The organism is Pseudomonas sp. Pdm06 (genome assembly GCF_014851795.1).
In the GTDB taxonomy this organism is placed as follows: Bacteria; Pseudomonadota; Gammaproteobacteria; order Pseudomonadales; family Pseudomonadaceae; genus Aquipseudomonas; species Aquipseudomonas fluorescens_AA.
Window position 1 is genome coordinate 170,527 of the sequence record NZ_JACVAH010000014.1, and the last position, 54,874, is coordinate 225,400.

A 54,874-nucleotide genomic window follows, 5' to 3' on the forward strand; every position below is an offset into this window, starting at 1 on the left:
GATCCAGGCCACGAAAGGCAGCATCAGTTTCAGGGCGAAGCCACCGGCCAATGCGATGATCGCGATGAAATACACGCCGATTCCGGGGGCGATCTCGATCAGGGTGAACAGCACGTCACGCACGGCCAGCGCAGTCTGCATCACCTTGGTGGTGACCCGGCCAGAGAACTCGTCGGAGAAAAACGACAGGCTTTGCCGCAGCATCAGGCGGTGAAAGTCCCAACGCAGCCGCAACGGCAGATTGATCGCCAATACCTGGTGCTGCACCATGGTACGCAACGCTACCAGCCCGATGCTGGCCAGCATGACGAGGCCCATGCCCCACAGCACGCGACTTTCCTGCGCCGCCGCCTCACCGCCGGCCTGCCAGGTCGAGAGCAGATCCACGACTTGGCCGAGGAAGGAAAACAGCCAGGCTTCATAGATCGACACACCGGCGCTGAGCAGCGCAAACGCGAGGATGTAACCGCGGGCGCCCCGTGTGCAGGCCCAGAGAAACCGAGCCAGGCCTTCGGGCGGTGGCGGTACCTCGTCGGGCGGGAAGGGGTCGAGCCTTTGTTCAAATACGCGAAGCATGGGGGTCTCCGAAACGATCGATTGGGGATTCTGTCACTAAAGCCTGCTTTGAGGGTTATGTGGCACCACGACCACCGGTGGTACTGGCACTTTCAGGTAGTCTCTTTGGCGACGGCAAAGTTCGAAGCATTTGGGGGGCATCACTGCGCGCTCAACTCCCACAACACATCCAGTACATGTTGCGTAGGCCGCTCGATGTCCAGACTGCGGTGGGCGATACCCAGTTGACGCCACAACAAGGGCTTTAATGGCCGCATGACGATCCGGGTATCGGGCAATGGCGTGGAGGCCTCATGGGGCAACAACGTCGCACCATATCCCGCCGCCACCAGGCTTTTGATCGCATCGTTGTAGTTCAGTTGAATGCGCGGCACCGGCTGTCGGCCGTCACTGGCGAACCACTCCGACGTCAAGCGCGAAAGGCGAGTGGTGGTGTCATTCAAAATCAACGGCTGAGCGGACAGCCAACCGGGTGTCACGGTGTCCGGGCATTCCCAGCGAGCCGGCAAGAAGGCCATGACCGGGTCCCGTCGCCACGGCTCGATCCGCAAGCCCTTCACCGGCGACTGCGGCAGCGCGACCAGACCGATCTCCAAGGAGCCCTCGGCAAGCTTCTTCAAGGTCTCCTGGGAGGTGAGCACCGCGACCTGCACGTCGATAGCGGGGTGGCGTTGGCTCAACGTTTCCAAAGCGTTTGGCAGCAACTGTGCGATGGCCCCGGTAGAGGCGCCTAACCGCACACGTCCGGCCAATCCTTGTACCTGACGCTCCACGTCCTCAAGCGCCTGCTCCGCATCTGCCAGCAGGCGCCGCGCGCGCTCCACCAGGGTGTTTCCTATTGCTGAAGGCTGAACGCGCCCACGTGTGCGGGACAAGAGCTTGCCACCCACCCGCGACTCCAGGTCCGCGATATGCAGGCTGACAGTGGGTGGCGCAAGGTGCAGCACACGCGCGGCTTCGGCAAACGATCCCAGGTCGGCAATCGCCACCAACGTACGCAGCCGGTCCAGACTGATTTCCCGCATAGTGAGCCCTTGTTCAGAAAAACTGAATTCCAGCGTTAATAAATTCAACTTTTCCTATCTTAGCGCCTCGCTGAACATTGGAACTCCTGATTTTCAATGTTCGAGAGCATGCCATGGCAAGTCCCCTTGTATTCATCGATGGCGACCAAGGCACCACCGGGTTGCAAATCCATCAACGTCTGCGCGACCGGAGCGATCTGCGGCTGCTCACCCTCAGCGCCGAATATCGCAAGGATCCGCAACGCCGCGCTGAAGCCATCAACGACTGCGACATCGCAATGCTTTGCCTGCCCGACCCGGCCGCGCGCGACGCGGTAGCGAGCATCAAAAACCCAGCTGTCCGCGTGATCGATGCAAGTTCCGCGCACCGTACCCATCCAGACTGGGTCTACGGTTTCGCGCAGATGAACTCGCAGCAGGCCAGACGAATCGCCACGGCGCGGCGGGTCAGCAACCCCGGTTGCTATCCCACGGGAGCGATAGGGCTGCTACGCCCACTGCTGGAGGCTGGGCTACTGCCCACGGACTACCTGATGAATATTTACGCCGTGTCGGGCTATTCCGGAAAAGGGCGTGCCGGCGTACAAGAATATGAGGGGGAGGGCGCATCGCCGGCGCCGGCGTTTCAGGTCTATGGGCTGGGGCTGGCACACAAGCATGTTCCGGAGATTCAGCAGCAAAGCGGGCTGACGGAACGGCCGATGTTTGTGCCGGCCTATGGCGCTTTTCGGCAGGGAATCGCGCTGACCATTCCTTTGCAAACCCGCTTGTTGGCGCCTGGCGTGAGCGCGGTGCAGTTGCATGCGTGTCTGACCCGGCACTACGCCGATGCGGGCCATGTACACGTGATGTCGATGCAGGAAGCTAAAGAGTTGACCTCCCTTGATCCCCAGGCGCTTAACGGGACAGATGATTTGCGCTTGTCGGTGTTTGAGAACGATGAGACCGGGCAGGTTTTGCTGGCTGCGGTGTTTGACAATCTTGGGAAGGGCGCCGCTGGCGCGGCGGTGCAGAATCTGGACTTGATGCTTGCAGGCGCCTGATCACGCGAATTAGCGTGATGCCCGAACTTCAATGGGTAGCGGGAATATTCTGTTTTGGCATGAAAAATCGAGCAAACAGTTCAGATTGTGACTTGATGTTTAACTTTGCGTAGATGTTGCGGCGGTGAACTTTTATGGTCTCCGCCGAGAGGGACAGCTTTCCGGCTATTTCTTTGTTGGAGAAGCCGCTGAGTAATAAACGGAGTACGTCACTTTCGCGTGCGGTAATTTGAGTGCCAAGTTGATTGACCGTTTCTGGCCACAGCGGCGGCTCGCTCAGCGTTTTCTCTACATCAATTTCAAAACCCATGCGCTGATGCATCAAGGCAGTCACCCAGGGTTTGATAATGTCAAGGATGGTTATTTGTTCTTGGCTAAAGCGGAGTTTGCTGCCGATGGAAATGCATAACGTTCGGTCGGGGTCGAGTTGGACATTGTACTGGGCCTCATCCATGGAGATGTATTGGGCAAAATACTGATGGTAATACTCGGTTTCAAGAAAGTATTCCGGGGCAATGTCCAATAGGTGGAAGAAGCCACTCTGTGGGTTTTCCCGATTGGCTATATAAAACGGATCCAGCAAGTAAAGACCTTTCACATAGCGATGAGTGAATGCGTCGACTTCTTCCGCATCGGCGACCTCAGGAAGGCTGACGACCTGCACGTGTTGATTGCTGAAAATCAATACAACCCAATTATCGATCTGTACATATTCATTTAATGTGCGAACCAGTGAACTCCAGAAATCTGGGCGATTCAGCTGCATGATCAGCTTGCCAATCGATCGATGCCAAGCCAGGCTATGGAGGTCAAACGGCATTTTCTACCCCTTTAGGGTTAGGGATTAGCAGGTCAAAGGTAAGTATTCGTAGGTATTTACTATTCGGTTACACCCGGTATATTCGCTGCCAGGGTTTACGATGGCCATGAGGGCATATCGTCTTGACAAGGATGTTGCATGAGAAAGTCACATTTGCGAACCATTTTTTCGGCCTCGCTTCTCTGTGCAGGGATAAGCACTTCAGTGGCGGCTGTAGAGCCCGGGATCTACCTGTATAACTGGTTCGGGTTGCTTGCGCCGGAGACGCCAAAGGAGTTTGAGCAGGAAACTGGCACGAGCGTGCATATGGATGCGTTCGACAGCGCCGAAATCATGCAGAGCAAGGTCATGGCCGGGCGCACCGGGTATGACGTGGTCGTGGCGACTTCCAATGTGTTGCCAAGCCTGATCCAGGCGGGAGTTCTTCAGCCATTGGATCGTCATCAACTGAGTAACTTTTCACATATCGATCCTGACATCCTGGCCCAACTCGCGGTCAATGATCCTGGTAACCGCTACGCGGTACCCTATTTGTGGGGCACTACTGGCATTGGTTATGACGTTGACAAAGTCAGAGCGGCATTGGGTGATAATGCTCCGGTAAATAGCTGGGATCTGATCTTCAAAGAAGAAAACATCAGTAAGCTACAGTCGTGTGGTGTGGCAATGCTTGACTCGCCAAGCGAGATCATTTCGATTGCCTTGAATTACCTTGGGCTCCCGAGCAACAGCAAGAACCCGGATGATTACCAGAAAGCTCAAGCCCTGCTGTTGAAGATCCGGCCTTATGTCCTTTATTTCGACTCGTCCAGAATCGACGCCGATCTGGCTGACGGTAATATTTGTGCAGTGGTGGGATGGGCCAATGGTGCCCTGGCGGCACAGGCCATCAACGAGAAGGCCAATACGGGACGCAAGATTACCTACAGTCTTCCCCGCGAAGGCGCGTTGTCCTGGTCGGAGAATCTGGTTTTGCTAAAAGATGCGCCTCATCCCAAGGAAGGCATGGCGTTCATCAATTATATGTTGCGACCAGAAATTATCGCCAAGACCTCAAACCACACGCTATACCCTAACGCAAATAAGGATGCCGCCGAGTTTGTAGAGCAGAAACTGCGAGACAATCCATGGATTTATCCAGACAAAAAGACGATCGCTACACTTATTCCACTTGAACCACTGCCATTGAAATTGGAGCGCATCCGCACGCGGATCTGGACCAAAGTGAAGAGTGGCGTGTGATCCGGCTTTGATTTGGATACCTGGAAAGTAAGACGTAAACGCTGATATACAGGGGCGCAGGGCTGGTTGGTTGGTATCTGTCAACTCATCAGGCCGGTGTCTTCCGGTCCATTGCGCCGCCTTATGTAAAAAGAGAACAGCGGATGTTCAGCTCAGCCAATCAAACGCAGTTCAGTTTGACCATCAACGGTTTCGAGCACGATGTTCAAGTGCTCGCATTCACTGGAGAAGAGGGAATCAGCAGGCCTTACCTCTTCAACGTGGAGTGTGTTAGCGAACGGTCTGACCTGGATCTTGCAAGCCTTTTCGACAAAGAGGCTTTTCTGACGTTGGGCACTACGGGCAACGGCATTCATGGACGGGTCTACCATATCGCACAAAGCGGTCATGGCCCGGGTTTGACACATTACAGCCTGGCCCTCGTACCGCACCTCTCCTACTTGCGGCACCGCATCAACCAGAGGATCTATCAACAGTTCTCGGTGCCGAGAATCGTCGCCTTGATCCTGGAAGAGCACGGCATTCTGGGCGATGCCTATCGGTTTCGCCTGGGGGCGACCTACCCAGAGCGTGATTACTGTACCCAGTACGGCGAAACGGATTTGCACTTTGTTCAGCGCTTGTGCGAAGAAGAGGGTATCCACTTTCACTTCCAGCACAGTGTCCAAGGCCACGTGCTGGTGTTTGGCGATGACCAGGCGATTTTCCCCGGGATCGGACAGCCCACCGCTTATGGGCAAGCGCGCGATAGGGTGACCAACGAGCCGCTGATCAAGCGCATCAACCTGCGTCTGGGGCAGCTCCCCCGTCGTGACTCGCACCGCAACGATGATGTCGAGCGACACCTGGACATTGAAGACGATGACAGGCCGGAGTGTTTCACCGGTCATGAGCACGGCGAGCAGAGACGCCTTCGCACTATGGAGCGTCGCCATGCGGCTTATCGTCAAGCCGAAGGGCAAAGTGACCAGACTCGCTTAGTCAGCGGCCATGTGCTGGAAATCGCAGGCCATCCGCGCCAGGAGTGGAACGCCCTATGGCTACTGACCCAGGTCATCCACGAAGGTCGGCAACCACAGGTATTGAATGAGGATGTCGCCAGTGGCAACGCTGCGCACGAAGGTGACTTCCATCAGGGTTACCGCAACCGCTTTATCGTTCTTCCATGGAATGTGTCCTATCGTCCGTCGTTGGCCCACAAGAAGCCTCGGGTGCCAAGCGACCAGACGGCTGTTGTCATCGCCTTGCAAGACGAAGAGATCCAGAGTGATGGGTGCTTGGTAAGGATCAAGGTCAAGTTCCCTTGGGACCGCGACGACAGATTTGATGACAAGAGTCGGTGTTGGCTGATGGGACCCTCCGATTGGGGGTGTGAAGTCGGGCCCCTGCGGACGGGCATGGAAGTCATGGTTACATTTCTTGAAAACGACCCCGATCAGCCGCTGGTCAGTGGTTGCCTGTGTTGTCGCTAAGGCGGGCTTGCCGCTTTTAGCCAGGTACTGGCCTTGCCGACGGTTATTGCAGGCAGAATTCGGATTGAGCAAGTTTGTAGATCGGATCTTCGAACCGCTGGAACTTGCAGTAGTAAAGGTGCTCGCGTTTGCCGCGATTCATGCTCGTGTACTGCTCAGATTGCAAATAGGTGAATTCGGATTTCGGGAATTGCGACTGTAGTTCGGTAAGAAAGGCATTGCAGAACTCCGGGTTGCTGGATTTCTTTGTCTGCCACTTGCCCAGCTTCTCGACTGTCACATTCAGTTCATAACCCTCGATGCCGTGGATCTTCTTCCTGCATGCAGGAAAGGTCGCGCAACTGCCATAGGTGACGGATTGAGTACCAGCTAGGTCAAGGAACGGTTTGGCGTAGTAGATCGGGATGACGTACGAAACCAACTGGCTAGATCTTTTGTAGGCAACAGAGATACCGATGACCGTGCCATTGCTGCCAAACACGGGGCCACCGCTGTTGCCCTCGTTCAGTGCCAGATTGGTTTGCCACCAAGGCTTGTAGACGCCATCCACCTCGGCCAATTCCGCTGTTTTCATGCCGTTGGGTATCATCGCCAACTCCCACCCGGCATACCCTAGAGCCATCAAGGGGGCAGCTATCGGCGTCGGCACGGCTGTGCCGATCGCAACGCTCTGCCAGCTCTCGCCATTGTCGCGTGGGGGTAATTGCAGTAAGGCGATATCGTTGGCCCTGTCACGCGCGACCACTGTGGCCCCTACGCTGCTGGCCCTCCGGCTGCCGACCTTGACATCGATTGTTTCGGATTCGACCGTGACATTCCCCACCGGGCGGATGACGTGGTCGTTGGTGATGACCAGCCCCGATTCGGAGATGATGAAGCCCGATCCGCTGCTTTCACAATTACCATCGCCATTGGCCAGGACGCAGGTGTAGTGGATGCGTGTCGTGGCGTCCCTATTATTCTCGAACAGGCAGCTGTCTTCCATGGCGTGCGCGGTATCCAGGGAAAAGGCCACCAACAGCAGTGTGGTTGCGAATTGATTCATGCCGCCCATGCGTCGCTTCCTTCAGGGAGTCAGGTCTAGTCGCGAGAGAGGCTTGTAGCCTGCCCGCATCAACTCAGCTTCGCTGTACGAGCGACGGCAAACGCCGCCGCAGGACGCATTAGCTGCTGATTCGATCACGGTGTGGACGCGTCCTTTTGGGCCGTTTGTGGTGCTTTCGAGAAGCCGAACATGGGACCCGGACTTGTTGACGATGTCGCCGGGGCGCAAGTCCTCCCAGAGCACCGTGGTGCTTATTTTGGCGTCTGGCAGGCTACGTGTTGTGTAGTAGGCCCCGGTTTGCCAGGCGTAGGAGACAAAGCCTGAACAGTCTAGGCCCGTCGCTCCGGGATAGACGCAATTGGAGTTGCGGCATGTGCAGTCCGAGCCCGCCAGCCTGCCGCTATTGAGGTGCTGCTTGAAGGTATCGAGTGAACTGGCGTAACCGCCCCAGCGGTAGGGAATGGCGGTGACTTCCTTCTCCAGCAGTGCATCCAGTCGGCTAGGGCGGTGCCAGATATTGGCCGTGGGATTACAGAGGTTGGGAACCCCGGCGCGGCTGTAATTACTGGCATTCATGACCCACTTCAGCTCCAGCGCCTCGCGCGCTTTTCTTAATATGCTCTGGCGACTGACTTGTTGCAGTGCGACCAGGCCGACAGCGCTGGTTCCGTTCAGTTGTTCCAACTGCTTGAGTGTGTCCTGTTCGGAGGCAATCAGCGCTACATCGGTGGGCCGGGCAATGGCCATTGGCTTGGCGGTGCCGAATTTGGAAAACACCACGGGCTCAACGGTGACTTTCCCATCCATGGCGAATGAAAGGTTGACGACCACACCATTGGTCAATCGTGCGAAGGGGCGGCGGATGTTGCACGTGTAGGCATCTGGGGGCATGTATGCCTCGGTGGTGGGTGTGCCTTGCGCATCGGTTGTGATCAGGCGCACGAAGCTTAGTTCTTCGGGCGCTTTCACTGATTCCTGCGTCGCAATCAGGGCGCCGTCATTGGCGCTTGCCCAGAACATGCGGACATCGACCAAGCGTCGCTGCGAGGGAACGCTGGTTTGCTTGAACCCTGTGGTGGGCAGTGTGTTGCTACCCACTGCAAGCGTGGGCTTGTCCAGTTTGAAATCAAAGGACGCCGCACTCACCTGGCCTGGGTCGGTAAGCGGGCCCAACAACTTGCTGTCTATATCGATGGGTACCTGTTTTCCGGCGAGGTTCTCGAGCATGAGCTGGCTGTCCGACAGCACCACGAAGCGGGGCGCGCCCGACTCGGGGTCGTAGTCGGTGGACACGCGCGAACTCACCTTGGCCTGCGCTGAAACCAGGGCCACGTCGCCCAGCGCGCCGGCCACCACGTAGCCGGATGTTGTTGCGATCAAATCAACGGGGTCGAGCAAGTCGGAAGGCAGCTTGATTTCTGTGACGGCCTTTGTATCGACGATCAGGATCTTCTGATTGACGCTGTCCAGAATGGCCAACTGACCATCGGGAGCAGAGGCGATGGTGGCCGGGCCCCTGCATTCTTCGTTGGGAACACGCTCAACACCGAGCTCGCCGACGCCATTGCCTATTGGCAAGTTAAGTGGACCGGTGATTTGAGCGTGAGCGCTGGTGGATGGAAGTATGGTAGTTAGCAATACAATCCCGCAGCAAAACCTGGCGAGCATAGAACCTCCCACTGGCTATAGCGTAAATGCCTTTCACTGCTGGCGTGTACTGTCAGTAGGCTAGCACTGCTTCCATTTTCCTCAAGGTGAGATAGCGAAAAAGGTCATGTGCTTCCGAGTGAGATTCGATTGCAGGGTAATGATAAATGCACAGATCAATGACAAGCTGCGACGGTTTCGCTCTCCAGATGGGAGGACGTAGGCTCGGGGCGGCCATTGTTTGGCGGGCTTGAGCGGGATGTGGAGTTGAAACTCGTATCCAGCCGCAGCTTTCCTTCGGGGCTGGTGCAATCCACCTACCGACTGGCCCCATGACCCACCGGTTCAGCGCACCCGGTCACGGCTTTGCGCGGCCAGGTCCAGGGCCTTTTGCATGTCCAGCCGCGCCGAGCGGCCGACGTCTTTGTCATTGAGTTGGTAGCGACGCTCCGACGGCAGGATGGGCGCGGTGAGGTCTTCGGCGTCCATCTGTTCGAAGTCGTGGTTGTCGCCGATGGTCATGGCGCTGCGGCGTAGCAGCATGCGCAACTGCTCGGGTTGCAGTTGCGGGTTGATGGACAGCATCGCCGCCAGCAGGCCCGCGACCATGGGCGTGGCGTAGGACGTGCCGCAATGCACCGCGTTGTCCTGGCCGGCGTTGGTCGTCGAGGCGTGGGCGCAAGCGGCGGCGGTGATGTCGACGCGCATGTCGATGTTCGAGGAGCTGCGCTTGACGGCATAGGCCGGGTCGTCGACGGCGACGCCGGTGCGTTCGCTGCGCTGGTGTCCACCGACCACCAGCAATTGCTCGGTAATGAAGGAGGAGGGCAAGCGGTATTCATCACTGCCCGAGAACGAGGAGCCATTGCCGGCGGAGTTCACCACGATCACGTCGGGATGTGCCTTGCGCAGCCAGAGGAAAAACTCTTCCAGCAGTTCTTCGTAGCCGCCCATGGCCAGGCCCGAGCGCAGCAGCGAGTCGACGTCATCGCCTTTGATATCTTTGGCGCCGACGCGATGGATGCCCCAACTCCAATTGAGCACGCGCACGCCATCTTCCACGAGGTTGACCGAGGCGGCGATGTTGGCGGTGATCCCGGCATCGGAATTACGTTCGACGATGACCTCGAAGCCACCGCTGGCCTTGTCCAGGCCTCGGAGCAAACCGGTGTTGCCACTGTCGTCCCAGCGTGCGGCGAGGATGCCGGCGACGGTTGTGCCGTGGTTGTCCGGTTTGTCCGCATCACGGGCGTAGACGCAGGTGCGCGGTGGCGAGCAAGCACCGAGGTAGTCCGCGAAATCCGTCGTGTCGAAATCCACATCGCGCTCGATCAGGCCGATGCGCACCGGTCGCGGCTGGATGGGCGGCTGTCGCCCGGGAATGCGTCGTTGGTAATAATTCACCGCGTCGAGAAAGCGATTCGCGGCCCATTCGTCAGAGTCCAGGGCCGGTTTCTTCGGCTCTTCAGGCTGGGCAGGGGCCTGCTCGGTTTCTTCTGCCGAGGACTCCTCGGTGACCACGGCATCCACGCTGGTCTCGCTGCCCAGACGCAGGACCAAGGCGTCACGCTGCAGCAGATCCTTGGCCGGCAGGCGAAGTTGGTACAGGTTCAGCGGCGCGATGCTACCGACCACTTTCGCGCCGTACTTCTGGGCCAGCCGCTCGGCTTCCTGACGACCATCACGGTCTTCCTCGATCAGCACGCTGACCAGGTCGACGTAGGTGGTCAGGCCGTCCATGTTCTTCGCCACTTCGTCCGGTCCGGCGGCCAGCACATGACTGTTGCGCAAGGTCAGCCAGGCGGCGTTGCTGGTGCGGGGGCCGTCTTCCAGCCAGAGCGGGCCACTCTGGTAATCGGCGCTGTCCAGGCGCAAGCGCAGGTTTGCCCCTTCACGCTGGACCGTGTCTGCGGGTAGCGTCTTTGCGCCCAACTTGAGTTGTGGCATTGCGTCGCCCAGCCCGCGCGCTGTCAGGCACCAGTCCTGGTGTTGGCCTTCGAGCAGGTCGCCACAGCGTTGCAGGCTTTCCAGGCGCAGAGGTTCCGGCGCAGCGGTTGCCGTGCCGGCAGCCAGGGCGAACAAGGTCGCGAGGGCAGTGGGTCGTAGGAGCATGGGCCAGGTTTCTTTGTCGAGGGGCCTGTTGCTCCGACTGTTATGGTGTTCGCTTCGTTCAGCGGGATAACGATGCTCGGCGAATACATCTTCTTCAGAAACTCTCGAGGCGCACTTCAAGACCTGCCTGTCGCGCGAGTTCGATCATGGCTTCGACCTGGTCTGCCTCGGCGATGAACCCGATATATTCGTCGCCCCCGGAGTCCAGGTGCAGGTAGCGTTTATCGAACGCCGCCAGCCATTGGTCGAAATTGGCCAGCGTCTGCGACATCGACAGCGTGCCCTCATGGCGGTAGGGGTAAGTCTCTTTCACCCCGCTGGCGCTGACCAGATAGGGCACCAGATATTCGAAACCATCGAAGCCTTTCCAGTCGACGCCTAGCAAGGCCAAGTGTTCAAGCTTCTGGCCCTTGTCTGCATCCACCAGGCCTTCCACCAGGGCCGTGGCCGGCTCCTGGCCCGAATCGTAAATGCGCAGCACACGCCTGACCAGCCTGGCGCGTTCGCCTTCTGGCATGCGGACCAACAGGGCTTGGGCAAACGCCTTGAGCCCGGAGCGATAAGGATGCAGCTCCCGCATGATCGCCGCGTCGCTGACAGTCGTTTCCTCTGGTGGCGGCAGGGTAAAGCGGCCGCCGAACAAGCGATCAAGAATGCCCATTTCCTTTCCTCGGATTGTCCATTTTTCCAACCAGCCGTTACACGTTTCCCACATGAACGCGATACCTGATATCCCGATCAAAATGGTCTTCCGGATTTTCGTAGGCTTCCAGTGTTTCCAAGAACCCTGTCCGCTCAAGACTCGTCAAATCCTCAAGGGTCCAATCGAAGGGGAAGTCGCTGGAAAAGCTCTCGCCTTGATATTCAACCCATTGAAAAACCGGGAACGGCAGGTAACCGAGCCACTCTGATCGATAGGTGATCTCGTCGGATTCGCTACTCGTCACCACGGCGCGGATCTTGTTCTTGATGGCTGCTTGGCGTTCATCCATGGTGTTTCGATCCTGATTGTTGATTGACCACTGGCGTCAGGTACTGCCGAACCCACCCTAGTACTGGCCTACATGATTTTTCCAAGGCAGGTAATCCACCCGGACCACACGTTTGGCAGTGCCGTCAGCTTTCACTTGAAAGCCAGGCATCTTCCCTACGTTCAACTGGAGGCATTGCCGGGTGAGTGCCTGCTGTAACTCGGGGTTGGGCTGGAAGGATTCAGGGCGCAGGCTGTTTTTTTGAAGTGCTACATCACACCGAAGAACTTCGCCCTTCGCGTTCGCCGTGAAGTCGAAGCGTGCGCTACCGAAAGCGTTCAAGGACTGTTTTCCAACGATATTGTCCCAAAAGAAACGGCTTGCCACGGCTGCCTGTTGGCGTACACGTTCGTGATCAGGAATTGACGGCGTCTCTCCGGAGGCGATCAACGGTATGTTGATTTCGAGGCTGCCATCGTTTGGACTCTGGAGGCTTTCCGGGACGGGCTCCCAGACACTGCTCCAGCAAACATCCGCCATGAGGTTCACCAAACCGGAGGGCGCGCCGGCCTCAGCCGGTTTAGCCTCGCAGCGCACCACATCGCCCTGGCGATCCAGCTTCATCGTCAACTTGACACTGCCTCGCAACCCTTCGGGATTCGCGTTGAACGCATCACGAGCCAAAGTGGCACGCAGAACCCTGACGTAACGCCTTTGCTCCAGACGTTTGATTTCTTCCGAGGTGAGGAATGTCGGGACAGACTTCCCGCCGCTGTCGATCCAGGCGTCTATTTTCTGTTCATAGGTCGCCTTGTGGCAGCCAGGAAGCACGGCCAAGGCTGTCACGCCTATCAAGATGGAGATTATGCGGCAGGCATTCCAGGGTTTGGATGTAATAGCGCTCACTCATGCGTTCCTTGCGGTTCAAGGGCGTATTTTGCCTCGAAAAGCCAAACGCAGCACATCCTGATTCTGAAGCGGCGCAAGCTCTCCACCCCTCTCTGCCACTGTGCCTAGATAGACCTCTGGTTAACGCGTTTGGAAAGTGCTTCGGCGCTTTCCTTGCGCTCGGAGTAGCGGTCGACCAAATAGGCTTCTCTGCCACGCACCAGCAAGGTGAACTTCATCAGTTCCTCCATGACATCGACAACCCGGTCGTAATAGGACGATGGCTTCATGTGTCCGGCTTCGTCGAACTCAAGGAAGGCTTTGGGGACGGAGGATTGATTGGGGATCGTGACCATGCGCATCCAACGACCCAACACGCGAAGTTGGTTCACCGTGTTGAAGGATTGCGAGCCGCCGCACACTTGCATCACCGCCAACGTCTTGCCCTGTGAGGGACGAACCGCGCCCAGGGCGAGCGGGATCCAGTCGATCTGGGCCTTGAACACCGCCGACATCGAACCATGGCGTTCTGGCGAGCACCAAACCTGGCCTTCCGACCACATCACCAAGTCGCGCAGTTCCTGTACCTTGGGGTGATCGACGGGCGCATCGTCCGGCAGCGGTAGTCCGGAAGGATCGAAGATTGCGGTTTCGGCGCCCATGAGCTCCAACAGGCGTGCCGCTTCGCGGGTCAGCAACTGACTGAAGGAGCGCTCGCGGGTTGATCCGTACAGTAGAAGTATGCGCGGCTTGTGCTGTGGTTCTGCGCTCTGCGCGAGCTTTTCCGGTGTTGGTACATCGAAAAGCGACAGGTCCAGATTTGGAAAGTCATTTGGGGGTTCGCTGGAAAACTCAGTCATTGCACCTCTCCCGTCTGGTCGAAGACCTAACATATGGAAAAATGCATATTCGTATTTCCATATATTTAGCGCAAGACGCAATTTCGCTGACTGTCCGAAATTTCGCCGAGGGCAGATGATTTCAAGAGGAGGGGCGGCAGCCTGGAGCCTGCCCGGCAGGACTGAAGCGCAAGCTTGAGATCAGCAGCCAGGCGCGACGATTTTGGCGCAGCGCTTCAAGGGGGCGGTGACGTGGATCAGCTTTGCGTAGGTGTGATGGGTGTTTCACTGGCTTCAGCCGCCAGTTTCAGTCGGTCGGCTTTGCTGATGTATTGATTCTTGCTTTTGGGTGCCAGCTTGGCACTGGCTTTTTTGGCGTTAGCCTTCAATAACTGGTTTATTTTCTTGCGGCGATTCATGTCGTTCTGCTCAGCGTGTCAATGTTCGGATGGTATCAGCTTTCCGTTTTCTCAGGATTTTTCCTGACTTTGGCAACGGGCTTCACGCGGCGCTCGACAATGATCGAATCATTTGGGATCTCCAATCGGATCGTCGTTTCCTCGGTGTGCATTTCAATGAGCGTCGAATTGCCAACGCCTCGGAAAATCACCGTCGCATTTTCAAATCTTTTGTAATTTTCCAGCGGGGAATCCTTGGGGGCTGGCAACAGGTTGGCGTAAGGCGGTTTCACCAGAATCGTTGCCCTTTCTATACGTATTTGCGCGAAGCTCATGGCCGCTTGCAGCAAGTCGGAAGTCACGCCACCCATCAGAAGGGGCGTCAGGAGCATGACCCCCGCGATCATTGCCCTGGTTCTTTTCAAGGGTTTCATTTCGGCGGGGGGATTCTGTTCAGGATGTTCGGAATCGACGATTGCCGGTGCCGATGGCTGCGCTGCTTTTATTTTATTGTTCTGTTCCAGATAGGCTGAATAAACGATGTACTGAAAAATCGGCAGGAGGATGAGTTGAATGTGTTCCAAGGGGCTTTTATGGGTCAGGAAATAAATGGTCAGCGCGCCACATATTCCAAAAAATACTGAGAAGAAGGTTATTTTGGGGCGTTTGAATTCCAATATGGTTTTTTTATCGGAAAACTTTCCATGTAGCTGGACGAAGCCCCTAAGCACGGGGATGAAGATCGGGGAAAGCAATATCCCAGTCGCTGTAACCGACGCAGAAAAATAAATGCAGACCAGGCCAAAGCAAAACGCCGTGACCAAGAATAACAAACTGTCTCCAACGGATACGCCTTGCGGGTAATGACCGTTGCTCAATAGATAACTGACGATGCACGTACCGCCAATCAGTAATCCGATTTTTGCTGACAGGGAGAGTAGTTTTGTAGCGATCTCAATCTGTTTTTCGAGTCCAGTGGCTGCTTCCCGCATCATCAAATCCTCCTTGATACTACGCATCCGATGGTCGTACCTGACTCATCTCTCTATGGGGAGCATAGCGATGATTTGTAGTCTTGTGATGAGACCGCGGTGGTCGCTTACAGATAAATCGACTGGGTCAGGTATTACTTCAGGTTGCTTTGGAAGAAGCTCGTCAATTTATCGAAAGGAATGAGGTTGACCCTGTCGTAAAGATCGACATGCCCGGCGCCGGGGATAATGACAAGTTCCTTCGGCTGACCGGCGAGTTCATACGCTTGCTCGCTGAACTCCCTGGAGTGTGCATCGGCTCCGGCAATGAACAACATCGGATGAGGCGAAATGGTCTCGATGTCATTGAGCGGGTAGAAATTCATGAACTTGACGTTGCTGGTCAGCGTCGGGTGCGTGGTCAGGTCTCTGGACGAGCCGGAGGGCGTGAACTCACCGCGCGGGGTGCGGTAGAAGTCATAGAACTCACGTTGGATAGGGTGAGTATTATCGTCCAACTGGTGCACGGTACCGCTGGTGTAAAGCGTTTCACCGCCCGCGAACTCCACATTACGCTGCTGTGTGGCTTGGGCGATGATCGCTCGGCGTTGTTCGAGCGTTTGGGCGTGCTTCAATCCGTTGCGATTGACGCCACCCATGTCATACATACTCACCGTTGCGATGGCTTTCATGCGCGGGTCGATCTTGGCTGCGCTGATCACGAAGCTGCCACTGCCACAGATGCCGATGGCGCCAATGCGCTCCTTGTCGACGAAAGGCTGGGCGCTGAGAAAGTCCACCGCGGCGCTGAAGTCCTCGGCATAGATATCCGGCGAGACTGCATTGCGCGGTCGCCCTTCGCTTTCGCCCCAGAATGACAAGTCCAGGGAGAGGGTCACGAAGCCTCTTTCCGCCATTTTCGTGGCGTAGAGGTTGGCGCTCTGTTCCTTGACCGCGCCCATCGGGTGGCCTACGACAATCGCCGGATTTCTGCTCTTGCCATTGAGTTTTTTCGGGATGAACAGGTTGCCTGCCACGTTCATTTGATATTGGTTCTTGAAGTTGACCTTCTGTACGGTCACGTCGTCGCTGGTATAAAAGTTATCTGCGCCGTTGGACATATCGGCTCCTGTTGCTGAGAGTGAACAGACCAGAAGGGTGAGTAAAACGATGATTTTTTTCATTGGGAATCCTGTCGGTGCGGAGTAATCAATGTTGGGAAAACGTCACTTGCACGTCCCGCCGGCCCAGCGCTTGAGCCAGTTTCGCGGTGTCGTCCACTTGTCCCAGGCGTGTGTAGGCGTAGGTCGAGTTGAAGTTCGTATAAAAGATGACCAGGGTGTCTGTGCCGTACAGCATCAGGTCGCCATTGCGGATCGTTCCCGGCTTGTTTGCTTCGGCAGGCAGCGCTTGGGGGAGGGGGGCGTATTTCTCGTTACGGTTGAGATCGCTCATCTCCAACGTCAGCGGCAACAACGTGACAAACACGCGGGCGGCAGCGTTGTCGGCCAAGGCGATGGCGAAGCGGTGTTCGCCGACGGTCATCCACATAGCCGTGTTCTCCCCTTTTGAAGATGCCGACGCGACACCATTGAGCGTTGCGTAGCTGCCAAGCACGAGCATTACGGTCAGCAAACCAAGCCAGGCCCATCTCATCGCAACGGTGCATGTATTTCTGTTCATAGGGTTCATGGTGACCTGGGAGCAGTTATGCGACTAGCTAATGAGTGCTTAACAAGGCTATAAGCAAGGCTAATCAATCTGCTTGAAGTGCTCTTGCCATGGTCAAAAGAAATCTCAACGATCTGCTGTCTTTCGTCACCGTGGCGCGCGAAGGCAGCTTCACGCGAGCTGCCGGGGCGCTGGGTGTCACACAATCCGCGCTGAGCCAGGCGATCAGTGGCCTGGAAGCACGCTTGCAGATCCGGTTGCTGACGCGGACCACCCGCAGCGTTTCGCCGACCATTGCCGGTGAACGGCTGTTGCAGGCCATCGGTAATCGCTTCGATGAGATAGAAGCCGAGCTGGATATGCTCACGGACATGCGCGACAAGCCCGCAGGTACTGTGCGCATCACCTGCGGTGACTATGTCCTGCGCACGACCTTGCTACCCAAACTGATCGGGCTGCTACATGACTACCCGGATATCAATGTCGAGTTCGACGTCAGCTACGGATTTCGAGACATCGTGGCGGATCGTTTCGATGCGGGCGTGCGCCTGGGCGATACCATCGACAAGGACATGATTGCGGTCCCGATAGGCCCGCCGTTGCGGATGGCGGCCGTGGCTTCGCCAGCGTACTTCGCTACTCGCGCGGTTCCCGGGCAGCCGCGCGACCTGATGAACCATCGTTGCATCAACCAGCGTATGCCGACGTCGGGTGGGCTCTATGTCTGGGATTTCGAACGGCGAGGCAAGCAGGTCAACGTGCGAGTAGACGGCCAGCTCATTTTCAACACGTCGACTCATATCGTGCAGGCGGCGGTGGCCGGGCTGGGCGTTGCCTACCTGCCTGAAGAGGAGTTTGAACCCCATCTTCAAGAGGGGCGGCTGGTGCGCGTGCTGGAAGATTGGTGCCCGCCGTTTTCAGGCTACTATTTGTACTATCCCAGCCGGCGGCAACCTTCGCCCGCATTCACGCTGGTTGCCAATGCATTGCGCCAAACCCATTAAGGGGAAGTGACGGTTCAAATAAGCGGATCCGGCGTATGTCTATACTTGCTCAGGCACGCTGATTCACGGGGACGGCTTTCAAGGAGTCGCTTTCAGAACACGTTTCGTCGTCCATGTGCAATCGCCAACCCCCGGGAGTGGCAAGCTGTGAAGATGCCCCGGACCAGGTGCGCCAAAGATACCTGGCCGGAGAGCGAGAATGGCGATCGGATGTGCCACGCTACCGTGACGTGGGCCGGACGCCGCAGCCAAGACTCCGGACGGCTGCCGCTATGCGGCGGTGTCGTTCGAGATGCCGAGGTACGTTTATGCCCGATGAGACGCTTCACCTGCCTTTGATCCATAGCGTGCTTGCGCGCGAAAAGGACACCCCCGGTGCCTTGCTGCCTATCCTCCATGCCATCCAGGCAGGCTGCGGGTATGTCCCCGACAGCGCCGTCCCGGAGATCGCCCACGCCCTGAACCTCAGCCTGGCTGAAGTGCGCGGGGTCATCAGTTTCTACCATGATTTCCGCACCACGCCGCCAGCGCGCCATACGCTTCGCCTGTGCCGGGCCGAGTCCTGCAAGAGCATGGGCGCCGAAGCCTTGGCTGCGCAGTTGCGCGAGCAATTGGCGTTGGACGATCACGGCACCAGCGCCGACGGCAGTATCAGCCTGCGGCCGGTCTATTGCCTGGGTGCCTGCGTCTGCTCGCCGGCCCTGGAGCTGGACGGGGAACTGCATGCCCGGATCACGCCCGAGCGTCTGCGTCAGTTGGTGAATGATTGCATGGAGGAGGGCGCATGCTGACGCTCTGTATCCCCCGTGATTCGGTAGCCCGTGCCGTGGGCGCGGACAAGGTGGCCGATGCGTTGGCTCGTGAGGCTGAACGTCGCCAGCTGCCGCTGACGGTGTTGCGCACCAGTTCCCGTGGCCTCTACTGGCTGGAGCCGTTGGTGGAGCTGGACAGCGCCGGCGTCCGGCTGGGCTTCGGCCCTGTCACGCCGGCCGATGTGCCGGGCCTGCTGGATGCCTTGGCAGGCGATCCTGGTAGCCATCCGCTGGCCCTGGGGCCGGTGGAGGAGATTCCCTATCTCAAGAGCCAGCAGCGCCTGCTGTTCGCGCGCGCCGGCATCACGCAACCGCTGTCTTTGGACGACTACCGTGCCCGGGGCGGCTTCCTGGGCCTGGCCCGGTCCATCCAGATGGACGGCGCGGATGTCGTCGCCAGCGTGCTGGACTCCGGTCTGCGTGGCCGGGGGGGCGCGGCGTTCCCGGCGGGTATCAAGTGGCGCACTGTGCGTGATGCCCAGGGGCCGCAGAAGTACGTGGTCTGCAACGCCGACGAAGGCGACTCCGGCACGTTCGCCGACCGTATGCTGATGGAAGGCGACCCCTTCCTGCTGATCGAAGGCATGATCATCGCCGGCATCGCCGTAGGCGCAACGATGGGCTATATCTACGTGCGCTCGGAGTACCCGGACGCCGTCAGTATCCTGAACGACGCGCTGCACATCGCCCGTGAGGCCGGTTACCTGGGCGCGAACGTCGACGGCAGTGGCCGCACGTTCGAGCTGGAAGTGCGGGTCGGTGCCGGCGCTTATATCTGCGGCGAGGAAACGGCGCTGCTGGAATCCCTCGAGGGCAAGCGTGGCACGGTGCGCGCCAAGCCGCCGCTGCCGGCACTGCAAGGCCTGTTCGGGTTGCCGACACTGGTGCATAACGTGCTGACCTTGACCTCGGTGCCGATCATCCTGGAGAAGGGCGCACAGTTCTATCGCGACTTCGGCATGGGCCGCTCCCTGGGCACGATGCCGTTCCAACTGGCCGGCAATGTCCGTCGCGGCGGCTTGGTGGAGCGCGCCTTCGGCCTGAGCCTGCGAGAGTTGGTGGAAGGTTACGGCGGCGGTACCGCCAGCGGACGCCCGCTGAAGGCCGCGCAAGTGGGCGGGCCGTTGGGTGCCTGGGTGCCGCCTTCGCAGTTCGATACGCCGCTGGACTACGAAGCGTTCGCCGCCATGGGTGCGATGCTCGGCCATGGTGGTGTGGTGGTCGCCGACGACAGCCTGGACATGGCCCAGATGGCCCGGTTCGCCTTGCAGTTCTGCGCCGAGGAATCCTGCGGCAAGTGCACGCCATGCCGGATCGGCTCCACCCGTGGGGTGGAAGTGGTGGATCGCTTGATCGCCAGCACTGAAGCCGGTGCCCGTCAGGAACAAGCCCTGTTGCTGCAGGACCTGTGCGACACCCTGCAATACGGTTCGCTCTGTGCCCTCGGTGGGATGACGTCCTACCCTGTCGCCAGCGCCCTCAAGCATTTCCCCGCCGACTTCGGTCTGGCGACCACGGAGGCCGACCAATGATTACCATCTTCGATCCCAGCACCGACATCGACCTGGGCACCCCGGCGCGTGAAAGCGCCGTGCAGGTCAGCCTGACCATCGACGGGCGCGAAATCAGCGTCGCCTCCGGCACGTCGGTCATGCGTGCCGCGGCCTTGCTCGGCACCACCATTCCCAAGCTCTGCGCCACCGACAGCCTTGAAGCCTTCGGCTCCTGCCGCATGTGCCTGGTGGAAATCGACGGCATGCGCGGCTATCCCGCGTCCTGTACCACGCCGGTGACCGAGGGCATGGTGGTGCGCACGCAAACCTCCAAGCTCGCGACGCTGCGACGCAACGTGATGGAGCTGTACATTTCCGACCACCCGCTGGACTGCCTGACCTGCTCGGCCAATGGCAACTGCGAATTGCAGACCGTGGCGGGGCAGGTGGGCCTGCGCGAAGTGCGCTATGGCTACGAAGGTGCCAACCACCTGGACGAGGCCAAGGACGTTTCCAACCCGTATTTCGACTACGACCCGAGCAAGTGCATCGTCTGCAGCCGATGCGTGCGTGCCTGCGAGGAAATCCAGGGCACCTTCGCCCTGACCATCAGCGGGCGCGGCTTCGATTCCCGAGTGGAAGCGGCCGGGGGGGACAACTTCCTCGATTCCGAATGTGTGTCTTGCGGCGCCTGCGTACAGGCGTGCCCGACGGCGACCCTGATCGACAAGAGCGTCGTGGAAATCGGCCAGCCGGAGCGCAGCGTCATCACCACATGCGCCTACTGCGGCGTGGGTTGCTCGTTCCGCGCCGAGATGAAAGGCGAACAACTGGTGCGCATGGTCCCGGACAAGAACGGCCAGGCCAACCACGGCCATTCCTGCGTCAAGGGCCGCTTTGCCTGGGGCTACGCCACGCACCCGGATCGCATCACCAAGCCGATGATCCGCAAGCACATCAACGACCCGTGGCAGGAAGTCAGCTGGGACGAGGCGGTCACCTACGCCGCCAGCGAACTGCGCCGGATCCAGCTCAAGTACGGGCGCGACTCCATCGGCGGGATCACGTCCAGCCGCTGCACCAACGAAGAAACCTACCTGGTGCAGAAACTGGTGCGCACCGCGTTCGGCAACAACAACGTCGACACCTGTGCCCGTGTCTGCCATTCGCCCACCGGTTACGGCCTCAAGCAGACCCTGGGCGAATCCGCCGGGACCCAGAATTTCGACTCGGTGATGAAGGCCGACGTGATCCTGGTGATGGGCGCCAACCCCACCGACGCGCACCCGGTGTTCGGCTCCCAGCTCAAGCGCCGCCTGCGCCAGGGCGCGCGACTGATTGTCATCGACCCTCGGCGCATCGATCTGGTGGATTCGCCCCATGCCCGCGCCGAGCTGCATTTGCAACTGCGTCCCGGCACCAACGTGGCGATGCTCAACGCGCTGGCCCATGTCATTGCCACCGAGGGCTTGATTGACCAGCCCTTTGTCGAAGCCCGCTGCGAGGCGACGGACTTCGCCCGCTGGCGCGACTTCGTCAGCCTGCCGGAAAACTCACCCGAGGTCCTGGGCCCGGTTTGCGGCGTACCTGCCGAACAGATCCGCGCCGCGGCACGGCTCTACGCCACCGGCGGTAACGCAGCCATCTACTACGGCCTCGGCGTCACCGAGCACAGTCAAGGCAGCACCTCGGTCATGGGCATCGCCAACCTGGCCATGGCGACCGGCAACATCGGTCGCGAAGGTGTCGGGGTGAACCCGCTGCGTGGGCAGAACAACGTCCAAGGCTCCTGCGACATGGGCTCGTTCCCCCACGAGTTGCCAGGCTACCGGCATATCTCCAACGAAGCAGTCCGCGCCGAATTCGAGCAGGCCTGGAACGTCACCCTGCAACCCGATCCCGGCCTGCGTATCCCGAACATGTTCGAAGCGGCCCTGGACGGCACCTTCAAGGCGCTTTATTGCCAAGGTGAGGACATCGCCCAGAGCGACCCCAATACCCAGCATGTGACGGCCGCGCTGTCCGCGCTGGAATGCGTGATCGTCCAGGACATCTTCCTCAACGAGACGGCCAAGTTCGCCCACGTGTTCCTGCCGGGCAGCTCGTTCCTGGAGAAGGACGGCACCTTTACCAACGCCGAACGCCGCATCTCCCGTGTTCGCAAGGTGATGGACCCATTGGCCGGCAAGGCCGATTGGGAAGCCACCATCGCCCTGGCCGATGCCCTGGGCTACAAGATGCACTACAACCACCCTTCGGAAATCATGGATGAAATCGCCCGCCTGACGCCGACCTTCACCCGCGTCAGCTACGCCGAACTGGAGCGCCACGGCAGCCTGCAATGGCCTTGCAACGATGCCGCGCCGGACGGCACGCCGACCATGCACATCGAGCAGTTCGTGCGTGGCAAGGGCCGCTTCATGCTCACCGGCTACGTGCCCACCGAAGAGAAGGTCAACAACCGCTACCCGCTGCTGCTGACCACCGGCCGCATCCTCAGCCAGTACAACGTCGGTGCCCAGACCCGGCGCACCGAAAACGTCGCCTGGCACGAAGAGGACCGTCTGGAAATCCATCCGACCGATGCCGAGAACCGCGGGATCGTCGACGAAGACTGGGTTGGTATCGGCAGCCGTGCCGGGCAGACGGTACTGCGCGCGAGGGTGACCGAGCGGGTAGCGCCGGGCGTGGTCTACACCACGTTCCACTTCCCGGAATCGGGCGCCAATGTGATCACTACCGACAACTCCGACTGGGCCACCAACTGCCCGGAATACAAGGTGACAGCGGTGGAGATCGTGCGGGTCAGCCAGCCTTCGGAATGGCAGAAGCGTTACCAGGCCTTCAGTGATGAACAAGGCCGCCTGCTGAGGGAACGTCGCCATGCCGAAAAAGCCGAGGTGCGTCGATGAGCTCTGACAGCTTGATCAAGATGGCCAACCAGATCGGTCAGTACTTCGCCAGTGAGCCGGACCATGCGGTGGCGGTGCGTGGTGTGTACCAGCACATCAAGAGCTTCTGGACGCCAACCATGTGTCGCGACTTGATGGCCTGGCAAACGAAGCATCCCGACGCTGTCCTGCACCCGTTGGTGTTGGCGGCATTGATGGAGTTTGAAAAAGCAGCCTAGGAAAGTAATGCCAGTCAGCTAAGCCTCAAACCTGTGGGAGCAAGCTCTGCTCCCACAGGGCTGTGTAGCTTTCAGTTATTGGTTATTGACGGTGATGTAGGGGTCCCACGTGTTGGTCGGGCCAATCTGGTTCAGGTTACGGTCCAGCAGAACGAAATAGATTTGGTACCAGAGCTTGCCTGGGCTCAGCGCAGTGGACTGCCAGAAGGTATAGGTCACATCGGTTTTGGCGATACCGCCGGGGGCGCCGTTGTCCAGATAAGGCACGGGGATGCCGGGGATGTTGAACGGTGTCGGCTTCGAAATGGTGCCCTTGTAATCACCGCCCTGGTGGGGGTCGCCGATCTCGACGTCCTTGATCAATGCGATGCGGTCGAAGTTGCGCGACAGCGTGGTGGCGCGCCAGCGAATGATGTCACCGGGTTTTACGTCGAACCACAATTCGTTGCCGCCTTCGCCTTCGCCGCTGGTGATGTTGGCGTGGCTGTCGATGGCACTGCGGGTCACCAGCATGGCAATCGCGCCGCCTACGTCGTTGGGGTGGGCGAGCAGGTAATCGGCGTCAACGTTGACCAGCACATCAATGGTTTGGGTCGTTCCAGACATTTTATTGCTCCTTGAGGGGAATGACATTGACGACCGCGCCTGCAAAGGCGTCCGGGCCACCCGGTCCCTGGGTGCGGTCTCGAGAGGAACGATAGGTGATAGCGTTGTAGTGTCAAATTTCGAATGCTTGACGCTGGCCAAGCAGAGCGAAGCGCAACACAACCAAGGCTTTGATTTACTTTTGGCGTGGACGATCACCTAATGGGTTCTGGGTGGTTTGCGGGTAGCGTCAGTGGCCAAAGGCGTACGAGTTTTGTCGGCGATTGCTCCCGATCTCGCCGGAGGACAGGACGGCGCATGTATGACCGTCCATCAGGTTTGGCAAGCGGGGGCGCTTGCTTGTGACAGCGCTGGTGGCTGTGCTGCCGCCATCGCGAGCAAGCTCGCTCCCACAGGAGGCTTGGACAGGCCGCGAAATCGAGGCGCACCATCGATCAAACTGTGGGAGCGAGCTTGCTCGCGAAAGCGGTGGTTCAGCTTGCAGAGAGGTCCTGCCGCCATCGCGAGCAGGCTCGCTCCCACAGGTGGCTTGGACAGGCCGAAAAATCGAGGCGCGCCATCGATCAAACTGTGGGAGCGAGCTTGCTCGCGATGGCACTTGATCAGGCAACCAAAATTTCAGAACCGCAGGCCTAGTCGCCCGTATCTTCCGGCTCCAGCGCTCGCAGCCAGCGGCTCTCCGAACGGCTCAGGTGTTGGCGCATCGAGGTTTGGGCACCAAGTACATCCTTGTGGGCTACGGCGCGCAGGATCGCTTCATGTTCGACGACCGCGGCTTCCCACGTCAGGGCATTCTCCGAGTGTTTGCTCAGGTGAGCCGAAATCGGGTTGTGTCGTTCATCGAACAGGGCGGTGATGATCCGCACCAGGGCGGAGTTGCCGCTCATCTTGGCCAGGCGCTGATGGAATTTACGGTCATCCTCCAGCGGAGGCAGGCCGTTGGCGATGCTCGCGCGCATGGCATCGATGCAGTCCTGCAGATAGCGGTAGTCGCTTTTCTTGCCATGCAGGCACGCCAGGATCACCGACTCACCCTCGATCAACGCACGCGCCTGCATCAGTTCCGAAGGGCTCTCGCCCAAGGTCATGCTCGGGTTTTTTCCGTCCTTGGACCGGGCTCGCACATACACGCCGGAGCCCATCTTGATCTCGATGTCGCCGTCTATTTCCAAGGCGATCAGCGCCTCGCGAAGCGATGGCCTGGAAACCCCCAACAGTTGGGTCAAGTCGCGCTCGGGGGGAAGCCTGGAGCCTGCCTTGAAATCCCCCTGGGCGATGTAGTTGCGCAGTTGATCGGCGATTTTCTGGTAGGGCTTGCGTTCGGCGGCGTTGATCGGTGAGACCATGGGTGGACGTCCATCGGAGAGTCCGCAAAGGCTACCATAGGTGTTTTATTGTGGGAGCGGGCTTGCTCGCGAAGGCGGCGGTACATTCAGCATTGATGCAAACTGACCCACCGCTTTCGCGAGCAAGCTCGCTCCCACAGGGAGAGGGGGGCAATGACTCCCCCATTCACATCACCGCACCGATCTGCCAAGGCAGGAACTCGTTATCGCCCAAGCCGTTTTCCTCGCTGCAGGTGCGGTGCCCGGACGCGGTCGCCAGCATCAGTCGGAACAACCGCTCACCGGCCTGGGCCACTGACTCCTCGCCATCGACAATGCCGCCAGCGTTGAAGTCCATGTCCAGCTCCATGCGTTGGAACAGCCGGGTGTTGGTGGCGATTTTCAACGAGGGCGTGGGCTTGCAGCCATAGGTCGAGCCACGGCCCGTGGTGAAGCAGATCAGGTTGGCGCCACCCGCCACCTGGCCGGTCGCTGACACCGGGTCGTAACCGGGGGTGTCCATGAACACCAGGCCCCGGGCATCGACCGTTTCCGCGTATTGGTACACGCCCATCAGCCCGGTCGCACCGGCTTTCGCCACGGCGCCCAAGGATTTTTCCAAGATGGTGGTGATGCCCCCGGCCTTGTTGCCCGGCGAAGGGTTGTTGTTCATGTCACCGTCGTTGTGGCGGACGTAGGTTTCCCACCAATGGATGCGCGCCATCAATTTTGCCGCGATGTCGGCAGACGCGGCGCGGGCCGTCAGCAAGTGTTCGGCCCCATAGATTTCCGGGGTTTCCGAAAGGATCGCCGTGCCGCCCTGTTGCACCAGCAGGTCCACGGCTGCGCCGAGTGCCGGATTGGCCGTGATGCCGGAGTAGCCATCCGAGCCGCCGCATTGCAAACCGACGCACAAGTGGCTGGCGGCAACGGTCGTCCGCTGGCATTGATTGATAAGGGGCAGCATCGCTTCGATGTGGGCGATACCCCGTCGCACGGCTTCGCGAGTGCCGCCTTCGTCCTGGATGATCAGGCTGGCCTTGAGCGCCGCGGGGCGATCCCCCAGCTCATTCATCAACGGGGTGAGTTGATTGACCTCGCAACCCAGGCCGATCAACAGCACACCAGCGAAATTGGCGTGATCGGCATAGCCGCTCAGGGTTCGCTTGAGAATGTCGATCCCTTCGCCCTGGGCACCCATGCCACAGCCGCTGCCATGGGTGATCGCAACGACGCCATCGACGTTAGGAAAGTCTTTCAAGCGCTCGGCAGAAAAGGCGTTGGCGATCTGCTTGCAGACGGTTGCCGAGCAGTTGACGCTGGAAATGACCCCGATGTAATTGCGTGTACCGACGCGTCCATTCTCGCGGACGTAACCTTCGAAGGTCGCGGGGTTCTCGCTCAACGACGTGGGGACATACACGTTACGTACGCTGTGTTCGGTCGTGTTGGCGGGCATGTCCAGGTTGTGTACGTGGATGTGATCGCCAGGCTCGATGGCCTGGGTGGCCTGGCCGATGGTCTGCCCGTACTTGAGCACCCGCTGGCCGGCCGACACCGGGCGCAGGGCGATCTTGTGGCCGGACGGAATCGCCTGCCGGGCGACCAGGCGGATGCCGTCGGCATTCACCGGCTGACCTTCGGCGATATCGCCTCGGGCCACCGCGACATCATCGCCGGGTGTCAGAACAAGCAAAGAAGAAGGCGGGTTCATGGGGCGTCCTCCGATTCCTAGCACTCGATGATTGCCTTGACGACACCTTGCTTGGGGTCGAGCAAGGTGGCGAACGAGCGGGGCACGTCGCCCAGCGTCAGTCGGTGGGTGTTCAGGGCCGCATCCGGAATCAAGCCGTCGCGCAAGCATTGCTCGACGTGCCGGAAGTCTTCCTGCGTGGCGTTGCGGCTGCCCATCAGCGTGGCTTCTCGCTTATGGAACTCAGGGTCGGAGAAGGTGATGGAGTCCCGAACCACCGAGATCATCACATAGGTGCCGCCGTGGGCGATGAACTCGAACCCGCGCTCCATGGCCCGGGCATTGCCAGTGGCGTCGAAGACCACGTCGAAAAAATCACCCTCGGTCAGCTCGGCCAGGGCTTGCTTGTCGCCTTCGCCGATGTGCACGGCGGCGTGGATATTCAGGTGTTGCTTGCAGAACGACAGGCGATCCTCGCGGGTATCCAGGACGGTGACTTTCGCACCGCGCAGGCTGGCGAAGATCGCCGCCGCCATGCCGATCGGGCCGGTGCCGACCACCAGGGCGTGCTTCTGCGCCTGGATGTTCGAGCGACGCACGGCGTGAGCGCCGATGGAGAGGAATTCGATCATCGCGGCCTGGTCCAGGGAAACCCCCACGGCCTTGTGCACGAACGCATGGGGAACGCTCAGGTATTGAGTGAAAGCACCGTCGCAGTGAACCCCCAGCACCTGGATAGCGGTGCAGCAGTTGGTCTTGCCCTGGCGGCAGGCGATGCAAGTTCCGCAGGACAGGTACGGCATCACATAGACGACATCGCCGACAGCCAGGTCGCTGGCCTCGTCGGTGCCCTCCACGACCCCAGAGAACTCGTGGCCCATGACCCGCGGATACTCGAGGTACGGTTGATTGCCGGTGAAGATGTGCAGGTCGGTGCCGCAGACCCCAACACGCTTGACCCGAATCAGGATCTCCCCCGGTTTCCTGAGGGGGTGTTCACGTTCGATGGCGGTGAGCGAGCCGGGTTCGTTACAGATGACTGTCAGCATGGCGATGCTCCTTGGCTGGCGTGCAGGCAGTGGTTGCCTGCAGGCGGGAGGAGGGTTGTGAGCGCGCGGCTGCCGGGACCGGGGCTCTCTTTTTTGTTGTAGGCGAGCGGTGACCTGCACCCATGACCTTGGGGCCGAAACTACAGGCTGGAAAAAATATTGGCAAGACCAATTGATAAAAAATATAGATTGGACTGACCAGTGTGGTCTGGGCGTCGCCCGGCGCTGCATCATCGGCTGAACCCAGGTCCATTCCGGCAGGTCACTCGTTTGTCAGGAACGAAAAACAGGATGGACCCCTTGATGCGACCTATTGAGCTCACCAGCCTTTCCTTTGCCACGCTGCTGTGCGTGGCCTGTTCGAGCCAACCGCCCGCCACATGGAGCTACGTCGACGCCCAGGAACGGGCCAATCTTCCCCCCGACCAGGCCTACCCCGAGCTCTTTGAAGCGGTGCAGCGTGGGCAAGTGTTCACCGACCAGAAGCATTTCGTGGACGCACTGCCCAACCGTGATCCGGCGCAAATCCGCGCCGACTACCTGGCCCGACGTGGTCGCGACGGCTTCGATATCAAGGCCTTCGTGAAAGACAACTTCATCGAATCTGGCCAAGCCGAAAGCCCGGCGCCCAAGCCCGGCGTTCCGATCCAGGAACACATCGACAACCTCTGGCCGGTACTGAGCCGATCCTACAGCCAGGTGCCGGCCTACAGCAGTTTGTTGCCCTTGCCGCAGCCCTATGTGGTACCTGGCGGACGCTTTCGCGAGATGTATTACTGGGATTCGTATTTCACCATGCTGGGTCTCGAGCAAAGCGGCGATAAGGCCCAGGTCCGCCAGATGGCCGATAACTTTGCCTACATGATCGACACCTACGGCCACATTCCCAACGGCAATCGCACCTACTACCTGAGCCGGTCGCAGCCGCCATTCTTCGCCTACATGGTGGCGTTGCAGGCGCGTATCGAAGGTGACCAGGCCTATGGGCGATACTTGCCACAGTTGCAGAAGGAGTATGCCTATTGGATGGCGGGCGCCCAGGCACTCAAGCCCGGTGCGGCGGATCGGCACGTGGTCAAACTTGCCGATGGCAGTGTGCTCAACCGCTATTGGGATGCCAGCCCGACGCCTCGACAGGAATCCTGGTTGCAAGATGTCAGCACCGCCGAACAGGCGCCGGACCGGCCCAAGGAAGAGGTCTGGCGTGACCTGCGCGCCGGCGCCGAAAGTGGCTGGGACTTCAGTTCGCGTTGGTTGGACGACGGCCAGAATCTGGCGAGTATTCGCACCACGGCCATTGTGCCCGTGGACCTCAATAGCCTGATCTATCATCTGGAACAGACCATCGCCAAAGCCTGCGAGACGGTGCAGAACGCCCCGTGCGTCCAGGCTTACGGCCGGCGCGCCGAATTGCGCCAGCGGGCCATCGAGCAGCACTTGTGGAGTGCCGACAAAGGTTTCTACGTGGACTACGACTGGCAACGCCAGCAACAACGCCAGCAGCTCACGGCCGCGACGCTTTTCCCGCTGTACACCGGCCTGGCCAGCGCCGAACATGCCAATCGCACCGCCGATGCGGTCCGTGATGGCTTGTTACGTGCCGCAGGTATCGCCACCACTCAGGTCAGCAATGGCCAGCAGTGGGACGAGCCCAATGGCTGGGCACCGCTGCAATGGGTCGCGGTGGAAGGGCTGGACCGCTACGGGCACACCGCGTTGGCGCAACAGGTAGGCAGTCGCTTCTTGCAGCAAGTCGAGAACCTCTACGGCAAGGAAAACAAGCTGGTGGAGAAATACGACCTGTCCGGGCGGGGCGACGGCGGGGGAGGTGGCGAATATGAATTGCAGGACGGCTTCGGCTGGACGAATGGGGTGACGCTCAAGCTGCTGGGTAAATATGGAAAGACTTCCTCACCCTTGGCGAGTGAATGCCAATGAACCCATGTGGGAGCGAGCTTGCTCGCGATGACGGCGTGCCAGTCACCTTCAATGCTGCTGAACCGCCGCTATCGCGAGCAAGCTCGCTCCCACAAGGGGTGTGTGGTGGGCGTCAAATCTCACCGTCATCCTGGAAAAAAGTGGGCTCGCTATTCATGCACGGTCACCCGATTGCGCCCGGTCTTTTTCGAGGTATACAGCGCCTGGTCGGCCCTGGCGATCAGCTCGGCGTGGTCGTTCGAGGGCTGGCTCAGGTCAGCCACTCCCAGGCTGACGGTGAAGCGGATAGTCTGGTCGTTGAACTGCACTTCCAGCGCTTCGATAGCCTTGCGCAGGCGCTCGGCGAAAATCTGTGCGCCGGCCTTGTCAGTGTCCGAGAGCACCACCCCGAACTCTTCACCGCCATAACGCCCGGCCACGTCGGACTCGCGCACATGCTCGTGCAGCAGCCTGGCGACGTGCTCGATGACCTTGTCGCCAGCCTGGTGGCCGTAGGTGTCGTTGACCCGCTTGAAGTGATCGATATCGAGCATGACCAGGCTCAACGCATGGCCGTAGCGCTGGTGCCGGGCGTAGGCGGCTTTCAGGTTGCTCTCCCAATGACCGCGGTTGTACAGCCCCGTCAGCCGATCGGTGCTGGAGAGTCGCTGCAGCTGTGCGTTGGCGGCCTGGAGTTGATGCCGGTTGGTGGCGACGTCGGTGACGTCATAGATCACCAGGCAGATGTGCTTGATGGTGTTGTCGGGCGAGCGCAGCGGCAGCAGCGTGGTGTTCTGGTACATGAACGCTTCCTGGCCGGTGATCGGCTGGTAACTCTTGAAGCGCATCAAGTACGGGCGCTGCTCCCAGACCGTGAACGCTGGCGTGCCCAGGGTCGCGACACTTTCCACCTTGCGGCTGAACCATTGGCGATCGATTTCAGGGAACAGGCTGAAAAAATGCTGGTTGTGCGCGTCCTTGGGCTGCACCCCGGAGCGGTTCTCCATGAAGGTGTTCCAGACTTGCACGCGGTACTCGCGGTCGAGTACCACCACCCCGACGTCGATGCTCTGAACGATGGCCAGCAACCAGTGGAATTCGTTCAGATCGATGGATTCGCTCATGGCTCAGTTCATCAGGTAGGCGAGTTTGTGGGTCAACCGTTCGATGGAGTCCTCTGTGAACAACAGCAACAGGTCGAAACGAATATCGTGCCCTTCCAGGCTGTAGCTGATTTCCACCGCCAGGGTCTTTTTCCAGTGTTTGCTGTTGTCCCGGATCAGTTCCTCGATGGCCGCGTGCTGGCCGAGAATCTGCGGGTGGCCTTGGGAAAACACCACGTCGATCTGTTCGGCAATGCTGCTCAGGCACGCGCCGATCAAGACGCTGGAAAGGTCCAGCAACATCTCCAGGTCCGAATAGTCGGCGCTCTGGCGCTGCATCAATTGCGCGATGTCGGCGATTTCCGAGTCATGGAAAATCAACAGGGCTTCGCCAGCGATGCCGCTGCCGATAAACCCCTGGCAGATCGCGGTGAGTTGCTGGGAGCTGCCGACGTCGGTCAAGGCCATGTGCAACTCCCCGACCTCGAGGAGGTTCACGTTCGGCACCGGCAATTGCACGAAGACCCCCAGCACCTTGGCGATCAGGGCCGCTGCCCGGCCGATGGCCACGTTGACCGTCTCGCGGAACACATCGTGGAAACTGATGGCCGTGTTCGTGACCGAACGATTCTGCAACGGCACCTGGCTGGGTTGGGCCAGTAGCCCCAGCCGCGCCAGCGTCTGGCGCAGATCGTTTTCATCGAACGGTTTTTTCAGGAACGCCAGCGCGCCCAGCTCATGCACGCGGCGTACCGCCTCATCCTGGACGTCACCGGAAATCACGATGACCTGCGCCTTCAATCCTTCGTCGCGCAAGGCGCTCAACACCTGGTAGCCATCCATTTCCGGCATGGTCAGGTCGAGCAACACCACATGCCCCAGGCCCTGGCGTATGGCGTCCATGGCCTGGCGGCCATTGCTCGCCTCGGTGACCGAAACCGGCCAGTCTGTCGGCAGTGCACGCAACACCTGTTTGCGCGCCATGTTGGAGTCGTCACACACCACCAGGGGAATCAACGACACAGGAATGACCATGGCTGATCAATGGCAGGGAAGGAGGGGCTACTGACATCATTCATAGGCTTGCAAAGACCCTTTGATTAACGAACCGGGTTTATCAAGCTTAGCGTCCTGCACGAAAACTGCGGGGCTCGGTTACATTAGAAACTGGACCAATAAGTCAGGGGCGTCAACTGCACTTCTTCATGGACACTCCATGCAAAGCCACGGTCGGCGTGCGATTGGCTACCAGGGCCAAGGTATTGGCTTTTTTCACCATGGGCTCAAGGTAACCTCGTTGCGTGGATCGCCATTCGTCTATTCCTTGTAACGTTGGCTGAAGCTGCGCGTTATCACGGACCGAAGCGTAGCCTAGATCGCCAATTTGAGCGTAAAGGTCGCTCCCGTTCCCGGGCCATCGCTATGGGCCTCCAGCGAGCCGCCCATCTCCATGGCCGCCAGGACGCAGCTGTGCAGGCCAAAACCATGGCCATCCTTGCGTGTGGTAAAGCCATGGGCAAAGATCCGCGTCAGGTTCTCGGGCGCTATGCCTTCGCCGTTGTCGATGACCTTGATCACCAGGGTGTCTTCTTGGGGAATCTCGCTCTGAAGGATGATTTGAGGGGGCCGCTCCGGCCGGTCATCCATCGCCCTGCTGGCGTTTTTTATCAGATTGATCAGGATCAGCAGCACCCGGTGCTTGTCCAGTTGCAGCAAGGGTGTTTCGGCCAGGTTCCGCACCACGGTGATCCGATGCGCCGCGATGATGCCGGCGTTCATACGCACGGCATCCTCGATCAGTTCCTTGATCTGCACGGTTTCGGCAAGGCTGGATGTGCCTGCGTAGGATTGCTGGGCGGCGACGATTTCCTTGATGTGATCAACGCTTTTGCTCAGTTGGCCGAGTTCTTCGGTCATGCTCTGTTGCTCCACCGCAAGCGCGTCCACCAGCTGGTTCAGGTAGCCGGGCAGCAGCTTGCCTTTCTCGTCGTGGGAGATGAAGTCGCCGAGGTCATCGGCGTGCTCGTTCATCATTTGCACCGCCTTACCGAGCCCCAGGGCCTTGCTGGTGCGCAGCTTGCGGGTGACCAGGTCGGCGGAGATATTCACGCTGTTGAGCACATTGCCAACGTTGTGCAGGACGTTGGTGGCGATTTCGGCCATGCCGGCCTGGCGAGCGGCGGCGGCCAGTTGAGCCTGGGCTTCGGCGGCGCGCAGACGGCTCTGCGCCAGTTGCCAGCTCATCCGGGCGAGCACGCCCACCAGCAGCACCAGCACCAGGCTACCGCCCGCCGCGCGCCAGAGGTAGGTACGCGCTTGCTGGTTCACCGCCGCCAATTGTTCTTCCTCGGACAACCCGACAATCACCGCCAGCGGAAAGTCGTAGAGCCGGCGGGCACTGGTGTAGCGCCGCACCCCGTCCCAACCATTGACCGAGAGCACCGCCTCGGTGTTTTCCGCGTCCGGCACCACCGCCGGGTAATCGACCGTATCGCCGGCCAGTACCGTTTCTCCGGTGCGCCGCACGCGAAAGAGGCCGTCAGTGCCCAACAACCCGAGCGCACCTTGTTCGCCAAGTTTCGAGGCGTCGTAGCTGCTGACGAAATAGGCGGCATCGACCTCGACCCTGGCGATCCCGGAAAGCGTGCCATCCGCGGCGTCGAGTCGCCGGCTGAAGCGCAAGCGCCATTCTCCCGTGACCGGACTTTTCCACGGCTGACTGATGGACAATGAGTCGCTGTGCCGCAGTGTTTGCTGCTCATTCGTGTCAGCGATATTTTCCCGGTCGTTGACCCGCGTACTCGCCACGAGCCTGCCGTCCGGGTTGACCACGCTGACGTCGAACACCAAGGCCGGCGGCAGCAAGGCCCGCTCCTGAAGCCGGCGAAGGGGATTAGGCCCGGCCTCGGTCTCATAGCTGTATTTGACCAGCTTGAGGGTTTGATCGATTTCACGGATGGCACGCAACATTTGCGCTTCGTAGGTGGCGCCCATTTCCAGGCTGGCCGTCGCGGCGCTCTGCTGCGCGCGAAGGTGTTCGACCTTGATCAGGTAGAGGGTAGCGCTCCAGATGGCCAGCAACAGCAGAACGGCCAGCAGCGGGAACAGGATGTAGGCTTCCTTGGCCTGGTCGAAGGCGCGCCGAAGCACACCGGCCTCGCTATCGTCATTGGCCTCGGCACGATGAGCAGTGCCAGGGGCCAACCTCAGTGTCTCAGGCCGCTGGATCGGCATGGTGTGCTCCCTGCAGTGTTCGACCGACGGCTGGTGGGCGTCGACGCGGTACGGCTCGAGGGGCGTAGCTCCTGATGGCCCGAGCGAAAGATCCTGGGATCTGTCAGAACTATAGACCACAAATTCTGCATGCCGATGTGCGAAGGTGGGTCCGATTGACTGGGATACTGAGGATTTTGTGGTGAGGGGATTTTGTGGGAGCAAGGCTCCCTTCGCCACAGGTTATCCAGTGTTTGCCCTGTCGGGATCACACCGCTTGCTTGACCTTGCGATGCACCCACTGCGCCTCGTCCTGCAGCTCCAGGACTTGCCAATGGAAGTGCTCCAGGGAGGCGCTGTGGCCGACGCTGATCAGGATCGTGTCCGGCAGCGTTTGCCTGAGCAGTTGATAGCAACGCGCTTCGTTTGCCGCATCCAGCGCCGAGCTGCTTTCGTCGAGGAACAGCACCGTGGGCCGGGCCAGCAGGGCCCTGACGAACGCACAGCGTTGTTGTTCGCCGACGCTGAGGGTCTGTGCCCAGTCCCGCTCCTGCTCCAACTGATCGCTCAAGTGTTGCAGGCCGACCTGCTCCATGACCTGGCGCAGCGCGGCATCCTCCTCGCAACGGGCTGGGTGGGGGTACCAGAGTGCTTCGCGCAGGCTGCCCAGCGGCAGGTAGGGTTTTTGTGACAGGGTCAGGGCGCGTTCACGGTCATAGCCGCTCGAGCCGCGCGCGTGGGGCCACAGCCCGGTAATCGTGCGGATCAGCGTCGATTTGCCGTAGCCGGACGGCGCGCTGATCATCAGGCTGTCACCGGGCTTGAGTGACAGGTTGAAGCCTTTGAACAACGGCCGGCCGTTTGGCAACCAGATGTCCAGGTCCTTGATATCAAGGCCGCTGGCCTGTTGTTCGTGCCTGACCTGGGACTTGACCTCGACGTTATCCAGGCGCTCCTGGAAGCCGACCAAGCGGTCGATTACCGATTTCCATTCCGACAGTTCCGGGAACACGCTCACCAGGTAGGCGATGGCCGCGTGCACTTCGCCGAAGGCCGCGCTTATCTGCGTCAGGCGACCAAGGGGAAAGGCGCCGGCAAAGAACTGTGGCGCCATGATGAACATCGGTATGACCGTCGCGCTGCGCAAATAGAAGGTCGAGTAGCCCATGATCAGCTTCTGTTTTTTCACCAGCGCCCAGAAGTTTTCCAGCGCCGCCTCCAGGCGGTGGTTGAAGCGTTCGTTCTCCACGACTTCGCCGCGGTATTGCGCCACCGAGTCAGCGTTCTCCCGCAGGCGGATGAGCGAGAAACGAAAGTCCGCTTCACGCCGCTGTTGCATGAAGTTGAGGCTGGGCAGCGCACGTCCGAGCCAGAATGCAAGGCCGGTGCCCAGGAGCGCATACACCAGGGCGACCCACACCAGCAGCCCGGGAATGACGATCGATTGGTCGTTGAACGGCACGCTGACGAGGCTGGAGGCTTGCCAGAGGATATGCAGAAAGGAAAACAGCGACACCACCGACGTCAACAGGCCCAGGCTCAACTTGAGCGACTTGACGATAAACAGGTCGATGTCCTCGGCGATCCGCTGATCGGGGTTGTCGACCTCGGTCTCGGTCAGCTTCAGCTTCTGGTAGCGCTGGCTGCCCAGCCATTGGCCGAGCATGTTGCGGGTCGCCCAGCGCCGCCAGCGGATGGTCAGCTTCTGCTGGAAATGGAACGCGCCAACGGTAAAGGCGGCCATGCCGATCTGCAGCAGGATGAACTGCAGGCTACCGATCAGGAAACCGTGGTAGTCCAAGGCCTGCAAGGCGTTATAGAAATGCAGGTTCCAGAAATTGGTGAGGATGTTGACACCGACCAGGCACAGGGTCATCAGTACGGTAGCCAACAGCAGCAACAGGGCCGGGTACTTTTCCTCGGAAGCCCAGAAGGGCTGCGCGAGGCGCCAGAAATTGCGAAGTGTGTGCATGGGATCTTGGTGAGCCTGGTCGCTAACGACGTTGAGTTTGCAGGGGCGGGAGGATAGGATCAGCCAATGCTAATCGTTTGCATTAATTAGGGAAAGCCACGGGAGCCCTGTTATCGAATTTCCAGAATGGCTTAACCAGGCCTGGCCGCCCATACAGCGGGTCGTCCGGCAGGAACCTGGCGACCAGCCTTCCATCGCGTTGAGCCAGCTTGCCGACCCTGCCGCGTTGCAACCCTTGCTGACCCGATTTGCCCTGCGTTACCCGGGGGTGAACCGCGCCGCGGTGGTTTCGCAGTGGTCGATGAACTACATGAGCATTGTCTTGCCGGCCACCCTGGCCTGTGTGCTGACGCGTGGCTGCGCGATCGAATTCTGGGAGGAGGGTGCGTTGTTGTTGCACGACGACGGCCAACCGGCGGCGCTGGGCCTGGCTGCCGGGCTGTCGCCCTTGAACGCGGAGGACCGGGCGGTGTATTGGGCGCGGTTGGTCCACGAGCATTTGGCGCCACTGTTTGGCACGTTGGCCGCCGCCGGTGGCTTGGCCCCAAAAATACTGTGGGGCAACTTTGTCGCCATCTGGGACGGCGCCTTCGCCAGGATGGACCCGGACCTGTCCAGGGACGGCTTCGCCGAAGCGCACCGGTGGCTGGAACCGGTTACGGTGAACAACGGACGCCTGAAGCTGCGAGGCCTGCAACGCATGGTCGAATCACCGGCCCCGCAGATATGCCCCAGCTTGCCCTTGCGTCGGCATTGTTGCCTGCACTACCAACTGCACGAACCGGTCGAAGGCCAGCCGCCAGTGCTGTGCGAATCCTGCCCCAAACTGCACCGCCTGCCGGTGGCGGAACAGGTGAGCTACCTGCATTACATCTATGAGGAGGGTTGAGCGCAGCTTTTGACAGCCTTGGCCAGAAACCCTCCACATTCCTCAAGACAGCATTTGCGCCTGGGATGAGGCGTTGGCCTGGGGGGCTACTTCGCTGACTTTGCCATGTTCGACGTGGATCAACCGATCGGCCAGGCCGAAGTAGGCGTCGTCGTGGGAGATGACGATCAGCAATTTGCCGCGCTCGCGCAGGTCCGGCAGGATCCGGGTGTAGAAAAAGTGCTTGAACACCGGGTCCTGGTCGGCCGCCCATTCGTCGAACAGGTAGCAGGGGCGGTCATCCAGATAGGCACTGAGCAATGCCAGGCGCTTGCGTTGCCCGGTGGACAGCGCCAGCGTCGTCAACTTGCCTCCTTCGATCTGCACCTTATGGTCCAGTTGCAGGTGCACCAGGTAGTCCTGCGCCTGTTTCACCAAGTCCGGATCGTCGCCATCGAACAGGTTTTCGAACAGGCAGAAGTCGGTGAAGATCGCCGAGAAGTGCTGTCGATAATGGTGGTTGTCGTTGCTCGAGGACACTTGCTCATCGAGCATGATGTCGCCGCTTTCCGGCCGGTACAGCCCGGTCAGCAGCAAAGCCAGGGTAGTCTTGCCGCTGCCGTTGCCGCCGGTGATGAATACCACTTCGCCGGCATTGAGGGTCAGGTCGATGGGCCCCAGGGTGAAATGGCCGTCCTCGCGTTCGCGGTAATAGGTATGGGCGACCTGCCGGCACACCAGGCGGCGAACCTGGGTCGGCGAGATGGTGTCGAAGGTCTCGTCGGATGCTTCCATCTCGCCTTCCAGGGCGCGGATCTTATTCAGTGCCACGCTGGCCCGGCCCAGGGTCGGCAAGGCGTTCATCAGCTCCGACAGCGGCGTGATCATGTAGAGAATCGTCAGGATATAGCCGGTGACGAGGCTCACGCCCAGGTCGATGAAATGCGGTGCGGCGAACAGCACCACGCCGATCAGCATGTAGAACACCGCGTTGCCCCAGTTCAATACCAGGGCGTAGATGCTCATGCCGCGTACGAAGTTGCGACGGTATTGCTGGCTGACCGGAATCAGCAAATGAGTGAAGAAGTGTTGCCGGCGTGGATGGTTGAGCTGCAGTTCCTTGCTGCCATCGGTGAGCAGGCGGTATTGGTCGAACAACTGATCCTTGAGTTCCCGGGCCCGGGAGATCGAAGTCAACGCCCGACGTTGCGGCCAGTGAAAACTGAAGCTGCCCGCGATGATCAGCAGCAGTGTCAGGCCGAGCAGCGGCAGGCTGAGCCAACCCAGGTAGCCCAGGCAGGCGGCGATGATCCCGGCGTTGACCAGCAGGATCGGCACCAGCTCCACTGCCTGGCTGATGGTTTGCGTATCGTCGGTCAGCATGGCCAGCAGGCGATGCTTGCCCAGGCGCTGCAATTTCGCGTAGGGGGTGTCGATCAGCTTGGCGCTCAGGTGCAGGCGCATGTCGTTGACCGCGGCCTGGCCCAGGCGCAGCAGGCTGATGTCGGAGATCACCCGTGACACCATGACCAGCAGCACCAGCCCGGCGAAAAGCAGCCCGTCCACCGGGCGTAGCTTATCGAACACCTCCAGGCTGTGGTTGATGTTGGCGATCAACCCGGCCGCCGCGAGGCCGCAGATCAGGCCCGTCAGGGTCGCCACCAGCAGTGCGCGCCATGAACGTTTAGCCATGAGTAACAACAGATCCATTTTCAAACCGCTCCGTTCGTAGCGATGGCCTCGAGCCGCGCCGCCAGTTGCTGGTGCAGGGCCGGTTGCTCGAGGATAGTGAGATGCTGCGCCGGGATGACCTCACGGGTCAACGGCCCGGTGCTCAGGTGCTCCCAGTGCGGGTCGGCGAACTCAGCCTGCTCCAGGGTATCGTCGGCCCACCAGACATGCACCGGGCAACTGAGTGGCGCAGGCTTGAAGGTCGCCAGCAGATGCTGCGTATGCTGCTGGTAGCGCAGCCGCGTTTGCAGGTGCTCCCAACTGTCGCCATCGAGCTGCAGGCCCTGCTGGCGCGCCCACTGGGCCAGTTCCGGCAGGCGTGCTGCCGGGGGTAGGGCGTCCAGTTGTCCCAGCAGTGCCGCCAGGGTCGCCTGTGGCAACTGGCGCAACACGGTCTGGCTGTCCGACGTCAGCGACAAGGCGGCCGACTCCAGCAGTGCTTGGACGCTGTCTTCCGGGGCGTGATGCTGATACTGGGAATCGATGATACCGAGAAACGCCACCTGTTCGCCCAGACTCTCCAGGCGCGCGGCAGCGGCAATCGCGAGCAGCCCGCCGAGGGAGAAACCCAGCAGGTGATAAGGACCGTGCGCTTGCTGCTGGCGCAGATGCTCGACATAGACCGCCGCCAGGCTCTCGATGTCACCGCCCAGTGTCGTGCTGTCGTCAGCCAGGTAGGCCGCCTGGAGTCCCCACAGTTGCCAGGCCGGTAGCGATGCCAGCAGAGGGCGGTAGTCCTGCACATGGCCTGTGGAGGGGTGGAAGCAGAACAGCTTGCCGGCCTCGATGGGCGTTGCGTTTGGCGGCGACAGCCTGACCAGTGGCGAGAGCTTGAGTTCGGCCTGCACCAACGCCGCGAACGCCGCGACGCTGGGGGCGTTGAACACCGCATTGACCGTCACCGGTGCCGACAGCGCGGTCTGCAAACGGCTGGCGAGGGTTACCGCCGCCAGGGAATGGCCGCCCAGCTCGAAGAAATCGTCGTCGATACCCACCCGCTCCAGGCCCAGCACTTGCGCCCAGACTTCGGCAAGCAAAGCTTCCAGCGGCGTGCGCGGCAAGGCACTGCCAACGGTGTCGAGGACTTTGTCGGCCCATTGTTGCAGGGTCTTGCGATCCAGCTTGCCGTTGCCCATCAACGGCAAGGCTTCGACGATCCGCAGGGTGGGCAGCATGTAGTCCGGCAAGCAATCCTGGGCCTGGCCATGCAGCCTGGCGACCGTGGTCGAATGCCCGGGCGCCAGGGTCATGAAGGCGAACAGTTGCTGGCCGAGCTCGCCCCGGGGAATGCATTCCACCGCGGCCTGGGCGACGCCGGGAAGGCGGGTCAGTTGCGCCTGGATCTCATCGAGTTCCACACGGAAACCGCGGATCTTCACCTGGCGATCGGCACGCCCGGTGATTTCCAGGCTACCGTCGTGGAGGTAGCGGGCCATGTCACCGGTGCGGTAGAGGCGTTCGCCAGGTGATTGCACCCATTCGATGAAGCGACCGGCGTTCTGTTGCGCGTCCAGGTAACCCCGGGCCAGTTGCGGGCCGGCGATATACAGCTCGGCGCTCTGCCCGGGAGCGGCCAGCGCTTGCTGCTCGTCGAGCAGGTACAGGCGCATGCCATCGAGGCGATCGCTCAAGGGCAGGCGGCGATAATCCATGGCCGGATCGGCTTTGTGCATCACCACTCCGACCGTGGTTTCGGTCGGGCCGTAATGGTTGAAGACTGTCAGCGCCGGCGCGAGGCCGTGAATGTTTTGCAGCAGGCGCCGCGAGCAGCTTTCGCCACCGAGGATCAGTTGCTTGCGAGGTAACACGGCCGCGCTTTGGGCATGAATCAGCCAGGCGTCCAGCAGGGACGGTACGATCTTCAGGTGGTCGATGGGGTACTCAGCCTGCCAGGCCGCCCAGGCCTGGGCGTCCATTGCCGTTTCCTTGTCCAGCAGGTGCAATTCACCGCCACTGAGCAGCGCCGGGAACAGCAAGGTGTAGCCCAGGTCGGCCGCCAGTGAGGTGACCACCGCACTGCGCTCGCCAACCCCCAGCGCCAGGCGCCGGGACACGCTGGCGACATAACTGGCGAGTTGGGCGTGTTCGACAATGACGCCTTTGGGCGTGCCGGTGCTGCCGGAGGTGAACAGCACGTAGGCCGCGTCCTGCCCTTGGCACTCGACGGTGGTTGCCGTGGCAGGTGCGTGCTGCCAGGTCGCTTCATCACGCAGGTCGAGGCTACCGATGCCGGGCAACGCGGGGGCGCTGCCGGCCGAACCGCTCAAGACGAAGACTGGCTGCGCCTGTTGCAGGATGGCCAGGGAGCGTTGTGCCGGCTGATGCACGTCCAGGGGGACGAACGCCGCGCCGCTCTTGAGCACGGCGAGCATGGCCAGGACCATTTGCGCCGAGCGATCCAGGTACAACGCCACGCGGTCTTCGCGGCCCACGCCCTGGGCACGCAGGTAATGCGCCAGTTGGTTACTTTGCGCCTGCAACTGGGCATAGCTCAGGTGCCCGTGGTGGTCGCGCAGGGCCAAGTGATCGGGGAACTGCGCGGCGCATTCAGCGAAACGCGCCGGTACGCTGGCAAACGGCGGGGCGGCGACGTCGCCCTGCCGGGCGGCCAGCGTCGCGCTGAAGCTCGGTGCCTGCAACGACAGCTCGGCCAAGGGCTTGCCTGGGTTGGCGAGGGCATCGGACAGCAGCGACTGGAACTGCTCCAGAAGCGTCAGGGCTGCTTGTTCGCTGTAGCGGCTCGGCAGATGGTGCAAGTTCAACCGATAGCCAAGACCGCTGGCTTCGTGGCGGACCGTTTCGGCAACCAGCAGCAACTCCATGCCTGCCGGGATGGCTTGCACCTCCGATACAGTGAGCGTCGATGCAAGACTGCCCAAGGTATCGAGTCGATCGGGCAGGTGTGCGCCCCACTGGAAACCGTAGTGCAAGGTTTCGGCCGGCAGTGCGGTGCTGACGCCGCAGTATTCCTGCCATTCGATGGCTTGCTCGCACAGCGTCTGCAGGGTCTCCAGCGCCTGGACAAATGAGCTGTTCGCAGCCGGTTGCCAGCGCAAGGGCAGGGGCTTGGCGAACAACCCCCAGCAGTCTTCGAGTTCCTCGTAGTCTTCGCGGCAATCGTGTACCCAGTTCAAGGTCAGTGCCGGACTGTCGCCGGTACTGAGGCGCTGCAGCAACACCCCCCAGGCGCTCATCAGCACCTGCTCGGGCGAGGCACCGTGACGCTGGCAAAAGCGCTCCAGGGCGCTGCTCAATTGCGGGTTGGCGAGCAGGCGGGTGGTCGCCGGGGCGTCGTGGCGATCGTTGCGCACCTGGCGGTAGAGCAGCTCGCTCCCGGCCGGTTCGTCCAAGGCCTGGCTGGCCCAGAAGCGCCGACCGGGGACGGCGTCTTCATCGGTCTGCAATTCATGGAGCCAGGCACTGTACTGGGTGTAGGTCATGGCCTCGTCATCGAGGTACGGCGCGTCCGTCGATCCCAATGCCTGGGCCAGGCGCAGCAAGGTGCCGCGATCCGCGCTCAGGGCCGGCAGTTGCAGTGTCACCCGGTGCCGATCGTCACCCACCGATTGCACTTCGACACTGATCGCGTCGGCTGCAGTGGCGGTGGGCTCGACCACCTGCAGCGGCATCAGCAGGCCCGGTTCGGGCCGCTCGCTCAGGCGCAAGGCCTCGTGGCACGCGCTCAGCGCGGCCAGCCGCTGCTGCAGGCGTTCCAGCGCCAACGCGCCGGTGATCTCCAACTCCAGGCGCACGGGCGGCAAGCCCGCCAGCCATTGGCTGCGCTGTTGCGGCGAGAGGGCGAAGGCTTCTTCACGTTTCTCAAAGGCGGTCATGCCTGCACCTCCGAAGCCGGCAGCGGCTGTGCTTCGGGCAACTGCCCCGTCAGTTCTTCGCGGCGCATCATCTGGCCCATGGCGACGCAGATCTTGCGCTCGCCCTCGAAGGGATCCCGGGCGTGAGCCACCAACATATTGTCCAACATGACCATGTCACCTTTTTGCCAGGTAAAACGTACCGCGCAATGTTCGTACGCCTCGCCGATTACCTGCATCACCGCGTCTTCGATCACGCTGCCGTCGCCGTAGTACACGTTGCGGGGCAGGTGCCCGAGGCCGAACAGGTTGATCAGGTTGTTGCGCACTTCCGGCTCCAGGCAGGCAGTGTGGTGCAGTTGCACCTGGTTGAAGAACGACAGCTCCCCGGTCTCGGGATGTTCGACGATGGCCGGGCAGTGCTGGGCGATCCGCAGGTTGTCGGTGCCCAGCCATTCCCAGCGCATGCCCGAGGCCAGGCACTGGCGCTCGACTTCCTCGCGCTGTTCGGTCTTGAAGAAGTCCTGCCAGCGCACATCCAGCTTGTCGGTGAAGTGCCGCACGTAAAGCAGCCCCAGGGCCTTGAAGCGAGCGACGATGTCCTGGGGCAAGCGCGCCAATACCTGCCGGCAATCGACGATGGGCGTGCAGCCGCCACGTGGCGCCGGTGTTTCGCAGTAGAACCACTGCTTGCGTGGCCACTGCGGCAGATGGGAGCTCTCGTTGTGGAAGAGAATCATGTGCTGTTCCGGGTACGGCGTGGAGTGGTAGATATTCTTGCCGGACTTGTTTTTCGGCAGGTCGCCGTAGGTCCCGTAGAGGTCGGGCTCGATGGCCTGGGCGAACTGCTCGAAGGCCGCGGCATCCGGCAGGTTGAAACCTCGGAACAGCAGGCCGCCGTGGGTCAGCAACTGTGCATTGATCCATTCCCGGGCTTGCAGCGCCCAGTGCACCGGGTCCAGGTCGCCGAGCAACGGCTCGATCACCAACGGCAAGGCTTGCCCGGCGTCGAGGGTACGGGTACGGACCTGCTCGTGGGCCACTTGGCTGACGGCGGTGGCGCGGGTCTGCTTGAGCTTGCTCAGTTTCGACTGCTTGCGTGCGCTGCGGGCCGTGGCCTCGTCGAGCGACGAATCAGGCTGGGACGCGGCGCCGGCGTGGCTGCCCTCAAGGCGCCACGACCACCGGTCCAATGCCTGGGCGGGGGCCGAGACGATCTGCTCCAGCAGGTGCTCGAAGCCCTGTTCGAGACGCTGGATGGTCTGCTCCTGCAACACGCTGGTGCGGTACACCCAGCGCACGTTCAGGCCTTGCTCTTCGTCCTCTTCGACAAACACGGCGAGGTCGAACTTGCTGCTCTGCTGGGGGGCTACCAAGTGTTCTACCTCAAGGTCCGGCAGGCTGGCATTGCCACTGGGCGTGTTCTGCATGACGAACAACACCTGGACCAACGGATTGACCCCTGGCGTACGCGGCGGCTGCAACTCCTCCACCAGTTTGTCGAACGGCACTTGCTGGTGTTGGAACGCCGACAGGCAATCCTCGCGCAAGCGTTGCAGGCGGGCGTCAAAGGTTTCGCCCTCGCTCAGGCGGGCACGGATCGGCAGCACGTTGACGAAGAACCCGATGAGATGTTCCAGGGCCGGATGTTCGCGGTTGGCCAGGTCGGTGCCGACGATAAAGTCGTTGGCCCCGGTGGCCCGCTGCAACAGGCTGTTGAAGGCATTGAGCAAGACCATGAACAGTGTCGCCCGTTGCGCTTGCGCATAGGCCTTCAGCACCTGGGCCTGGGCCGACGTGAAGCGTTGCTCGAGGGCCGCGCCCTGGTAGTCGGGGCGTGCCGGGCGTGGCTGGTCAAGGGGCAACGGGATCAACGTTGGCGCGCCGTCGAGCTGGCGGCGCCAGTAATCGATGGCCCGTGCCAGCAGGCGCTGTTGCGCTTCGCTGCGTTGCCAGTAGGCATAGTCGGCGAACTGGATCGGCAACACCGGCAACACGGGGGTCGAACCGTTGATGCGAGCCTGGTACCCGACGATCAGTTCCTGCATCAGGATGCCCATGGACCAGGCGTCAGTGGCGATGTGATGCAGCACCAGTTGCAGCACATGATCCTCGCTTCCCAAGCGCAGCAGGTTGGCGCGCAGCATCGGCGCCTGTTGCAAGTCGAACGGGCGCGCGGCCTGTTCATCGATCAGGCGCTGCAGGCTTTGCGCCTGCTCTGCGCTGTCCAGGTCACTCAGCTCGGTTGGCGTCAGGTCGACCAGCGGCGCCGGGTTGATGACCTGGCAAGGTTGGTCGCCGTGGAGGTGGAATGCGGTGCGCAAGGACTCATGGCGTTCGAACACCGCTTGCAAGGCTCCTTGCAACGCCGCGATGTCCAGCGTGCCACGCAGCCTGACGGTGGTGGTCATGTTGTAGGCGGCACTAGGGCCTTCGAAGCGATCCAGGAACCACAACCGTTGCTGGCTGTAGGACAGCGGCAACGGTTGGTTGCGTGGCGCCAAGGCCATCTCGGTGTCAGCGTCGGCCTCGCTCTGGGCGTTGCGTTGCTGATCGACCGCTTGGGCCAGTTGCTCAAGGGTGCCGCGCTCGAACAGCGTGCGCAGCGGCAGGTTCACGTTCAACCGGCGGCGAATTCGCGACAAGACTTGGGTGGCCAGCAGCGAGTGACCGCCGATGGCGAAGAAGTCATCGTGCACACTGACGTTGTCCAGGCCGAGAATTTCCTGCCAGAGTTCGGCCAGGACGTGTTCGGTCGGCGTGCGCGGCGCCATGGATTGCGCCTGCACCGCCTCGTCCTGGGGCACACCCAAGGCGGCGAGGGCACGACGGTCGACCTTGCCATTGGCGTTCAGCGGCAACTGTCCAAGGGCCAGCCAACGGGCCGGGACCATGTAGTTTGCCAGTTGCTGGCCCAGGTATGCGCTCAATACCTGTTGCGCCGGCTCGTCGCCCAGGTCGGCCGTCTCGTCGAGCACATACCAGGCCACCAGTTGCAAGGCGCCGCGGGCGTCGGGCAACGCCAGCACCGCCGCGCTGTCCACCGCTGGGTGTTGCATCAAGCGGTTTTCGATCTCGCCCAGTTCGATGCGGTGGCCACGGATCTTCACTTGCTGGTCGCGACGGCCGAGGTATTCGATTACGCCATCCTCACGCATCCGGCCGATATCACCGCTGCGATACAGGCGCGCATCGGCTTGGAACGGGTGCGGGACAAAGGCCTCGCGGGTGCGTTGCGGGTCGCGCAGGTAGCCGCGACCCACGCCGACACCACCGATGCACAATTCACCGGGTACACCCACAGGGACCAGGCGCAGTGCCGAGTCGAGGACGAACACCTGGTTGTTGGCGGTCGGTTTGCCGATGGGCATGTGCAAGCAGTCGTCGGCCGGTGCTTCGGTGATGGGGTAGAACGCCACGTCGTCCGAGCATTCGGCAGGACCGTAGGCGTTCATCAATGGGATCGCCGGGAAGCGTGCGAACCAGTCCCGCGCCAGGGCCGGCGGCAATGCCTCGCCGGTGGGCAACAGCCAGCGCAGGCTTGCCAGGGTGTGATGGGCCTGGCTTTCCTGGAGCATGCCGCGAATCAGCGCCGGCACGGTTTCCAGCAGCGTCAGTTGTTGCTCCTGAACGGCGTCGAGCAGGGCCACGGGGTCGTGGGCCTGGGCATCGGGAAGAATGTGCACGGTGGCGCCGAACAGCGGTGCGGCGAGGAACTGCCATACGCTGATATCGAACGCCGCCGAGGCTGTCTGGGCAATCCGGTCGTGCTCACCCAGGCCCAGGCTCGGGACCTTGCCGAACATGTTGTTGAGCATCCCGCGTTGTTCCACCATCACGCCTTTTGGCGTGCCGGTGGAACCCGAGGTGAAGATCACATAGGCCAGTTGATCCGGCTGGTGCGCATAGGTGACCGGCGGTTGCTCACGACCTTGCCAGAGCGCCTGGGCGACCAGGCAGGTGGGCTGCTTGTGCATTTGCGGCAGGACGTCGTCCAGTGTCGAGGTCGCGTGCTCGCACACCAGCAACAGCGGCGCCTCACCCAGGTCCAGCAGTTCCGCCAGGCGTGCGTGGGGCTGTTGGATGTCCAAGGCCTGGAACGCGGCGCCGACCTTGAGCGTGGCGATCATCATCGTCAGCAACGCCAGGCCACGCTCGGCGAACAGCGCCACCAGGGTTTCCGGGCCGGCACCGGCGGCTTGCAGCGCATGGGCGATGGCATTGGCGCGGCGGTCCAGTTCGGCATAGGTCAGCGATTGATCCTGGCATACGGCGGCCAGGTGTTGCGCACGGCTGCGCACTTGCTCGGCGAACAGCGCCGCATAACCGCGCTCCAGCGGGAAGTCGAGGTCGCTGCGGTTGCAGTCGATCAGCAGGTGCCGGCGTTCCGCCTCGGGCAGCATGTGCAAGCTGCCCAAGGGCGCCTGCGGTGTCTCCAGCATGGCCGAAAGCAGCTGCACCAGATGCCCGAGCATGCGCTGTACGGTGTCAGTGCTGAAACGCATGCTGTCGTAGGACAGGCGAATGCCCAGGCGGTCGCCAGGGTACAGCACCACCGTCATCGGGAAGTTGGTGTGCACCCGGTCTTCGTAGATATCGATGCTGAAGGCGTCCAGTTGCACGCTGCTGATGTCCAGCGGGGCGTTTTCGAACACCACCAGGCTGTCGAACAACTGCTGGCCGCGCGGCACTTGGCTGCAACGCTGGATGTCCACCAGCGACGCGCTTTCGTGTTCGCGCAATTGTGCGTTGTGGGATAGCAGTGCCTGCAACCAGTCGGCCACGGGGGCCTCCGGGTCGACATCGATGCGCAGTGGCAGGCTGTTGATGAACAGCCCGACCATTTCTTCTACACCGGCGAGGTCAGTCGGGCGGCCGGCGACGGTCACGCCGAACAACACGTCGCGGTTGCCGCTGTAGCGCGACAGCAACAGTGCCCAGGCACCCTGGATCCAGGTGTTGGGCGTCAGTTGGTACTGCTGGCAGAGCTGTTGCAAGCGTTGGGTCTGGGCGATGCTCAGGGTCTGGTCGAAGTCGCCGACCTGTTCCGGTGCCTGCTCCGGGCGGGCCACCGGGCCGTCCACCTGCAGCGGCGTCGGCTCGCTGAAGCCGGCCATTTGTGCTTGCCAGAAGGCGTGGGCGGCAGCCATGTCATGACGTTCCAGCCAACTCATGTAGCCACGGAACGAGCGCAGACGCGGACGGGCCACCGGCTCCTGGCGCACCAGGGCCTGGTAGATCGCCAGCAGGTCTTCCATCAACAGGCCGAAGCACCAGGCATCGGTCAGGATGTGGTGGAAACTGCGCACCACGGCGAAGCGGCGCTCATCGAGCTGGAACACCCGCAAGTGGGTCAGCGGTGCGCAGGCCATGTCGAAGCCTTGCAGGCGCTGTGCTTCGAGGGCCTGGTCCATCGCCTCGCGCTGCTGCTCTTCGTCGAGATGGCGCAGGTCCTGCCAGTCGAACGCCTGGTGGGTCTGGCGGTACACGCATTGCAGCGGCTCATGGTCGTCCTGCCACCAGAAGGCGGTCCGCATCATTGGATGGCGCTCGAGGAACAGCTGCCACGCGGCTTCCATTGCCGGGCGCTGCAGTACCCCGTCCCAGCTGTAGCGTTGTTGCATCAGGTAGATACCGCTGTGGGGTTGCAGCAGGGTGTGCAAAAGCATGCCCTGTTGCATCGACGACAGCGGGTAGACGTCTTCGATGTTCAGCCAGTCCAGCGGTTCGGCCGCCAGGGTTGCCGCTTGCTTGTGGCACAGCGGGAACGCCTGGCTGGCAGGGCGCAGGTCGGCCGCGGTGGCCAGTGCGGCGAGTTCGCTCAAGCGTTGGACAAGGCACGGCGCCCAGTCGGCGGCGAGGGTACCTTGGCTGCGCAGGTGCAGGCGGTCATCCTGCCACCAGGCGTCTACGTTCAGCGGCCCGGTCGAAGCCGGCGATGGGGTTGGTGCTTCAACCTGAGCCAGGATGCCACGCTCTTCGCGGTGGCTGTCGAGGTTGCCCAGCCAGCGAATGACGACCGATGGTGCTGGCAGCTCACGCAGCGGTTCTTGCAGGTAGGTATTGTCCGACAAGTAGCGCAGGGCGCCATAGTCGACGCCGTGTTGCGGGTAGGCGCGCATCTGCGCCGCCAGTGCCTGCAAGCGTTGTAGCAGGCTCTCGCCTTCGGGCTGGAGGAAGTACGGTACGGCCAGTGCCAAGGGCCCCATGATGCGTGCCGGGTCGAGGTCGGCCACGGCAATCGGCGCAGCGACCGGCAAGCGCTCGGCGCTCGGACGGGCATCGTGCACGCTCAGCGCGACCAGGCCATTGCCGCACTGTTCACGGCACTGTTCGGCCACGGCAGCGGCCAACAGGTTGTTCCAGTCCAGTTGCAGCACTTCGCCCAGGCGCTTGAGTTCGCCAGAGGTGGCGGTCGGCAGGGTGTGTTCGACCACGCTGGCCGGCTGCTGGCTGTCAGGCAGTTGCAGCGGTTCCACCCCTGCGTATTGCAGCCAATGCTCCCAGGCGTCATCCAGGGCATCACCCTGGGCATGGGCCTGCTGGTGCCGTGTCCACTGGGTGAAGTCGCCACCGGCGTAGGACAGGCGCACCGGCCGCTGATAGCGCAGCTGTGCCAAGGCCAGGTTGAGGTCAGCCAGTAGCAGCGACCAGGAGGCTTCGTCCAGGCACAACGGATGAGCGGCCAAGAGCAGGGATTGCGTGCCGTCCACCTCAAGCAGGCTGGCATGCAGGGTTTGGCCTGCGCCCAATTCCAGCGCATCGACACCGGCCTGGGCCAGGGCTTGCAGTTGCGCCGGGGCGCAGCTCTCCAACTGCTCGGTGGTGATGACCGGGGCCTTGGCCACGACCAGTACCCGTTGCTGCCACTCGCCCTCCGGCAACGCCTTGAGCGCCAGACGCAGGGCCTGGTGGTGTTGTTGCAACGCGGCGATGGCCTGGGCCAGCAGCTCGCTATCGATGGCCTGGGTCAGCGCCACGCAGCGCCAGGTGGCGTGCAATGGCCCTTGTTCCAGGCGTGCCAATTGCCCGGCAGCCAGCGGCAGGTCATAGCCATCGGCAACGGCTTGCGCCACGCCATGGTTGGCATCGGCACCCAGTACCCGGGCGATATCGGCGATGGTGCGGTTCTCGAAGAGCTGGCGGGGCGTGAGTTTCAGCCCTTGCTGGTTGGCGCGGGCGATGATCTGCAAGTTGATGATCGAGTCGCCGCCCAGGGCGAAGAAGTTGTCATGCACGCCGACACGTTCAAGCTTGAGGACGTCTTGCCAGATGGCGGCCAGCTGCGTTTCGACTTCATTGCGCGGGGCCACGTGAGTGGCGCTGTCGTCCGTGGCTTTTTGCGGGAGCGGCAAGCGCTGGACATCGACCTTGCCGTTCCGGGTGAGGGGCAGTTCGTCGAGGGTGATGAAGTGTGCCGGCACCATGTAGTCCGGCACCCGCGCGCCCAGGTCGTTACGCAGTTTCGTCGCGGACAGTGACTGGCTGGCGACCAGGTAGGCCACCAGGCGCAGGCTGCCGTCCAGTTCCACGGCGCGGACCAGCGCCTGTTCGATCAGCGGCGACAGGCGCTTGATCTGCGCTTCGACTTCGCCCAGCTCCAGGCGATTGCCACGGATCTTGACCTGGCTGTCGACCCGGCCGAGGAATGCCAGTTGGCCGTCCACTTGCCAGCGCACGCGGTCGCCAGTGCGATACCAGCGTTGCTGATCCGCGTCGAGATGAAAGCGTTCGGCGGTCAGGTCCGGGCGGTGCAGGTAACCCCGGGCCAAGGCGCCGTTGATCAGCAGCTCACCGGACACCCCAGTGGGCACCTGGCGCCCCTTGGCATCCACCACTTGCAGCCGGCGGTTCGGCAGTGGCCGGCCGAGGGCAATGCTGCGCAGGCCCGCGGGCAGCTCGGTGGCGATTGCGCCGACCGTCGCTTCGCTCGGCCCATAGTGGTTGAACACCCTGAGGCCAGGCGCCAGGCGGTTGACCTGCTCCAGCAGCGCCGGGCTGAGGGCGTCGCCACCGAAGACCAGCAGGGCGCGAGGCAACAAGCGTGCATCGGGCAGCGCCTGCAACAGGCCGGACAAATGGCTTGGGGTGATCTTCAGCACATCCACCGGGTGTTGGTCGAAGAGTTCGGCCAGTGCCAGGGGGCTGAAACCACTGTCTTCGTCCACCAGCAACAGGCTGGCGCCGCTGCACAGGGCGCCGAACAGTTGGGTGTGGCCCAGGTCGGCGGCGATGCTGGACAACAAGCCGTAGCGGGCGGCCGGCGGCGGGTTGAGTACCGCGTGCACCGCCGTCAGGTAATCGACGATGGACTGGTGCTCGACCACCACACCCTTAGGGGTGCCGGTGGAGCCTGAGGTGTAGATCACGTAGGCGGCGTCAGTCGAGTTATGGGCCACGGCAGGTGGCGTGTCTGGCTGGGCGGCGATGGCGTCGGCCTGTTCCGCCAGCCACAGCGTCGGCGTGTGCTCGGCAAGGCCTTTGAGCAGGGGCGAGGCAGTGGCGCCGATCAGCAGCGCGGCGCGGCTGTCCACCAGCACATCGGCCAGGCGCCCGGCGGGCTGCTTGAGGTCCAGCGGCAGATAGGCCGCGCCAGCCTTGAGGGTGGCGAGCAGGGCGATCACGAACCCGGCACTGCGTTCCAGGGCCAGTGCCACGACGCTGTCGTGACCTATACCCTGGGCGCGCAAGTACTGGCTGAGGCGGTTGGCTTGCTGGTCCAGTTCACGGTAGGTCAGGGCGACCTGACGGTCGCGGACCGCCAGGTGATCCGGGTGGGCGGCCACTTGTTGTTCGAAGCACTGATGCAGGCACGCCTGGGGTACCGGCAGTTGTACGCCGCGTCCCTGCACGAGCAGTTGCTGGCGTTCTTCAGGGCTCAGCCACTCAAGCTCGCTGACCCGGCACTGTGCGTGCGCCGTCATCGCCAACAGGATGGCGCGCAATTGTGCCGACAACACCGCGACCTCGGCGTCGCTGAAGCGACTGCGGTCGTAGCTGATCAGGTAGTGCAATTGTTTGTCCGGCACCACGATCAGCGACAACGGGAAGTGGTTGCGGCCTTGGGTGAGGGTGATGCCGTCGGCCTGCTGGTCGCTGCTCGGGGCACTGAAGCTCAGGCCGCCGGTGTCCTGGTTGAGCGCGTCGGTGACCGGGAAGTTCTCGAACACCAGGATCGAGTCGAACAGCGCCTGCTCGGCGGCGATGCGCGTCATCGACTTGAGCTTGCCCAGAGGCAGGTAGGCGTGGTGGCGCAGATCGCTGTTGGCTTGCTGCAACTGCTGCAGCCAGTCCACCAGGGCCGGGCCTTCAGACCACTGCACGCGTAACGGCAAGGTGTTGATGAACAGCCCGACGGTGCTGTCCACGGCGGCCAGGTTCTCTGGACGACCGGCAACGGTGACGCCATAGACCACGTCGTCACGCCCGGCGTGCTGGCCCAGCAGCAATGCCCAGGCGCCCTGGATCAGGGTGTTGATGGTCAAGTCGTTCTGGCGGGCGAAGTGTGCCAGATGCTCGGTTTCGCTGGCCGTCAGCAGGCTTTCCCGTTCGGCGAACGGTGCCCCCGCGGGCGCAGGCTGCCGTACGGCGAAGGTGGGCAGCGGTGTCGGCTCGCTCACGTCCTGCAACTGTTCGCGCCAGAAGCCTTCGGTGGCGACCATGTCCTGTTCCGCCAGCCAGGCGATATAGTCCCGGTAAGGGCGGGTCGGCGGCAGGTCGGCGGGGCGGCCGTGGGCCTGTTCGTAGTACAGCGACAGCCACTCCTGGACGGCGATGCCGACGCTCCAGCCGTCCATGAGGATGTGATGGAAGGTCCAGATCAGGTGCCAGCGCTCGGGCGCCAGGCGCACCAGACACACGCGCATCAGCGGCGAGTCGTTCAGCTCCAGGGGCTGGGCGCGCTGTTCCAGCGCCAGCTGACCAAGCGCAGCCTGCGGCTCGGGACGGTCTTGCCAGTCCAGTTCCGTCAGGGGCAATGGCACGTCCTGTTGCACCACCTGATAGGCATCGTCCAGTTCTTCCCAGAGAAAAGCACTGCGCAGCACGGCGTGGCGCCGCATCAGCGCCTGCCAAGCACCGCGAAATGCGCTCAGTTGCAGCGGGCCGTTCATGTCCAGGCTCAATTGCTGGTAATACACCCGCGAATCCGGTTCATAGACGCTGTGGAACAACAGGCCGTGCTGGGTCGGCGAAAGGGAATAGATGTCTTCGATGTTGTTCATGCTTGCTTGGTCCATTTCAAAGTCTTGAAAACTCGAGTGAGCGTCGATCAAGGCGCCGCGCCGGTCCGCAGACCTGGGCGGGCGCCGCGTCGCTCGCTAGCTTTGGGAATCGGGTTTGGTCTTGAGTTTGCCCAGCAGTTTGTCCAGGGATTTCTGGTTCAGCGCCTTGGCCAGCGGGAAGTCCGCAGGCATCAGCGAACCGGCCTGCGGATCGAGGCAGTGTTCGACCAGTGTCTGCAAACGTTCCAGCAGGCGAGCAGGCAAATGGCTGTCGGCGTTCGGCGTGACGCTGTGCCACTCGACACGCAACACGCCGTCCTCCAGCCAGGCCACCACTTCACGGGCATGGGTCACTCGGTTCACCGGGGCCACGTCCGGCGGCGGGGTCAGGCTGCTGGCGCGCAACCAGCCCGCTGGCGTTTGCTCATGCCCCAGGTAGTTGAACAGCACATCGCCGTGGCTGGCCGGCAACTCGCCGCGCTGGCGCAGCAAGCCGTAGCCCAGGCCCTGGCCGGGTACATCACGCAAGGCTTGCTTGGCGTTGCGCACCTGATCGCCCGCGGCGCCGCTGGCACTCACGCGCAGTGGGTAGAGGGTGGTGAACCAGCCGACGGTGCGGCCGACGTCCAGCCCGGCAAACGGTGCATCACGCCCGTGGCGTTCAAGGTCCACGACGATGTCGCTGCGCTGTTCGACCTCGGCCAGGGTCGCGGCGAGGGCGGCGATCAGCAGTTCCTCCGGTTGTGTGCGGTAAGCCGCGTGGGATTGGGTCAGCCATTGGTGCGTGCGGTTGGCATCCCAGCGGGCCGACAGGGTCTGGCGTTCGGCGAGCGTGGCCATTGGCGGCGGGTTCGCAGAGGCCTGGGCACTCCAGTAGCGATGCTCGGCGGCAGCCTTGGCGGCATGGGCTTGCAGGTGCTCGGCCCATTGACGATAGGAGGTGGTTTTCGCCGGCAACGTCGGCTGCTCGCCACGCTCCAGGGCGGCATACAACTGTTGGAAATCTTCCAGCAGCGGCGTCCAGGACACTGCATCGACCACCAGGTGATGGGCCGCCAGGTACAGGCGCTGCGGTGTGCCTTCCAGCAGGGCCGCGGCAAACAGTGGGCCGTGTTGCAGGTCCAGGCTTTGCGCGACTTGCAGTAATTGCTCCGGGTACTCGCAGCAGGTCAACTGGGCCGGTGCCACTGGCGCGATGTGTGCCTGCCATTGGCCGTCGACGTGGGTGAAACGCAGGCGCAGGGCGTCGTGGTGGGCCACCAGCCGATCCAGCGTGGCTTGGACGATGGCCGGTTCCAGGCGACGGTCGCTGTCGGCCAGCACCGATTGGTTCCAGTGCGCGACCTGCGCTTGCTGCTGGTCGAAGAACCACTGGTGCAACGGCATCAGCGGCATCGGCCCGGTCACGTCGCCTTGTTCGGCCTGGGTCAGCAGCGCCGTGGTCACATGGGCCAGGGCCGCCGGGGTCGGCGAGCGGAACAGGTCCCGTGGTGTGAGCGAATAGCCCTGCTCACGCAAGCGCGAGATCAGTTTCAGGCCGAGAATCGAGTCACCGCCCAGGGCGAAGAAACTGTCCGAGGTGCCGACTTCGCGGCCGCCAGTCAAGGTTTCGCCGAGCAGTTCGCCGAACAACTGGCAGAGCAGGCGTTCCAGTTCGTTACGCGGTGCCGCGTAGTCTTTCTGGGTGTTTGGCAAGGGCAGGGCGGCCAGGGCCTTGCGGTCGATCTTGCCGTTGGTGCTCAGGGGCAGCGCCGGGATGTGCACCCACACCGCCGGCACCATGTAGGCCGGCAGCTCGGCCGCGAGCTGGGTGTCGAGGTCCGACTGCGCGGTGCTACTGCTGTAGAACGCCACCAGACGGTTGTCGATGACCAGGGTGCAGGCGCCGGTGATGGCCGGCAGGTTCAGCAGGGCTGAGTCGATTTCCCCCAGCTCGATGCGCTGGCCACGCAACTTCACCTGATGGTCGAGACGCCCCAGGTACTCGATGTTGCCATCGGCCAGAAAGCGGCAGCGGTCGCCCGTGCGGTACAAGCGATCCCCAGTCACGAACGGGCTGGCGAGGAAGCGTTCTTTGGTCAGGTCCGGGCGTTTCAAATAGCCACGGGCCACGCCGACGCCGCCGATGTACAACTCGCCGATGCTGCCAATCGGCAGCGGCTGCATGGCTTCGTCGAGGATGTACAAGCGCAGGTTGGCGATG

Annotated in this window: 36 protein-coding genes and 1 pseudogene (1 of these 37 cut by a window edge); 11 read left to right on the forward strand and 26 right to left on the reverse strand. The window is 61.6% G+C overall.

Features of this window, described 5'->3' with window-relative positions:
* Both IB266_RS22140 and IB266_RS22145 read right to left on the reverse strand, forming a co-directional pair.
* Positions 1-576, reverse strand: the beginning of a protein-coding gene (locus IB266_RS22140; protein WP_103308523.1) for an ABC transporter ATP-binding protein. The gene continues 1,284 nt to the left of window position 1, outside the view; 576 of the gene's 1,860 nt are visible here — the first part of the coding sequence; it begins with the start codon at positions 574-576; its stop codon lies off the left edge, out of view.
* A gap of 140 nt (positions 577-716) precedes the next feature.
* A complete protein-coding gene (locus tag IB266_RS22145) occupies positions 717-1,601 on the reverse strand; it encodes a LysR family transcriptional regulator (protein WP_192262442.1) in 885 nt (294 codons plus the stop codon).
* A 113-nt stretch (positions 1,602-1,714) separates the two neighbouring features.
* Between IB266_RS22145 and argC the strand changes: the two genes are divergently transcribed.
* Positions 1,715-2,644 carry an N-acetyl-gamma-glutamyl-phosphate reductase gene (argC, locus tag IB266_RS22150; protein WP_192262443.1) on the forward strand — a complete coding sequence of 310 codons (930 nt, stop codon included), beginning with the start codon at positions 1,715-1,717 and terminating at the stop codon, positions 2,642-2,644.
* A gap of 28 nt (positions 2,645-2,672) precedes the next feature.
* Here the strand turns inward: argC and IB266_RS22155 are convergent, their stop codons facing one another.
* Positions 2,673-3,464, reverse strand: a complete 792-nt coding sequence (locus IB266_RS22155) for a response regulator transcription factor (protein WP_192262444.1) — start codon at positions 3,462-3,464, stop codon at positions 2,673-2,675.
* 138 nt (positions 3,465-3,602) lie between these two features.
* On the opposite strand from IB266_RS22155, the gene IB266_RS22160 reads away from it, so the two are divergent.
* Both IB266_RS22160 and tssI read left to right on the forward strand, forming a co-directional pair.
* Positions 3,603-4,706, forward strand: a complete 1,104-nt coding sequence (locus tag IB266_RS22160) for a polyamine ABC transporter substrate-binding protein (RefSeq protein WP_060741900.1) — start codon at positions 3,603-3,605, stop codon at positions 4,704-4,706.
* Positions 4,707-4,849: 143 nt separating this feature from the next.
* Entirely contained in the window at positions 4,850-6,178 is a 1,329-nt protein-coding gene (gene tssI / locus IB266_RS22165) for a type VI secretion system tip protein TssI/VgrG (RefSeq protein WP_192262445.1), read from the forward strand.
* A 43-nt stretch (positions 6,179-6,221) separates the two neighbouring features.
* Here the strand turns inward: tssI and IB266_RS22170 are convergent, their stop codons facing one another.
* Positions 6,222-7,232, reverse strand: a complete 1,011-nt coding sequence (locus tag IB266_RS22170) for a S1C family serine protease (RefSeq protein ID WP_192262446.1) — start codon at positions 7,230-7,232, stop codon at positions 6,222-6,224.
* Positions 7,233-7,244: 12 nt separating this feature from the next.
* Complete coding sequence (locus IB266_RS22175) at positions 7,245-8,891, reverse strand: C40 family peptidase (protein ID WP_192262447.1); 1,647 nt, start codon at positions 8,889-8,891, stop codon at positions 7,245-7,247.
* Positions 8,892-9,089: 198 nt separating this feature from the next.
* Here IB266_RS22175 and IB266_RS30770 point away from each other — a divergent pair.
* Positions 9,090-9,206: pseudogene (locus tag IB266_RS30770) on the forward strand (dihydrofolate reductase); the annotation flags it as partial.
* Positions 9,207-9,215: 9 nt separating this feature from the next.
* Here IB266_RS30770 and IB266_RS22180 read toward each other — a convergent pair.
* The 9 genes from IB266_RS22180 to IB266_RS22220 form a co-directional block, all read right to left on the reverse strand.
* Positions 9,216-10,982 carry a S8/S53 family peptidase gene (locus IB266_RS22180; RefSeq protein ID WP_192262448.1) on the reverse strand — a complete coding sequence of 589 codons (1,767 nt, stop codon included), beginning with the start codon at positions 10,980-10,982 and terminating at the stop codon, positions 9,216-9,218.
* Positions 10,983-11,076: 94 nt separating this feature from the next.
* Positions 11,077-11,643 carry a hypothetical protein gene (locus IB266_RS22185; RefSeq protein WP_192262449.1) on the reverse strand — a complete coding sequence of 189 codons (567 nt, stop codon included), beginning with the start codon at positions 11,641-11,643 and terminating at the stop codon, positions 11,077-11,079.
* Between the two features lie 37 nt (positions 11,644-11,680).
* Positions 11,681-11,974 carry a hypothetical protein gene (locus tag IB266_RS22190; RefSeq protein ID WP_192262450.1) on the reverse strand — a complete coding sequence of 98 codons (294 nt, stop codon included), beginning with the start codon at positions 11,972-11,974 and terminating at the stop codon, positions 11,681-11,683.
* A 57-nt stretch (positions 11,975-12,031) separates the two neighbouring features.
* Positions 12,032-12,859, reverse strand: a complete 828-nt coding sequence (locus tag IB266_RS22195; protein WP_192262451.1) for a hypothetical protein — start codon at positions 12,857-12,859, stop codon at positions 12,032-12,034.
* Between the two features lie 107 nt (positions 12,860-12,966).
* A complete protein-coding gene (gene arsH / locus IB266_RS22200) occupies positions 12,967-13,701 on the reverse strand; it encodes an arsenical resistance protein ArsH (protein ID WP_192262452.1) in 735 nt (244 codons plus the stop codon).
* A gap of 236 nt (positions 13,702-13,937) precedes the next feature.
* Positions 13,938-14,099 carry a DUF2986 domain-containing protein gene (locus tag IB266_RS22205; RefSeq protein WP_081015415.1) on the reverse strand — a complete coding sequence of 54 codons (162 nt, stop codon included), beginning with the start codon at positions 14,097-14,099 and terminating at the stop codon, positions 13,938-13,940.
* A gap of 35 nt (positions 14,100-14,134) precedes the next feature.
* The gene (locus IB266_RS22210) at positions 14,135-15,073 is read right to left on the reverse strand and encodes a hypothetical protein (protein ID WP_192262453.1); all 939 of its coding nucleotides are present in this window, start codon (positions 15,071-15,073) and stop codon (positions 14,135-14,137) included.
* Positions 15,074-15,204: 131 nt separating this feature from the next.
* Complete coding sequence (locus tag IB266_RS22215) at positions 15,205-16,233, reverse strand: alpha/beta hydrolase (protein ID WP_192262454.1); 1,029 nt, start codon at positions 16,231-16,233, stop codon at positions 15,205-15,207.
* Positions 16,234-16,258: 25 nt separating this feature from the next.
* Entirely contained in the window at positions 16,259-16,741 is a 483-nt protein-coding gene (locus tag IB266_RS22220) for a cyclophilin-like fold protein (protein WP_225613619.1), read from the reverse strand.
* An 89-nt stretch (positions 16,742-16,830) separates the two neighbouring features.
* Between IB266_RS22220 and IB266_RS22225 the strand changes: the two genes are divergently transcribed.
* From IB266_RS22225 to IB266_RS22245, 5 genes are all read left to right on the forward strand, one after another.
* Complete coding sequence (locus IB266_RS22225; protein ID WP_192262455.1) at positions 16,831-17,724, forward strand: LysR family transcriptional regulator; 894 nt, start codon at positions 16,831-16,833, stop codon at positions 17,722-17,724.
* Positions 17,725-18,032: 308 nt separating this feature from the next.
* Positions 18,033-18,515, forward strand: coding sequence for a formate dehydrogenase subunit gamma (locus tag IB266_RS22230; protein ID WP_060741915.1), 483 nt, complete (start codon positions 18,033-18,035; stop codon positions 18,513-18,515).
* Positions 18,509-20,068 (forward strand): formate dehydrogenase beta subunit, encoded by a 1,560-nt coding sequence (locus IB266_RS22235; RefSeq protein ID WP_192262456.1) that lies wholly within the window; start codon positions 18,509-18,511, stop codon positions 20,066-20,068. Before IB266_RS22230 ends, IB266_RS22235 begins: the two co-directional genes overlap by 7 nt.
* Entirely contained in the window at positions 20,065-22,941 is a 2,877-nt protein-coding gene (gene fdhF / locus IB266_RS22240) for a formate dehydrogenase subunit alpha (protein WP_060741917.1), read from the forward strand. The genes IB266_RS22235 and fdhF overlap by 4 nt, the downstream gene beginning before the upstream one ends.
* The gene (locus tag IB266_RS22245; protein WP_092165271.1) at positions 22,938-23,159 is read left to right on the forward strand and encodes a formate dehydrogenase subunit delta; all 222 of its coding nucleotides are present in this window, start codon (positions 22,938-22,940) and stop codon (positions 23,157-23,159) included. The genes fdhF and IB266_RS22245 overlap by 4 nt, the downstream gene beginning before the upstream one ends.
* A 75-nt stretch (positions 23,160-23,234) precedes the next feature.
* On the opposite strand, the gene IB266_RS22250 is transcribed toward IB266_RS22245, so the two are convergent.
* The 4 genes from IB266_RS22250 to IB266_RS22265 all read right to left on the reverse strand — a co-directional run bounded on the left by IB266_RS22250 (position 23,235) and on the right by IB266_RS22265 (position 27,832).
* Positions 23,235-23,765 (reverse strand): AidA/PixA family protein, encoded by a 531-nt coding sequence (locus IB266_RS22250; protein ID WP_092165273.1) that lies wholly within the window; start codon positions 23,763-23,765, stop codon positions 23,235-23,237.
* A gap of 632 nt (positions 23,766-24,397) precedes the next feature.
* Positions 24,398-25,111 (reverse strand): FadR/GntR family transcriptional regulator, encoded by a 714-nt coding sequence (locus IB266_RS22255; protein ID WP_192262457.1) that lies wholly within the window; start codon positions 25,109-25,111, stop codon positions 24,398-24,400.
* Between the two features lie 166 nt (positions 25,112-25,277).
* Positions 25,278-26,804: a UxaA family hydrolase gene (locus tag IB266_RS22260; protein ID WP_192262458.1), complete on the reverse strand. Its 1,527-nt coding sequence runs from the start codon at positions 26,802-26,804 to the stop codon at positions 25,278-25,280.
* A 17-nt stretch (positions 26,805-26,821) separates the two neighbouring features.
* Positions 26,822-27,832: a zinc-binding alcohol dehydrogenase family protein gene (locus tag IB266_RS22265; protein ID WP_192262459.1), complete on the reverse strand. Its 1,011-nt coding sequence runs from the start codon at positions 27,830-27,832 to the stop codon at positions 26,822-26,824.
* Between the two features lie 303 nt (positions 27,833-28,135).
* On the opposite strand from IB266_RS22265, the gene treA reads away from it, so the two are divergent.
* A complete protein-coding gene (gene treA, locus IB266_RS22270; RefSeq protein ID WP_192262460.1) occupies positions 28,136-29,770 on the forward strand; it encodes an alpha,alpha-trehalase TreA in 1,635 nt (544 codons plus the stop codon).
* 149 nt (positions 29,771-29,919) lie between these two features.
* Here treA and IB266_RS22275 read toward each other — a convergent pair whose 3' ends face one another.
* The 4 genes from IB266_RS22275 to IB266_RS22290 form a co-directional block, all read right to left on the reverse strand.
* On the reverse strand, positions 29,920-30,873 hold the full coding sequence (locus IB266_RS22275) for a sensor domain-containing diguanylate cyclase (RefSeq protein WP_192262461.1): 954 nt from the start codon (positions 30,871-30,873) through the stop codon (positions 29,920-29,922).
* 3 nt (positions 30,874-30,876) lie between these two features.
* Positions 30,877-31,887 (reverse strand): response regulator, encoded by a 1,011-nt coding sequence (locus IB266_RS22280; RefSeq protein WP_192262462.1) that lies wholly within the window; start codon positions 31,885-31,887, stop codon positions 30,877-30,879.
* A gap of 336 nt (positions 31,888-32,223) precedes the next feature.
* Positions 32,224-34,086, reverse strand: a complete 1,863-nt coding sequence (locus tag IB266_RS22285; protein WP_192262463.1) for an ATP-binding protein — start codon at positions 34,084-34,086, stop codon at positions 32,224-32,226.
* Positions 34,087-34,333: 247 nt separating this feature from the next.
* Positions 34,334-36,037 carry an ABC transporter ATP-binding protein/permease gene (locus tag IB266_RS22290; protein ID WP_192262464.1) on the reverse strand — a complete coding sequence of 568 codons (1,704 nt, stop codon included), beginning with the start codon at positions 36,035-36,037 and terminating at the stop codon, positions 34,334-34,336.
* 199 nt (positions 36,038-36,236) lie between these two features.
* On the opposite strand from IB266_RS22290, the gene fhuF reads away from it, so the two are divergent.
* The gene (gene fhuF / locus IB266_RS22295; RefSeq protein WP_192262465.1) at positions 36,237-36,926 is read left to right on the forward strand and encodes a siderophore-iron reductase FhuF; all 690 of its coding nucleotides are present in this window, start codon (positions 36,237-36,239) and stop codon (positions 36,924-36,926) included.
* A gap of 42 nt (positions 36,927-36,968) precedes the next feature.
* On the opposite strand, the gene IB266_RS22300 is transcribed toward fhuF, so the two are convergent.
* The 4 genes from IB266_RS22300 to IB266_RS22315 form a co-directional block, all read right to left on the reverse strand.
* Positions 36,969-38,615 (reverse strand): cyclic peptide export ABC transporter, encoded by a 1,647-nt coding sequence (locus IB266_RS22300; protein ID WP_192262466.1) that lies wholly within the window; start codon positions 38,613-38,615, stop codon positions 36,969-36,971.
* 2 nt (positions 38,616-38,617) lie between these two features.
* On the reverse strand, positions 38,618-42,469 hold the full coding sequence (locus IB266_RS22305) for a non-ribosomal peptide synthetase (RefSeq protein WP_192262468.1): 3,852 nt from the start codon (positions 42,467-42,469) through the stop codon (positions 38,618-38,620).
* Positions 42,466-52,671, reverse strand: a complete 10,206-nt coding sequence (locus IB266_RS22310; protein ID WP_192262469.1) for a non-ribosomal peptide synthetase — start codon at positions 52,669-52,671, stop codon at positions 42,466-42,468. Before IB266_RS22310 ends, IB266_RS22305 begins: the two co-directional genes overlap by 4 nt.
* A 96-nt stretch (positions 52,672-52,767) precedes the next feature.
* Positions 52,768-54,874: condensation domain-containing protein (locus tag IB266_RS22315; protein WP_192262471.1), on the reverse strand; the 2,107-nt coding region annotated here is incomplete at its 5' end.

Coding starts and splice junctions, on each gene's coding strand:
- IB266_RS22145 (WP_192262442.1), bottom strand. CDS start 1,601: ATGCGGGAAATCAGTCTGGACCGGCTGCGTACGTTGGTGGCGATTGCC.
- argC (WP_192262443.1), top strand. CDS start 1,715: ATGGCAAGTCCCCTTGTATTCATCGATGGCGACCAAGGCACCACCGGG.
- IB266_RS22155 (WP_192262444.1), bottom strand. CDS start 3,464: ATGCCGTTTGACCTCCATAGCCTGGCTTGGCATCGATCGATTGGCAAG.
- IB266_RS22160 (WP_060741900.1), top strand. CDS start 3,603: ATGAGAAAGTCACATTTGCGAACCATTTTTTCGGCCTCGCTTCTCTGT.
- tssI (WP_192262445.1), top strand. CDS start 4,850: ATGTTCAGCTCAGCCAATCAAACGCAGTTCAGTTTGACCATCAACGGT.
- IB266_RS22170 (WP_192262446.1), bottom strand. CDS start 7,232: ATGGGCGGCATGAATCAATTCGCAACCACACTGCTGTTGGTGGCCTTT.
- IB266_RS22175 (WP_192262447.1), bottom strand. CDS start 8,891: ATGCTCGCCAGGTTTTGCTGCGGGATTGTATTGCTAACTACCATACTT.
- IB266_RS22180 (WP_192262448.1), bottom strand. CDS start 10,982: ATGCTCCTACGACCCACTGCCCTCGCGACCTTGTTCGCCCTGGCTGCC.
- IB266_RS22185 (WP_192262449.1), bottom strand. CDS start 11,643: ATGGGCATTCTTGATCGCTTGTTCGGCGGCCGCTTTACCCTGCCGCCA.
- IB266_RS22190 (WP_192262450.1), bottom strand. CDS start 11,974: ATGGATGAACGCCAAGCAGCCATCAAGAACAAGATCCGCGCCGTGGTG.
- arsH (WP_192262452.1), bottom strand. CDS start 13,701: ATGACTGAGTTTTCCAGCGAACCCCCAAATGACTTTCCAAATCTGGAC.
- IB266_RS22205 (WP_081015415.1), bottom strand. CDS start 14,099: ATGAATCGCCGCAAGAAAATAAACCAGTTATTGAAGGCTAACGCCAAA.
- IB266_RS22210 (WP_192262453.1), bottom strand. CDS start 15,073: ATGATGCGGGAAGCAGCCACTGGACTCGAAAAACAGATTGAGATCGCT.
- IB266_RS22215 (WP_192262454.1), bottom strand. CDS start 16,233: ATGAAAAAAATCATCGTTTTACTCACCCTTCTGGTCTGTTCACTCTCA.
- IB266_RS22220 (WP_225613619.1), bottom strand. CDS start 16,741: ATGAACCCTATGAACAGAAATACATGCACCGTTGCGATGAGATGGGCC.
- IB266_RS22225 (WP_192262455.1), top strand. CDS start 16,831: ATGGTCAAAAGAAATCTCAACGATCTGCTGTCTTTCGTCACCGTGGCG.
- IB266_RS22230 (WP_060741915.1), top strand. CDS start 18,033: ATGCCCGATGAGACGCTTCACCTGCCTTTGATCCATAGCGTGCTTGCG.
- IB266_RS22235 (WP_192262456.1), top strand. CDS start 18,509: ATGCTGACGCTCTGTATCCCCCGTGATTCGGTAGCCCGTGCCGTGGGC.
- fdhF (WP_060741917.1), top strand. CDS start 20,065: ATGATTACCATCTTCGATCCCAGCACCGACATCGACCTGGGCACCCCG.
- IB266_RS22245 (WP_092165271.1), top strand. CDS start 22,938: ATGAGCTCTGACAGCTTGATCAAGATGGCCAACCAGATCGGTCAGTAC.
- IB266_RS22250 (WP_092165273.1), bottom strand. CDS start 23,765: ATGTCTGGAACGACCCAAACCATTGATGTGCTGGTCAACGTTGACGCC.
- IB266_RS22255 (WP_192262457.1), bottom strand. CDS start 25,111: ATGGTCTCACCGATCAACGCCGCCGAACGCAAGCCCTACCAGAAAATC.
- IB266_RS22260 (WP_192262458.1), bottom strand. CDS start 26,804: ATGAACCCGCCTTCTTCTTTGCTTGTTCTGACACCCGGCGATGATGTC.
- IB266_RS22265 (WP_192262459.1), bottom strand. CDS start 27,832: ATGCTGACAGTCATCTGTAACGAACCCGGCTCGCTCACCGCCATCGAA.
- treA (WP_192262460.1), top strand. CDS start 28,136: ATGCGACCTATTGAGCTCACCAGCCTTTCCTTTGCCACGCTGCTGTGC.
- IB266_RS22275 (WP_192262461.1), bottom strand. CDS start 30,873: ATGAGCGAATCCATCGATCTGAACGAATTCCACTGGTTGCTGGCCATC.
- IB266_RS22280 (WP_192262462.1), bottom strand. CDS start 31,887: ATGGTCATTCCTGTGTCGTTGATTCCCCTGGTGGTGTGTGACGACTCC.
- IB266_RS22285 (WP_192262463.1), bottom strand. CDS start 34,086: ATGCCGATCCAGCGGCCTGAGACACTGAGGTTGGCCCCTGGCACTGCT.
- IB266_RS22290 (WP_192262464.1), bottom strand. CDS start 36,037: ATGCACACACTTCGCAATTTCTGGCGCCTCGCGCAGCCCTTCTGGGCT.
- IB266_RS22300 (WP_192262466.1), bottom strand. CDS start 38,615: ATGGATCTGTTGTTACTCATGGCTAAACGTTCATGGCGCGCACTGCTG.
- IB266_RS22305 (WP_192262468.1), bottom strand. CDS start 42,469: ATGACCGCCTTTGAGAAACGTGAAGAAGCCTTCGCCCTCTCGCCGCAA.
- IB266_RS22310 (WP_192262469.1), bottom strand. CDS start 52,671: ATGAACAACATCGAAGACATCTATTCCCTTTCGCCGACCCAGCACGGC.